The organism is Citrobacter sp. Cpo089 (assembly GCF_030332695.1).
GTDB classification, from domain to species: domain Bacteria; phylum Pseudomonadota; class Gammaproteobacteria; order Enterobacterales; family Enterobacteriaceae; genus Citrobacter; species Citrobacter portucalensis.
The window spans coordinates 1-57671 of record NZ_JAOWHJ010000021.1 but is presented as its reverse complement, the minus strand read 5'-3'; the positions used below and the strand labels follow the sequence as shown (position 1 = coordinate 57671).

Annotated in this window: 50 protein-coding genes (1 of these 50 running past the window's edge); 22 read left to right on the top strand and 28 right to left on the bottom strand. The window is 53.2% G+C overall.

Going from position 1 to position 57671, the window contains the following annotated elements; genetic code table 11:
- Window positions 1-215, top strand: partial view of a D-alanine--D-alanine ligase gene (gene ddlA / locus OGX92_RS02450; RefSeq protein ID WP_032934537.1) — the end only. The gene continues 880 nt to the left of window position 1, outside the view; only the last 215 of its 1095 coding nucleotides appear in the window; its start codon lies beyond the left edge, outside the window; it ends in the stop codon at window positions 213-215.
- 23 nt (window positions 216-238) lie between these two features.
- Here the strand turns inward: ddlA and OGX92_RS02445 are convergent, their stop codons facing one another.
- On the bottom strand, window positions 239-457 hold the full coding sequence (locus OGX92_RS02445) for a DUF2754 domain-containing protein (protein WP_003830949.1): 219 nt from the start codon (window positions 455-457) through the stop codon (window positions 239-241).
- Window positions 458-721: 264 nt separating this feature from the next.
- Here OGX92_RS02445 and OGX92_RS02440 point away from each other — a divergent pair, with 264 nt between their 5' ends.
- Window positions 722-1045 (top strand): DUF2755 family protein, encoded by a 324-nt coding sequence (locus OGX92_RS02440; RefSeq protein WP_286586208.1) that lies wholly within the window; start codon window positions 722-724, stop codon window positions 1043-1045.
- On the opposite strand, the gene OGX92_RS02435 is transcribed toward OGX92_RS02440, so the two are convergent.
- A complete protein-coding gene (locus tag OGX92_RS02435; RefSeq protein WP_126319069.1) occupies window positions 1030-2133 on the bottom strand; it encodes a DUF1615 domain-containing protein in 1104 nt (367 codons plus the stop codon). The genes OGX92_RS02440 and OGX92_RS02435 overlap by 16 nt on opposite strands.
- Before the next feature lie 15 nt (window positions 2134-2148).
- Window positions 2149-3369, bottom strand: coding sequence for a peptide antibiotic transporter SbmA (gene sbmA, locus OGX92_RS02430; RefSeq protein ID WP_193135099.1), 1221 nt, complete (start codon window positions 3367-3369; stop codon window positions 2149-2151).
- A 384-nt stretch (window positions 3370-3753) separates the two neighbouring features.
- Here sbmA and ampH point away from each other — a divergent pair, with 384 nt between their 5' ends.
- A complete protein-coding gene (ampH, locus tag OGX92_RS02425) occupies window positions 3754-4911 on the top strand; it encodes a D-alanyl-D-alanine-carboxypeptidase/endopeptidase AmpH (RefSeq protein WP_286586207.1) in 1158 nt (385 codons plus the stop codon).
- A 1-nt stretch (window position 4912) separates the two neighbouring features.
- Here the strand turns inward: ampH and iprA are convergent, their stop codons facing one another.
- Together iprA and OGX92_RS02415 are read right to left on the bottom strand one after the other, a co-directional pair.
- A complete protein-coding gene (gene iprA, locus OGX92_RS02420) occupies window positions 4913-5536 on the bottom strand; it encodes a hydrogen peroxide resistance inhibitor IprA (protein WP_003830944.1) in 624 nt (207 codons plus the stop codon).
- A gap of 89 nt (window positions 5537-5625) precedes the next feature.
- Complete coding sequence (locus tag OGX92_RS02415) at window positions 5626-8526, bottom strand: autotransporter outer membrane beta-barrel domain-containing protein (RefSeq protein WP_164563061.1); 2901 nt, start codon at window positions 8524-8526, stop codon at window positions 5626-5628.
- Between the two features lie 500 nt (window positions 8527-9026).
- Between OGX92_RS02415 and hemB the strand changes: the two genes are divergently transcribed.
- The gene (hemB, locus tag OGX92_RS02410) at window positions 9027-10001 is read left to right on the top strand and encodes a porphobilinogen synthase (protein ID WP_286586206.1); all 975 of its coding nucleotides are present in this window, start codon (window positions 9027-9029) and stop codon (window positions 9999-10001) included.
- Window positions 10002-10079: 78 nt separating this feature from the next.
- Here hemB and tauD read toward each other — a convergent pair whose 3' ends face one another.
- The 4 genes from tauD to tauA are packed head-to-tail and all read right to left on the bottom strand — an operon-like array spanning window position 10080 to window position 13499.
- Window positions 10080-10931, bottom strand: a complete 852-nt coding sequence (gene tauD / locus OGX92_RS02405; protein WP_149334973.1) for a taurine dioxygenase — start codon at window positions 10929-10931, stop codon at window positions 10080-10082.
- Entirely contained in the window at window positions 10928-11758 is an 831-nt protein-coding gene (gene tauC, locus OGX92_RS02400; RefSeq protein WP_126955938.1) for a taurine ABC transporter permease TauC, read from the bottom strand. Before tauC ends, tauD begins: the two co-directional genes overlap by 4 nt.
- Entirely contained in the window at window positions 11755-12522 is a 768-nt protein-coding gene (tauB, locus tag OGX92_RS02395) for a taurine ABC transporter ATP-binding subunit (protein WP_149335061.1), read from the bottom strand. The genes tauC and tauB overlap by 4 nt, the downstream gene beginning before the upstream one ends.
- 14 nt (window positions 12523-12536) lie before the next feature.
- Window positions 12537-13499: a taurine ABC transporter substrate-binding protein gene (gene tauA / locus OGX92_RS02390; RefSeq protein WP_284968848.1), complete on the bottom strand. Its 963-nt coding sequence runs from the start codon at window positions 13497-13499 to the stop codon at window positions 12537-12539.
- A 343-nt stretch (window positions 13500-13842) separates the two neighbouring features.
- Between tauA and OGX92_RS02385 the strand changes: the two genes are divergently transcribed.
- From OGX92_RS02385 to fbpC, 6 genes are all read left to right on the top strand, one after another.
- On the top strand, window positions 13843-14472 hold the full coding sequence (locus OGX92_RS02385; protein ID WP_003830935.1) for a response regulator transcription factor: 630 nt from the start codon (window positions 13843-13845) through the stop codon (window positions 14470-14472).
- Window positions 14472-16013 (top strand): MASE1 domain-containing sensor histidine kinase, encoded by a 1542-nt coding sequence (locus tag OGX92_RS02380; protein ID WP_286586205.1) that lies wholly within the window; start codon window positions 14472-14474, stop codon window positions 16011-16013. The genes OGX92_RS02385 and OGX92_RS02380 overlap by 1 nt, the downstream gene beginning before the upstream one ends.
- Before the next feature lie 85 nt (window positions 16014-16098).
- On the top strand, window positions 16099-17403 hold the full coding sequence (gene uhpC / locus OGX92_RS02375) for an MFS transporter family glucose-6-phosphate receptor UhpC (protein ID WP_003830933.1): 1305 nt from the start codon (window positions 16099-16101) through the stop codon (window positions 17401-17403).
- Window positions 17400-18431 carry an ABC transporter substrate-binding protein gene (locus tag OGX92_RS02370; RefSeq protein ID WP_003830932.1) on the top strand — a complete coding sequence of 344 codons (1032 nt, stop codon included), beginning with the start codon at window positions 17400-17402 and terminating at the stop codon, window positions 18429-18431. Before uhpC ends, OGX92_RS02370 begins: the two co-directional genes overlap by 4 nt.
- A gap of 68 nt (window positions 18432-18499) precedes the next feature.
- Window positions 18500-20578 (top strand): ABC transporter permease, encoded by a 2079-nt coding sequence (locus tag OGX92_RS02365; RefSeq protein WP_063941285.1) that lies wholly within the window; start codon window positions 18500-18502, stop codon window positions 20576-20578.
- Between the two features lie 11 nt (window positions 20579-20589).
- The gene (fbpC, locus tag OGX92_RS02360; protein ID WP_003830930.1) at window positions 20590-21636 is read left to right on the top strand and encodes a ferric ABC transporter ATP-binding protein; all 1047 of its coding nucleotides are present in this window, start codon (window positions 20590-20592) and stop codon (window positions 21634-21636) included.
- Between the two features lie 108 nt (window positions 21637-21744).
- Here the strand turns inward: fbpC and mmuM are convergent, their stop codons facing one another.
- The 9 genes from mmuM to OGX92_RS02315 form a co-directional block, all read right to left on the bottom strand.
- A complete protein-coding gene (mmuM, locus tag OGX92_RS02355) occupies window positions 21745-22677 on the bottom strand; it encodes a homocysteine S-methyltransferase (protein ID WP_286586204.1) in 933 nt (310 codons plus the stop codon).
- Window positions 22664-24067 (bottom strand): S-methylmethionine permease, encoded by a 1404-nt coding sequence (gene mmuP, locus OGX92_RS02350; RefSeq protein ID WP_001373486.1) that lies wholly within the window; start codon window positions 24065-24067, stop codon window positions 22664-22666. Before mmuP ends, mmuM begins: the two co-directional genes overlap by 14 nt.
- A 274-nt stretch (window positions 24068-24341) precedes the next feature.
- A complete protein-coding gene (mhpT, locus tag OGX92_RS02345) occupies window positions 24342-25553 on the bottom strand; it encodes a 3-(3-hydroxy-phenyl)propionate transporter MhpT (RefSeq protein WP_286586203.1) in 1212 nt (403 codons plus the stop codon).
- Between the two features lie 69 nt (window positions 25554-25622).
- Window positions 25623-26636: a 4-hydroxy-2-oxovalerate aldolase gene (mhpE, locus tag OGX92_RS02340; RefSeq protein WP_286586202.1), complete on the bottom strand. Its 1014-nt coding sequence runs from the start codon at window positions 26634-26636 to the stop codon at window positions 25623-25625.
- Window positions 26633-27583 carry an acetaldehyde dehydrogenase gene (gene mhpF / locus OGX92_RS02335; protein WP_003830924.1) on the bottom strand — a complete coding sequence of 317 codons (951 nt, stop codon included), beginning with the start codon at window positions 27581-27583 and terminating at the stop codon, window positions 26633-26635. The genes mhpE and mhpF overlap by 4 nt, the downstream gene beginning before the upstream one ends.
- Window positions 27580-28389, bottom strand: a complete 810-nt coding sequence (gene mhpD / locus OGX92_RS02330; RefSeq protein WP_003830923.1) for a 2-keto-4-pentenoate hydratase — start codon at window positions 28387-28389, stop codon at window positions 27580-27582. Before mhpD ends, mhpF begins: the two co-directional genes overlap by 4 nt.
- 9 nt (window positions 28390-28398) lie before the next feature.
- A complete protein-coding gene (gene mhpC / locus OGX92_RS02325) occupies window positions 28399-29265 on the bottom strand; it encodes a 2-hydroxy-6-oxonona-2,4-dienedioate hydrolase (RefSeq protein WP_126955948.1) in 867 nt (288 codons plus the stop codon).
- A 17-nt stretch (window positions 29266-29282) separates the two neighbouring features.
- Complete coding sequence (mhpB, locus tag OGX92_RS02320) at window positions 29283-30227, bottom strand: 2,3-dihydroxyphenylpropionate/2,3-dihydroxicinnamic acid 1,2-dioxygenase (protein ID WP_063941281.1); 945 nt, start codon at window positions 30225-30227, stop codon at window positions 29283-29285.
- Between the two features lies 1 nt (window position 30228).
- Entirely contained in the window at window positions 30229-31893 is a 1665-nt protein-coding gene (locus OGX92_RS02315) for a bifunctional 3-(3-hydroxy-phenyl)propionate/3-hydroxycinnamic acid hydroxylase (protein ID WP_286586201.1), read from the bottom strand.
- A 191-nt stretch (window positions 31894-32084) separates the two neighbouring features.
- On the opposite strand from OGX92_RS02315, the gene OGX92_RS02310 reads away from it, so the two are divergent.
- Entirely contained in the window at window positions 32085-32897 is an 813-nt protein-coding gene (locus tag OGX92_RS02310) for a DNA-binding transcriptional regulator (protein WP_286586234.1), read from the top strand.
- A gap of 195 nt (window positions 32898-33092) precedes the next feature.
- Here the strand turns inward: OGX92_RS02310 and OGX92_RS02305 are convergent, their stop codons facing one another.
- The 3 genes from OGX92_RS02305 to OGX92_RS02295 form a co-directional block, all read right to left on the bottom strand.
- Window positions 33093-34007 (bottom strand): hypothetical protein, encoded by a 915-nt coding sequence (locus OGX92_RS02305; RefSeq protein ID WP_286586200.1) that lies wholly within the window; start codon window positions 34005-34007, stop codon window positions 33093-33095.
- A 387-nt stretch (window positions 34008-34394) separates the two neighbouring features.
- Entirely contained in the window at window positions 34395-34871 is a 477-nt protein-coding gene (locus OGX92_RS02300) for a cold-shock protein (RefSeq protein ID WP_003830914.1), read from the bottom strand.
- Between the two features lie 86 nt (window positions 34872-34957).
- Window positions 34958-35203, bottom strand: a complete 246-nt coding sequence (locus OGX92_RS02295) for a YmjA family protein (RefSeq protein WP_003021350.1) — start codon at window positions 35201-35203, stop codon at window positions 34958-34960.
- Window positions 35204-35579: 376 nt separating this feature from the next.
- Between OGX92_RS02295 and OGX92_RS02290 the strand changes: the two genes are divergently transcribed.
- Window positions 35580-36356: an MBL fold metallo-hydrolase gene (locus OGX92_RS02290; protein ID WP_126955950.1), complete on the top strand. Its 777-nt coding sequence runs from the start codon at window positions 35580-35582 to the stop codon at window positions 36354-36356.
- Between the two features lie 18 nt (window positions 36357-36374).
- Window positions 36375-37325 carry a GlxA family transcriptional regulator gene (locus OGX92_RS02285; RefSeq protein WP_286586199.1) on the top strand — a complete coding sequence of 317 codons (951 nt, stop codon included), beginning with the start codon at window positions 36375-36377 and terminating at the stop codon, window positions 37323-37325.
- Here the strand turns inward: OGX92_RS02285 and OGX92_RS02280 are convergent.
- Entirely contained in the window at window positions 37322-37930 is a 609-nt protein-coding gene (locus OGX92_RS02280; RefSeq protein WP_394810116.1) for a class I SAM-dependent DNA methyltransferase, read from the bottom strand. The two genes, OGX92_RS02285 and OGX92_RS02280, sit on opposite strands and share 4 nt — an antisense overlap.
- A gap of 156 nt (window positions 37931-38086) precedes the next feature.
- Here OGX92_RS02280 and OGX92_RS02275 point away from each other — a divergent pair, with 156 nt between their 5' ends.
- The 4 genes from OGX92_RS02275 (at window position 38087) to lacA (ending at window position 44328) form a co-directional block, all read left to right on the top strand.
- Entirely contained in the window at window positions 38087-39178 is a 1092-nt protein-coding gene (locus OGX92_RS02275) for a LacI family DNA-binding transcriptional regulator (RefSeq protein ID WP_122973924.1), read from the top strand.
- Between the two features lie 121 nt (window positions 39179-39299).
- The gene (locus tag OGX92_RS02270) at window positions 39300-42383 is read left to right on the top strand and encodes a beta-galactosidase (protein ID WP_286586197.1); all 3084 of its coding nucleotides are present in this window, start codon (window positions 39300-39302) and stop codon (window positions 42381-42383) included.
- A 51-nt stretch (window positions 42384-42434) separates the two neighbouring features.
- A complete protein-coding gene (locus OGX92_RS02265; RefSeq protein ID WP_286586195.1) occupies window positions 42435-43688 on the top strand; it encodes an MFS transporter in 1254 nt (417 codons plus the stop codon).
- A gap of 28 nt (window positions 43689-43716) precedes the next feature.
- Complete coding sequence (lacA, locus tag OGX92_RS02260) at window positions 43717-44328, top strand: galactoside O-acetyltransferase (RefSeq protein WP_003830907.1); 612 nt, start codon at window positions 43717-43719, stop codon at window positions 44326-44328.
- A 92-nt stretch (window positions 44329-44420) separates the two neighbouring features.
- Here lacA and prpE read toward each other — a convergent pair whose 3' ends face one another.
- The 4 genes from prpE to prpB all read right to left on the bottom strand — a co-directional run bounded on the left by prpE (window position 44421) and on the right by prpB (window position 49969).
- A complete protein-coding gene (gene prpE / locus OGX92_RS02255) occupies window positions 44421-46307 on the bottom strand; it encodes a propionate--CoA ligase (protein ID WP_267441109.1) in 1887 nt (628 codons plus the stop codon).
- Between the two features lie 39 nt (window positions 46308-46346).
- Entirely contained in the window at window positions 46347-47798 is a 1452-nt protein-coding gene (locus tag OGX92_RS02250; protein ID WP_003830905.1) for a bifunctional 2-methylcitrate dehydratase/aconitate hydratase, read from the bottom strand.
- 39 nt (window positions 47799-47837) lie between these two features.
- The gene (gene prpC, locus OGX92_RS02245) at window positions 47838-49007 is read right to left on the bottom strand and encodes a bifunctional 2-methylcitrate synthase/citrate synthase (RefSeq protein WP_060682693.1); all 1170 of its coding nucleotides are present in this window, start codon (window positions 49005-49007) and stop codon (window positions 47838-47840) included.
- A gap of 80 nt (window positions 49008-49087) precedes the next feature.
- A complete protein-coding gene (gene prpB, locus OGX92_RS02240; protein ID WP_003830903.1) occupies window positions 49088-49969 on the bottom strand; it encodes a methylisocitrate lyase in 882 nt (293 codons plus the stop codon).
- A 253-nt stretch (window positions 49970-50222) separates the two neighbouring features.
- On the opposite strand from prpB, the gene prpR reads away from it, so the two are divergent.
- On the top strand, window positions 50223-51833 hold the full coding sequence (gene prpR / locus OGX92_RS02235; RefSeq protein ID WP_126319122.1) for a propionate catabolism operon regulatory protein PrpR: 1611 nt from the start codon (window positions 50223-50225) through the stop codon (window positions 51831-51833).
- Window positions 51834-51865: 32 nt separating this feature from the next.
- Here the strand turns inward: prpR and yahO are convergent, their stop codons facing one another.
- On the bottom strand, window positions 51866-52141 hold the full coding sequence (gene yahO / locus OGX92_RS02230) for a DUF1471 family periplasmic protein YahO (RefSeq protein WP_003830901.1): 276 nt from the start codon (window positions 52139-52141) through the stop codon (window positions 51866-51868).
- A 266-nt stretch (window positions 52142-52407) separates the two neighbouring features.
- Here yahO and OGX92_RS02225 point away from each other — a divergent pair, with 266 nt between their 5' ends.
- The 4 genes from OGX92_RS02225 (at window position 52408) to OGX92_RS02210 (ending at window position 56518) form a co-directional block, all read left to right on the top strand.
- Window positions 52408-53040: a LysE family transporter gene (locus OGX92_RS02225; protein ID WP_003830900.1), complete on the top strand. Its 633-nt coding sequence runs from the start codon at window positions 52408-52410 to the stop codon at window positions 53038-53040.
- Window positions 53041-53119: 79 nt separating this feature from the next.
- Window positions 53120-54508, top strand: a complete 1389-nt coding sequence (locus tag OGX92_RS02220) for a diguanylate cyclase (RefSeq protein ID WP_218667608.1) — start codon at window positions 53120-53122, stop codon at window positions 54506-54508.
- A 219-nt stretch (window positions 54509-54727) separates the two neighbouring features.
- Window positions 54728-55825, top strand: coding sequence for a 4Fe-4S binding protein (locus OGX92_RS02215; RefSeq protein ID WP_126319126.1), 1098 nt, complete (start codon window positions 54728-54730; stop codon window positions 55823-55825).
- Between the two features lie 183 nt (window positions 55826-56008).
- Window positions 56009-56518 (top strand): hypothetical protein, encoded by a 510-nt coding sequence (locus OGX92_RS02210; RefSeq protein ID WP_223240750.1) that lies wholly within the window; start codon window positions 56009-56011, stop codon window positions 56516-56518.
- A 330-nt stretch (window positions 56519-56848) separates the two neighbouring features.
- On the opposite strand, the gene OGX92_RS02205 is transcribed toward OGX92_RS02210, so the two are convergent.
- Window positions 56849-57671: TonB-dependent siderophore receptor (locus OGX92_RS02205; protein WP_502872866.1), on the bottom strand; the 823-nt coding region annotated here is incomplete at its 5' end.

Genomic DNA, 57671 nt, shown 5'->3' with positions numbered 1-57671 from the left:
GCTGTGCCGGCATGGCGCGCGTGGACGTCTTCTTAACTGCTGAAAACGACGTTGTGATCAATGAGATCAACACGCTGCCTGGCTTTACCAACATCAGTATGTATCCGAAACTGTGGCAGGCGAGCGGTTTAGGCTATACCGATTTGATCACTCGCCTGATCGAACTGGCACTGGAACGCCATGCTGCAGATAGCGCGCTGAAAACCAGTATGTAAACCCGTCAGGATGCCTGATAGAGCTATTGGGCATCCTTTGCTTCATCATCTTCAACGCGGCGACGGATGATTAATCCGGCCAGCCAAAAGCTAATCACCCAGGTCACCAGCCCCACCGCATAGGTTTGCCATCCCTGCGCTTCAAAACCTAATAACCCCACCACGCCATTCAGAATAAAGATAAGCCCAATAGCGAAAGCATAGTAGTGCCAGTCTCGGCGGATTTTTACAGGCAGGTTCATAACAGCTCCGGTGAAAATACAACACAGGGAGGCATCCTCGCACATTTCCCCGAGGGCGTCTGTGGTCTGTGCGGAATTTCTTAAATGTAACTCAGTTTCACTTAAGGTTACATAATTGTGACCATCAACAAAAAACCGAAATCCAGGAATAATCTCTACCTGAAATTACCATCATTCTGATATTGACATTGCCGATCACCTGTCAGACTCACTCTCAGTTCCAGGCATTACGTCAAAAAAAGCAGGTTATTTCCGGAGGTCTTTATGGCTGATTTTACGCTCTCAAAATCCCTGTTTAAGGGCAAGCATCGGGATCCCTCCTCCCTGCCCGGCAACATTGCGTATGCCGTATTTGTGCTGCTTTGCTTCTGGGCGGGTGCACAGATTTTAAATCTATTGGCCCACGCACCCGGCATCTATGAAGAACTGATGCAGCTGCAAATGCAAGAGACAGGACGCCCGCGGGTCGAAATCGGTTTAGGCGTCGGTACTCTCTTTGGACTGATCCCCTTCCTGGTAGGAAGCCTGATTCTTGGCGCCATCGCGGCGATCATGCGCTGGCGTCACCGCCATCATAAAGATGACTGACTCATACACTTCGCCCGACGATCGTCCACGCGTTTAGCAAACCATGCGGTAGTCAGATTACGCGTGATCTTCGGGCTTTCCAGTTGAATGCCCGGCAGCATTTCACGAGGAAGCGCTTTCCCGGTCTTCGCTTCCGCCAGCTTGTAGACCTTCTCGTACAGTGCGGTCTCTTCAAAGGCCTGGCTGTCACCTTTTTGCAGTTGACGGCGGATCTCACTCTCGCTCATCCCTAGCTTCCCGGCCAGTTTACGTACCGCCAGCTCCGTTTTGCCCGGCTCACTGCTGCCATAGAGAATCAGATCCCCATCCATCGCCAGCTTCACTCCGCTGGCTTTACTGACCGCATTCTGGAAAGCTGCATTGCGGCTCGCATACCATCCGGCATTAAAATCGGCGAAGCGGAAGATTGGCGCACTGTAATTCGCCGGGTAATTGAGCAGATGATATGTACCAAACCACAGCCCACCACGGCGGCTAAACACTTCCTGACGTACCGTCCCCGCCATTTTCCACGGATACCCGCTGGTGTGCTGCTCAGCAAACGCGATACTGACCTGCATTGGACCACCGGTATGTACCGGATTAAGCGATCCGAACAATGTCTGCCCCATCGGCACCATGTTGATGAAATCATCAAAGATAGCGCTAAGCTGTTTTTCCGTCTTCACCGTATCCAGACGCTCGCTGTAGCTTTTCCCCGTTGGCGAGTTAATCTTTAGCGCGGTATGCACGACAAACAGCGGGATATGCATGCGTTCTGCGCGACGATCAATCTCTTTCCAGGCTATTTTGCTTAAACCAGGAACAGCCGGATCGGCCTGGAAGTTTGACTCCTGCTGCGCTACCGCCAGCACCGAACAGATGTTTTCAACCGTCGGTGCCAGCTTCTGGCTTTCAAAGGTCTTTGCCAAATCCTGCGCCCACGCGTCCCGGTCTTTCACGCTGGCGGGCATTTTCTGGCGCACCACGCTCGCCACATCGACGGCTTTCTCCCCCTTTTTTAGCGGCTGCGCGGGTTGGCTACTACATCCCACCAGCACCAGTGCTGCCAGACCAGACAAGGGGTAAAGACGGGAAACCGTCGACATAACATCTCCTTATTATTAACTCAGCGTATGGGTAACTTCCTGAATATCCTGACCATCAAGCTCTCGTTCAAAGCTGCGCAGACGCTTATAAATAGACATCAGTTCCACTAACGTTGTCCAGGAGTTAATCAGATACTGGAACGAGCCGCGCACCTGGCCAAACACGTTGGTGATTTGCGTCATCAAACCGAGCGTAATCGTACCGGCAACAATTGACGGAAACAGCAGGAACAAACCGAAAACGTTATCAACCTGCAGGTAAAGAATACGGGCGATATTGAAGTACATATAGTGAAAATAGAGGCGGAAGTAGTTTTGCCGTACCGCATGGAACAGTTCACGCACCGTCGGTGGCGTCGCACGGTTGCCATCATCTTCGCCATACACCAATTCTTTACGATAGGCCGCTTCCACGCGCTGGTTTTTAAACTCCAGCCCGGGAAGTTTTATCCCGACCACGGCCAGTAAGCCGGTTCCCATCAGCGACCAGACAATCGCGGCAATCACCAGGCCATAAGGCACATGTCCAACAATCGGCAGGTCAGGAACATGGGCAGAGAGCGTAACCAGTACAGGCAGGAAGGCTATCAGCGTCATAATCGCGTTGATAAAGCTGACGCCCATATCTTCCAGCGTAGAAGCAAAACGCATGGTGTCTTCCTGCACACGCTGCGCTGCGCCTTCGATGTGACGCAAATGCTGCCAGTGCGCCATATAGTGTTCGTTCATCGCGGTACGCCAGCGGAACACATAGTGGCTGACGAAGAAGTTGTTCATCACGCCAATGACTACGGCTATCAGCGCAATACCGAGAAAAATGCCCACTTCATGATAGAACTGCTCAATCTTCACCTTGTGTGGTGCGCTGAGCGCAGTTTGAATCAGGTCATAAAATGGCGCATACCAGGCGTTGACGGCGACGCCAACTTCAACCAGAAACCAGGTCACAAAAATAATCAGCGATGTGCCCAGAATAGACCAGTACTGCCAGCGGTGTGGGCTGTAGAGAAACCAGAACAGCGCGAACCCCCCGACACAAAGAATGTAGTACGCATAAAAAATCAGGTAATCCAACGACCAGAAACGCGCTGCGCTAATTGGTACGTCTCCCGACGCGCCAGTAATATGTGCAACCCAGGCTCCCCCACCTGCTTGCCAGAATACAACGGCGACGAGTGCCCAAATAAATGCCGAAATAAAGAACGGCCCCGGCTTTGGGAAAAAAGACTTAAACATAGTGCTCTCCTGCTAACTTCTTATCGTTATGACGACTGCTGTGCATTTGCCACCGTAGAGTGCGGAGGCCAGACGGCTTACGCCCAAAAACACAAGCTGAAACCGACAATTGTGACCAAAACCGAGGCACTTAGTTCGCACCTCGGTTATGAAGAATTGTTTCTGTGGTTTTCACACTCGACAACGTTCCAGTATGTGCAGATTATCACAGCGTGAGATCACAAAAGCGAACATCCGCAATCCAGGAAACTCCTGTGTTTACTCATCGTTACGTTTTTCCCACTATCATTGGTTGATAAGCGCTTTGCAATACGCCGATGAGTAGTATAAATACGCATACGCACGACATCCTTTTTCACTTTCTCTAACTCATGGACACCACCGTTGAAACGTAGTCTGCTTTTTTCTGCCGCGCTGTGTGCGGCGTCATTGACATCTGTCCAGGCGGCACAGCCTATAACCGATCCGGTCTTCGCCTCTGATATCGTTGATCGTTATGCCGACCATATATTTTACGGCAGTGGTGCTACGGGGATGGCGCTCGTGGTGATTGATGGTAATCAGCGTGTATTTCGCAGTTTTGGTGAAACACGCCCCGGCAATAATGTTCACCCGCAACTGGATTCCGTAATCCGCATTGCCTCAATTACCAAATTAATGACCAGCGAAATGCTGGTGAAATTACTCGATCAAGGCACGATCAAACTCAACGATCCATTGAGTAAATATGCACCACCTGGCGCACGCGTACCCACTTATCAAGGAACACCAATTACGCTGGTGAATCTGGCGACACATACCAGCGCACTACCGCGCGAACAGCCAGGCGGGGCAGCCAAACGGCCGGTGTTTGTCTGGCCAACCCGCGAGCAGCGCTGGAGCTATCTCTCAACGGCTACGCTTAAAGCCGCGCCAGGATCGCAGGCTTCTTATTCCAACCTGGCGTTTGACCTGCTGGCCGATGCGCTGGGTACCGCGTCCGGTAAGCCTTATCCGCAGCTGTTTGAAGAAAAAATCACCCGCCCGCTGGGGATGAAAGACACCACCTTTACGCCGTCCCCCGATCAGTGTCGACGCCTGATGGTCGCGGAAAAAGGTGCCAGCCCTTGTAACAATACTCTGGCAGCGATGGGTAGCGGCGGCGTTTATTCAACGCCTGGCGATATGATGCGCTGGATGCAGCAGTATCTCTCTTCTGACTTTTATCATCGTAGCCAGCAGGCCGACCGGATGCAGACGCTGATTTACCAGCGTTCACAGTTAACTAAAGTGGTGGGAATGGACGTTCCAGGCAGAGCCGATGCGCTTGGTTTGGGCTGGGTCTACATGGCGCCGAAGAATGGCAGACCGGGAATTATTCAAAAAACCGGTGGCGGCGGTGGCTTCATTACCTATATGGCGATGATCCCACAGCAAAACGTTGGGGCATTTGTCGTAGTGACGCGCTCTCCGCTGACCCGTTTTACCAATATGAGCGACGGTATCAACGAACTGGTTGCAGAATTGAGCGGGTACAAGCCACAGGTCATTCCTGCATCCTGATTCAATACTCAAAAGGCAAACGGTTAATGCACACCAGTTTGCCTTTATTCATTTCAATGTAACCGCCTTTGCGCAATGCCGCGAGAACCTCAGCGACAACCGAGCGTGAAATTCGTGTGCGTTGGTGAATATAGTTCATAACTCCAATGCGTGAACGAAGGGCTTCATCCCATTTCGTCATAGAGATCAATGTCGCGCGGATCTGATCGTAGGAGTTGTTGCCGATCAACTGCAGATCGCGTAATTCAAGCATGGAGTTTTGCCATGCCAACCAACAAAAAGCTTCACGCCAAAGCTGGCACTCTTCAATTATATTAATTGTTTGCGAGGCAGGTAGATGGTATCCCGTACAATCGCTTTCTGTGATTAATCTGTATTGTATATCTGTTTTTATCACACCATCTGAAAGCCCCATAATAAACGGTGCCTGCGCAATACCGACCAGCACATTCTCCCCTCGCCTCAGGGAAATTACACCATTTAAAATGATAAAGGTATCGTCACTGTTTATATCACTGGAATAAATTATTTCTTTATCGTTATCACACTCAAAGTGTTTGCCATATTTTGACAAACATTTATCAAGCTTACCAAATTCCACAAGCGGTTTATTTGCAGACAACATTTGGGCATTCCTTGCAATAAATGCCCGTCAAATCCGTGACGGGCATTTTTCTGAGTTAGATTATCTTTTCTTTAACAACAAGAGATGTCTTACCAGGTATATTTAACACCAACATTTGCAGACCAGTCTTGATCAACATCGCCACCACCGAGGTAGTTAGCATCGGTGTATGCGCTGAAGTTTTTGGTAAAGCTGAACTGAGTACCCAGTCCAACACGTACCGCAGAACCTTCTACACCGTTGTCGATAGAGTCGCCGTTTACGTCAGAATCGTTGTTAGAGTCATCGTAAACGTAGGCCAATTTGAAGTACGGGGTCAGCGCCTGGTCGTCGCTGTAGGCGAAGGTATAACCTGCATCTACACCGAGTTCATAGCGCATGCTGTCATAAGACTGACCATCAACTTTCATGTCGTTGCTCAGCTTATAATCATCACCAGACTGGAACAGACCGGATACGCTGCCGTATGGCGTTACGTAACCTGCGTCACCCAGCTTCAGGTCATAACCCAGTTTCAGGCCAAAGCCCCAGGCGTCAGATGAGGTGCTACCATCAACATACTGACCGTTGCTCATGTTAGCAGTCAAATCGTTGTTGAAGTGAGAGTAGCTTAAGTTACCGTCAACAAAGATGTTGTTGGCAAAGTGAGCAGAAGAGTAGATGTAGGCAGTCTGGCTGTCCTGATCCACCTGACCGGTACGGTCGCTCATATCACCTTTCGCGAAGCCTGCTGCAGCACCGACAATCCACTTAGCGTTGTTACCATCAATTTTGGAATCAACACCGACCATGATGCCGTTAACATCCTGATCGTAGTTAATGGTGCCATTATCTGCATCGAAGCTACCACCGAAGTAGCTAACCCATGCACCACCGTTATCAACCAGACCATGACGCGCGTTAGTCAGACGAGTACCAACGGTATCTTGTTCCAGGTTCCAGATATTGGTGTTAGCAGACGGAATGCTCAGCGCCATGTTCGCGTAGTCTGTCAGTTCCATCTGCTGCAGAACAACGGTGTTACCCTGCTGCTGTGCCTGATAGGTGTAAGCACCCAGGTCAGCTTTGTTGGCTGCAGAGAAGGTCGCGGTGGTATTCGCGTCATTAACGTAGATCAGCTCTTTGCCTTTGTAATCAGCAACAGAACCAGCGCCAGTCGCGTTATCAACACGAACCTTGTAGTTACCGGTTGCTGCAACAACGTTGTCAACAGAGCTGTTATCCAGTTCGTCGCCGTTGTTGATATCGCCGTTACCATTGATAGTCAGGTGACCATCGGAGTTCATTGCGATAGTACCGTAACCGTAGTTAGCCTGAGTGGTATCCCAGGTACGGTCGTTCACCAGATCGGCATTCAGAACATAATCGCTGCTGTGAATGTTGAATACACCGGAAACCACGTGGTTGCTATTATCAGCATAATTGCCGCTGGTCAGTTCCAGTTTATCAGTGTTGAAAACTTCAGTATCAAACTGATCAACATTTACATCCAACACACCGCCGTTAGTGACAGTGATGGTGTTAGCATACAGAGACGAATCATAATTGCGAGTTACATCATCAGTCAGTGCTACAGTACTGTAACTGTCAATGGTCAGATGATCAGTTGCAACAGTCCCATCTTCACCGATATTCATTGAAGAACCATTGGTCAAACCAATTGTATCGGATACTAAAGAGGAATCAGTTACATTAACCTGAGAACCATTGTTAACGGTCAGGGTATCAATCAGAGAATCCCCTGTCGTATTCCATTCTGAACCGTTGTTTAACGCTACATTAAACACACCACTCTGGAATACTTTATTGTCAACGACACGTCCCCAACCATTGGCTTCTATTACGCCACCAGGAGTCAGGCTGTTGGTAGCAACATCAAACATGTTTGCTGGAGCGATGGCTTGAGCATCGATAGTAGCCTGGCCAACCCACTTACTACCATTATCCAGAGTCAGATTCAGTTCATCGACGTTCAGGCTGTCATCAGCCCAACCAAGGTTGGTATCCGGCACACCATCACCATTGGAATCATGGCCAATGGTATCAAAATTAGCATTCCAGGTGCTGGTAAATGCGACATCACCCATCAGGGTTGAATTACTGAAATACACATTGTTCTTCATTGCATAGTCGGAAGAACCGTCAGTGAAAGACAATGCTACATCACCTGGACCAGTATAGTCACTTGGCTCACCAGAATTACCAAAGAACGCGGAGTTCGATTCCAGAATGTAATTTGAACCAGAAGTTACAGTAGAATCATAAACATTGATGTTGTTATCCCAGGTATGGGATTCTGTCGTGTAGGTGTTGTTGTAAGTGTTCCCTTGAGACAGGGCGATACCGGCAACACGAGAGTTGTTGGAAATGTTGATATTGCTTTCTACATCAAGATTAACCGCAACACCTTCACTGACATCGAATGTTTCATTGGTGTATTTAGTAACATCACCAGATAAATAGGAGTCTGTGAAATACAGAGCCTCATAGTCATCATCAATGGTGGAGTTAGCAATGTTCAGGGTAAAAACATCACCATCATACCAGTTACCGTCTACAACGGTATCGTTATAGAAACTGTATCCCCCCAAGCCATTACCATCTGTATCAAAACGATCATAATAACCGCCTGGCAGCATGGAAGTGATTGAGCCATGAATGATGGAATTACTGATATTCAGCTGATTAGCAGCACCGTCAGCATAATCATGATTCAGATAGTAAGTAGAAATCGTACCGTTAACAGTGTCACCGTTAAAAGATTGATCGAAATCGCCATCGGTGTTGTTGTAATAGACAAAGCCACTATAATTTACATAGTTACCATCTACAGTACCAGCTGCATCCATACTATCCCAGTTAAGAGCAGTAGTCGGATTATCAATATAGGTCCAGGTATCGTAAGTTGAAGCATTCGCCTGAGAAGTGATTGCCAAAGTGCAGGCTAATGCTAATTGTGATACTACAAGCTTCTTTTTCCAAGTGTGCATTTGTCATCCCTCCTCAGGGACGTAATATAGTTGATCCATCAATTATCAATGCAAAGAAAACATTTTATGTTTCGCGGGAAGGATTATGCGGTTTCACAAAGGAAAGGTTCAATTATTCTTTGGCTTAAGTCCGATTACGGACAATAGACATGCAAATTATTCGAAACAGCAAACAAACGTAAAAATCATTTCTATTTTAGACAGTTACAGGCAAAGACACTGGCAAAACAATATATTAAATTTATGATTAACTTAAAAATCAAACGTCAGCAAATAAATACCGTTAAATCCCGCCACTTAATTAAAAATTAAACCAAACTAAATTCACCATAAAACTAATCACTATTTAAAATAGTCATAATTGCAAAAATAGAGATAATACATAATACCAAGCATTGATAACATCACCATAACCTCGGCATAACGCCAACTTTCGTAAACCCCTCGCCCTCAGGTTCGGGTATACTACGGCCTTCGATTCCACAAACATCAGGCATACCATGACAGACCTAATCCAACGCCCTCGTCGCCTGCGCAAATCCCCTGCGCTACGCGCTATGTTTGAAGAGACAACACTCAGCTTAAATGACCTGGTGTTGCCGATCTTTGTTGAAGAAGAACTCGACGATTACAAAGCTATCGACGCCATGCCCGGCGTGATGCGCATTCCAGAGAAACACCTGGCGCGCGAAATCGAACGTATTGCTAATGCCGGTATCCGCTCGGTCATGACCTTCGGGATTTCTCATCACACCGATGAGACCGGCAGCGATGCCTGGAAAGAAGACGGTCTGGTGGCGCGCATGTCGCGTATCTGTAAGCAGACCGTACCAGAAATGATCGTCATGTCCGACACCTGTTTCTGTGAATACACCTCGCACGGTCACTGCGGCGTATTATGCGAACACGGCGTTGATAACGACTTAACCCTTGCTAACCTTGGCAAACAGGCAGTCGTTGCCGCAGCAGCGGGCGCAGATTTCATCGCCCCTTCCGCCGCAATGGACGGCCAGGTACAGGCGATTCGCCAGGCGCTGGACGCCGCGGGCTTCACCGATACTGCGATCATGTCCTACTCCACCAAGTTTGCCTCTTCTTTCTACGGCCCGTTCCGTGAAGCCGCAGGCACGGCGCTGAAAGGCGATCGTAAAACGTATCAAATGAACCCGATGAATCGCCGTGAAGCGATTCGCGAATCGCTGCTGGATGAAGCCCAGGGAGCAGACTGCCTGATGGTGAAACCGGCAGGCGCGTATCTCGATATTCTGCGTGATATCCGCGAGCGCACCGAGCTTCCGATTGGCGCTTATCAGGTCAGCGGTGAATACGCGATGATCAAATTTTCGGCGATGGCAGGTGCAATAGATGAAGAGAAAGTGGTTCTGGAAAGCTTAGGCTCGATCAAACGCGCTGGCGCGGATCTGATCTTCAGCTACTTCGCACTGGATCTGGCTGAGAAAAAAATCCTGCGCTAATCACATTGTTGCCGGATGGCGGTTTCGCTTTATCCGGCCTACAGATCGTAGGCCCGGTAAGTCAATCGCCGCCGGCAATCATCCCGCCCGATAAAACGGCTTGTCTCCCAAAATTGTCGCCCGGTGCATAATGCGCCTCTGTGGCAGATAATCCGCATTCGCATAATGCTGCGTCACGCGATTATCCCAAATCGCCACATCGTTGGGCTGCCAACGCCAGCGCACCTGAAACTCCGGTTTAGTGATATGCGCGAATAAAAAACTCAGTAACGCCTCGCTCTCTTTTTCCGTGACATCGACAATTCGCGTGGTAAATCCTTCATTCACGAATAGCGCCTGCTTCCCGCTCACCGGATGCGTACGCACCACCGGATGCAACAGGGGCGGATGCTTCGCCACCGCTTCCAGCCAGCGCTGATGCTCCTCTGGCGTCTTGCGGTATTTATATTCCTGAAATGATTTACGAAAATCATGTTCTGCCCGCAGGCCGCTCAGCAACTGGCGAAACGGCTCAGACAACGCATCATAAGCGGCAATCCCACTGGTCCACAGGGTGTCTCCCCCGGTCGATGGCAGCTCTTTTGCAGCCAGAATCGCCCCGGCAGGCGGCGTGTCAATAAAGGTGACATCGGTGTGCCAGTTGTCGTTATCCGGCGGATTGTCGTTATGAGTATCCAGTACGATAATCTCTTCTACCCCTTCGGTATGCGGATAGACCGGGTGAATATGCAGATCGCCGAAACGCAACGCCAGTGCGCGCTGCTGTTGCGGCGTAATCACCTGCTCACGCAGGAACACCACCTGGTGGCGCAGTACCGCGTGATAAAGCTGTTCAAACTGATTATCGCTCAGCGGACGCGTTAAATCCGCACCAGTGATTTGTGCGCCAATATACGGCCCCAGCGGGGTAATGCTCAAACGTTCACTCATTGTACTTCTCCATGCCAGGGCGTCAGGCGACGCTGAATCGCGCGCAGACCCAGTTCTAAAATAAATGCGATAACGGCAATGACCGCGATCCCTGCCAGCACCACATCCGTTGCCAGAAACTCACCGGCAGACTGCACCATAAATCCTAAGCCTCGCGTGGCGGCAATCAGCTCTGCTGCCACCAGCGTCGACCAGCCCACGCCAAGTCCGATACGTAACCCGGTGAGGATCTCCGGTAATGCCCCCGGCAAAATAACAAACCACAGCACCTGCTTACGGCTGGCCCCCAGCGAGTGCGCGGCGCGCACTCTCACCTGCTGCGCACTTTTCACCCCCGCCAGCGCCGACATCGCCACAGGGGCGAAAATCGCCAGATAGATCAGCAGGATCTTGGAGGTTTCACCGATGCCAAACCAAATGACCATCAGCGGTAAATAGGCCAGGGGAGGAACCGGACGATACAGTTCAATGATCGGATCGAGAATGCCGCGCATCGTAGGACTCAGCCCCATCGCGATCCCAACCGGAACGCCCAGCAGCACCGCCGCCAGCAGCGCGATAACAATACGCGTCAGACTCGCCGCCAGATGCTGCCACAGCGTGGCATCCATAAACCCTTGCGGCCCGGCAATGACGAGCAGCTTTTGTAAAACCTGTCCCGGTGGCGGTAAAAACAACGGACTGATTAACTGCAGCGCCGCCACCGTCCACCACACCGCCAGAATGACGGCCAGCGTACCGAGGCTTAAGGTAATCTGTCGCGAAAACGGCCAACGCCAGTTCAGCACCCGCTGGCGACGGGGTTTATCATTAATCACCACGCTCATGAGAATGCCTCCCGTTGTTCAAAGACACGACCTAACACGTACTCGCGCATGGCGATAAACTGCGGATCGGACTTAATGCTGCGGCTCGACTCTCCGGCCACAAAGCGACGGGCGAAATTGAGCGGCAGACGTTCCAGTACCCGGCCAGGGCCTGGGGACAGCAATACCAGTTCTGTCGCCATAAATACTGCTTCTTCAATATCGTGGGTAATCAGCAGCACCTGTTTACCGGTCTCATGCCACAGCTTCAGCAGCAGGGTTTGCATCTGCTCGCGAGTAAAGGCGTCGAGCGCGCCAAAAGGTTCATCCAGCAGCAACAGCTGCGGGTTGGCCGCCAGCGCCCGCGCAATGCCGACACGCTGACGTTGTCCACCGGAAAGCTGCCAGATAAAGCGTTTTCCCGCGCCCTCCAGCCCGACTTTCTGCAACATATCCAGGGCAATACGCTGGCGCAGCTGCTTGTCCACGCCCGCCAGTTGCAGACCAAAAGCCACGTTGTCCTGCACGTTACGCCAGGGCAGCAGACCTTCATTCTGGAAAACGACCCCGCGATCTGCCCCCGGACCGTCAACACTGTTACCCGCCAGCGTGATGCTGCCATGCTGATACGGCACAAACCCGGCAATCAGATTTAACAGCGTGGTTTTCCCGCAACCGGAAGGCCCGAGTACCACCAGCAGTTCACCACTATCGAGCGTCAGGTTGATATCCTCCAGCGCCGGTTTTCCAGCGTAGCTGGCGGCAAGATGAGAGATTTGCAGCATCATCGCCTCCTTATTTATTGCACGAAGCGATCGGTAACGTACTGGCTGTAATCTGTCGCGACAGCGGGGACTTTGCCCTGCTCTTTAAGGAACTGCGCGGTGTCGATAATCGCTTTGTTCACTGGGCCGGTTAGCTCAGCGGTTTGCTGTTGCTGTGTCAGGTAAGTGTTACCTTTCACCAGCCCCGGTACATCCGCCTCCGGTACGCCGCTCAAACGCGACAGTTTGCTGATATTCTCCGGCTGCTTCAGCCATTCATCAGGATTAGCGATATAAGGCTGCTGGGCATCGATAGCGCTTTTGGCAAAGGCTTTCACCACCTCAGGATGCTTCTCGGCAAAATCTTTGCGCACCACCCACACGTCAAGCGTCGGTGCTCCCCACTCGCCAACCTGTGAGGAGTCCGTTAACACCTTACCGTCTTTTTCCAACGCATTGACCGCAGGTGCCCAGACATACGCACCATCAATATCTCCGCGCTGCCATGCGGCAATAATCGCCGGTGGTTGCAGGTTCACAATCTCCACCTGGCCGGGTTTAATCCCCCAATGTTTCAACGCCGCCAGCAGGCTGTAATGGGTGGTGGAAATAAACGGCACGGCAATGCGTTTGCCAATCAAATCTTCCGGTTTACTGATGTTTTTCTTCACCACCAGCGCTTCAGAATTGCCGAGCTTTGATGCCAGTAGGAAAACCTCAATAGGCACCTGCTGGCTGGCAGCGACCGCCAGCGGGCTGGAGCCAAGATTACCGATCTGCACATCACCGGATGCCAGCGCACGAACGATGCTCGCGCCGCTGTCGAATTTGCGCCAGTCAACGGTCGCCCCGCTCTCTTTGGCAAAGGTGTTGTCCGCCTGCGCCACTTTGGCAGGTTCGGCGGAGGTCTGATAAGCAACGGTGACGTTCACCGCCTGCGCCTGAAATGCGATGAATGCCAGTGCGGCAAGAAGTGTGTTACGCGATGAAATAGCCATGATTGTCTGCTCCCCTGTCTTGTTATGGAGGCAGTATTTCGTTGCGGCACAATTTGATAAAGGAATTAAAAATTCTGGCTAAGAACAAAGCGTTTTTAGAAAAAAAGCGGTAATGCTTATACACAAAATCATTCAAGATGCGTCGAGGCGGCAAGGGAAGAAATCCCCAGGAGCATAGATAACTATGTGACTGGGGTTTCTGAGTGCAGCCAACAAAGAGGCAGCTTGAAGGATGACGTGTATTGCGATTTTGTTACATTCGTTACATAACTGCACCACGGTGATTGCCAGCACGACACTGGCAGGCATCATAGAGACCATTGTCAGGCAAGAGAGCAATATCATGATTCATGTTGTGCTGGTGGATGACCATGTGGTGGTGCGTTCCGGCTTTGCGCAATTACTCAGTCTCGAAGACGATCTTAACGTTACCGGTCAGTACAGCAGCGCAGCGGAGGCCTGGTCTGCACTTCTGCATGATGACGTCAGCGTCGCGGTAATGGATATCGCCATGCCGGATGAAAATGGTCTGAGCCTGTTAAAACGACTGCGGGCGCAAAAGCCCGGTTTTCGCGCCATCATTCTCAGCATTTATGACTCGCCCACGTTTGTGCAAAGCGCGCTGGACGCTGGTGCCAGCGGTTACCTGACCAAACGCTGCGGCCCGGAAGAACTGGTGCAGGCGGTACGCTCGGTAGGTATGGGCGGTCATTACCTGTGCGCCGATGCTTTACGGGCACTACGCGGCGGCGAGCAGCCCGCGCAGGTCCTGGAAGTTCTGACCCCGCGCGAGCGTGAAGTTTTTGATCTGTTGGTCAAAGGCGACAGCGTAAAAGAGATCGCCTTCAAGCTCGACCTCAGCCACAAGACGGTGCACGTTCATCGGGCGAACGTGCTGGGCAAACTGCAATGCCACAGCACCATCGATCTGGTGCATTTTGCCCTCGACCACCAGCTATTAACGGGGCATTAATGTCGCGTAACCTTCGGCATTGGGTTATTTCTCTGTTTATTCTGCTGGCCTGGGGATCGGGCTGGCTGATGCTGTGGACGCTGGGGTTTTACCTGACCCACAACGGCCAGCAGGCGGCGCTATTTCTGCCGCACGGCGTCTATCTCGCGCTGTTAATTCTGCTTTCTCGCCGTTACTGGCCCGCACTGGTGCTGCCCCCCCTGCTAATGTTGTTCTGGCTGCACAGCGAGCAATTACTGAATGGCTATATCCTGCTGGCTGCGCCGTTAATTAGCCTGATTCCGGCGAGCATCGGCCAGTCATACTGGCACCGCTTTCCCCTTTACTGGCAACGCTTAACGCTGCTGCTGGCCGCCGTAACGCTCACCTCATTGCTCAATACTGCCCTGCTTTCACCGTTTATCCAGAGCCCGGCAACGCTGATTGGCCTGGCGTCGTTTACCGGTGGCGTGTTGCTGACGCCGTTTGTCTATCTGATCTATGAATTTCTGCGCCAACAGCACCGCTATCATCTGCTCGGGCTGGATACCACCAATCCCCCGCTGCGCACTTCGCTTATCATCTGGTGTAGCCTGTTTTTTATTATTGGCATCGGCACCCAAATGGTGCTGTCGCCGGAGATCGAGCGCCTGTTGCTGATCGTAGTGTTCTTACCAAACGTGGTGATGGCGTGGAAATTTGGCTGGCAGGGCGGCGTGTTATCCGGATTGCTCGGCAGTATGATGATCACCATCGCCCGGCAAATCGGCGTCGGGTTCAGTAACTTACTGGAGCTGGAAATTTTTCTCGCCACCCAGGCGCTACTGGGTATAGGGCTGGGGATCGCCATCAGCCGCCAGCAGCATCTGGCGCAAAATTTGCACCATTATCGCCAGCGTCTGGAAACCGAACTGGCGGCACGACGCGCCCTGACCGAACAGCTGATCCGCACCGAAGAAAATACGCGCAAAAGCCTGGCGCGGGAGCTGCATGACGAAATTGGGCAGAATATCACCGCCATTCAAATTCAGTCGCAACTGGTCAAACGCGCGCCAGGCCCTGAGCAAACGCTCGAAGCGGCAAATCAGATCAACAACCTGGCCCGGCGTATTCACCATTCGACCCGCCAGCTACTTCGTCAGCTGCGCCCACCCGCGCTCGATGAACTGTCTTTTAAAGATGCACTACATCATCTGGTGAATGAATTTGCTTTTGCTGAGCGGGGTATTCGCTGCCGCTTTGATTATCAGCTAGAGAATACGCCAGAAAACGAAACGGTGCGCTTCACGCTGTATCGCCTGTTGCAGGAGTTACTCAATAACGTATGCAAACATGCCGATGCCAGCGATGTGTCGATTACGCTGCGACAGCGGGAACATTGCTTGTTTCTGGACGTCGCTGACGACGGCGTTGGTATTCTGCCAGAAAAAATCCCCGGTTTCGGTATCCAGGGGATGCGTGAACGGGTGAGCGCCCTTGGCGGTGAACTGACGCTCGAATCAAACAACGGCACGCGGGTAATTGTTAACCTGCCCACAAATTTGCAACAAACCAGCCGCTAACCAGGAAAAAGTCTTAGTCACTGCGGACTTTCTCTCATCCCCTTTTGCTTTCACTTTCCTATAGTCAGCACAAACGGAGACTGCCATGCATACACGCTCAGCCAGCGAAACAGACCAACAATACCGGGCGCTACGCCCCCGGCTGCTGATGTGTATGGTAATTGGTTACGCCGCGTTTTATCTGACGCGCAAAAGCGTTAACTACGTCCTCCCGGCGCTGCAAACGGATCTGGGTCTGGATAAAGGCGATATCGGCCTGCTTGGGTCACTGTTTTATCTGACCTATGGTTTGTCGAAATTTACCGCTGGGCTGTGGCACGACAGCCACGGACAGCGCGCATTTATGGGAATTGGCCTGTTTGCTACCGGCGTTTTAAACGTGCTGTTCGCCTTTGGGGAATCGCTGACGCTGCTGCTGGTGGTCTGGACGCTGAACGGATTTTTTCAGGGCTGGGGCTGGCCGCCCTGTGCCCGACTACTGACCCACTGGTACTCGCGCAACGAACGTGGCTTCTGGTGGGGCTGCTGGAATATGTCGATCAATATCGGTGGCGCCATTATCCCGCTGATTAGCGCTTTTGCCGCCCATTGGTGGGGCTGGCAGGCAGCCATGCTGGCACCGGGGATAATCAGCATGGCATTGGGAATCTGGCTCACCCTGCAATTGAAAGGCACGCCCCAGGAAGAAGGATTACCCACGGTTGGGGAATGGCGGCATGACCCGCTGGAGCTACGCCAGGAGCAGCAAAGCCCGCCGATGGGGCTGTGGCAAATGTTGCGCACCACCATGCTGAAAAACCCGATGATCTGGTTGCTCGGCGTGTCGTATGTATTGGTCTACTTGATCCGCATTGCGCTCAACGACTGGGGCAATATCTGGCTGACGGAAAGCCACGGCGTGAATCTGCTCAGCGCCAATGCCACGGTGATGCTGTTTGAAGTTGGCGGCTTGCTGGGGGCGCTGTTTGCCGGATGGGGATCGGATCTGCTGTTCAGCGGTCAACGTGCGCCGATGATTTTGCTGTTCACGCTGGGGCTGATGGTTTCCGTCGCCGCACTGTGGCTGGCACCAGTGCACCACTACGCGTTACTGGCAGTGTGTTTCTTTACCGTGGGCTTTTTTGTGTTTGGCCCACAGATGCTAATTGGCCTCGCAGCCGTTGAATGCGGACACAAAGCGGCGGCAGGTTCAATTACCGGTTTTCTCGGGCTTTTCGCCTATCTGGGGGCCGCGCTGGCGGGTTGGCCGCTGTCGTTGGTCATAGAACATTACGGCTGGTCGGGAATGTTCAGTTTGCTCTCGGTTGCCGCTGTCTTTATGGGTTTATTGCTGATGCCGTTGCTCATTGCGGGCATTACCCCTTCTCTCAGTCAAAGGATAAAACAATGAAACTGACGCTTACCTCTACCCTGATTGCTTCCGCTCTGACGCTGGCGGCCTTCAGCAACGCAGCCCAGGCGCAGGGCCGCCTGGTGGTGTATTGCAGCGCCACCAACGAGATGTGCGAAACCGAAACCAAAGCCTTCGGTGAAAAATATGATGTGAAAACCTCATTCATTCGCAACGGCTCGGGCAGTACGCTGGCGAAAGTGGATGCAGAGAAGAAAAACCCGCAGGCGGATGTGTGGTACGGCGGTACGCTGGATCCACAATCTCAGGCCGGTGAAATGGGTCTGCTACAGCCGTATAAATCACCAAACCTCGAACAGATCATGGAGAAATTCCGCGATCCCGCAAAGGTCAAAGGTAACCTCTCTTCGGCGGTTTACGTCGGTATTCTGGGCTTTGGCGTTAATACCCAGCGCCTGAAAGAGAAAAACCTGCCAGTGCCAAAATGCTGGAAGGATCTGACCAAACCGGAATACAAGGGCGAAATCCAGATTGCTGATCCGCAAAGCTCCGGTACCGCCTACACCGCGCTGGCGACCTTTGCTCAACTGTGGGGCGAAGATCAGGCCTTTGATTACCTGAAACAGCTCAACGCCAACGTCTCTCAATACACCAAATCCGGCATTGCCCCGGCGCGTAACGCTGCCCGCGGTGAAACGGCTATCGGCATCGGCTTCCTGCACGACTACTCGCTGGAAAAAGAACAGGGCGCACCGCTGGAACTGATTTCTCCATGCGAAGGCACCGGTTATGAAATCGGCGGCGTCAGCATCCTGAAAGGTGCGCGCAACGTCGACAATGCCAAACTGTTCGTTGACTGGGTGCTGTCAAAAGACGCGCAGGAGCTGGCGTGGAAGAAAGGCAAATCCTATCAGATCCTGACCAACACCACCGCCGAGACCTCCCCTAACTCGCTGAAGCTCGACGACCTGAAGCTTATCAATTACGACATGGATAAGTACGGCTCGACTGACGTACGTAAGGCGTTGATCAATAAGTGGGTTAGCGAAGTTAAGATGGGTAAATAAGCCCACGTTGCGTTCATTTGCCGGGTGCGGCGTAAACGCCTTACCCGGCCTACATTACCGGAAACGCTATGTCACACACACTTGCACTCCATCCCGTGAAAAAACGGGATGCGATATTTCTTTGGGTTTTGCTCGGCTGGCTGGCGTTTGCCCTGCTGCCGAGCTGGAGCCTGGACTACGGTCTGCTGGAGTCAACGCGGGAAGAAATACTCGCCGCCTACGGCTGGTCGCAGTTCAATATCAGTTGGCTGTGGTATCTGCTGCCAAGTCTGCTGCTGGTGCGCCCATTCCATGAAGCCGGGCGCGAGCAGCGCAGCCGCCATTATCTTGACGCGGGTTGGGCATTTTTCTGTATGGCCTTTATTGTCGCCAGCGCCACCCTTGAGGGTCGCGGCTTAGGCTATGCCACCATCGTGCTGTTTGTGGCGCTTGGCGCAATCATGACCCTGGCGCTCACCCGCCTCGAATGGCTGGGCGGTGACCGTTTCGTCATCGGCTCGCTTACCGCGATTGTCGCGCTGATCGGTATTTTTATCGTCTGGCCAAGCATCGCCATTTTCATTCCGATGTTCACCAACGACGCCGGGGAATTTGCCCCGCTGGCATTTATGAATGTGCTGTCGCAGGCGCATATCATTCAGGTGATCCTCAACTCGATTATGCTGTCGATTGCCGTCGGCGTCGGCTGTACCTTCTTTGGTCTGGTACTGGCTATCTACACCACCCGTATCGCCAGACGCAGCGCCATAATCGGACGTATCTTCTCGATTTTGCCGATCGTCACTCCGCCGTTTGTCGTCGGTTTAGGCGTCACGCTGATGATGGGACGCTCCGGTTACATCACCGAGTTTATGGTCGAATGGTTTGGTTTAACCAACACCAACTGGCTGTATGGCTTTACCGGCATCTGGCTGGCACAGGTTCTGGCCTTTACGCCGATGGCGTTTATGATCCTCGACGGCGCAATCAAAACTATTCATCCGTCGCTGGAAGAAGCGTCATACACCCTGCGTGCCAGCCGCTGGCAGACCTTTAACGGCGTGTTTGTCCCGCTGCTGAAACCCGCACTGGCGAACGCTTTTTTAATCGTAGTGGTGCAGTCACTGGCCGACTTTAGTAACCCGCTGGTGCTCGGCGGTAACTTCGACGTGCTGGCAACGCAAATCTACTTCTACATCACCGGTTCGCAGCTCGACTACCAGGCCGCCAGTACGTTGGGAGCCTTCCTGCTGCTGTTCTCGCTGCTGGTATTCTGCGTGCAGTATATGTGGATTGGTAAACGCTCATACGTCACCGTTTCCGGCAAATCCTACCGGGGCGACGTACAGCCGTTGCCTGTGACGCTGGTATGGAGCGTGGTCGCACTGCTGGCAGTGTGGATTGCCTTTAACGCCCTGCTCTACGGCAGCATTTTCTACGGCAGTTTCACCGTCAACTGGGGCGTGGACTACACCCTGACGCTGGCGAACTTTACCAAACTGTTCGGTCAGGGGATGAGCGACGGCGCGTGGCCTTCACTGCTCGACACCCTGCTCTACGCCGGGATTGCCGCGCCGATCACCGCGATCTTTGGCCTGCTGATCGCTTGGATCGTGGTGCGCCAGCAGTTTAAAGGCAAGAAGACCATCGAGTTCACCACCATGCTGTGCTTTGCCGTTCCGGGCACCGTCGCGGGCGTGTCGTACATTCTGGCCTTTAACAGCGCTCCGGTGTACCTCACCGGCACCGCAGCCATCGTCATTATCTCAATGGTGATGCGTAACGTCCCGGTCGGTATCCGCGCAGGCATCGCGGGCTTAGGCCAAATCGATAAATCGCTCGATGAAGCCTCGCTCAGTCTGCGCGCCGGTTCGCTGCGGACCATTACGCATATCCTGCTGCCGCTGCTGCGCCCGGCGATCCTTTCGGCGCTGATTTACAGCTTTGTGCGCGCCATTACCACCGTCAGCGCCATTGTGTTCCTCGTCACGCCGGATACCCGCGTAGCGACGGCCTACATCCTGAACCGCGTGGAAGATGGCGAATACGGTGTAGCGATTGCCTACGGTTCCATTCTGATCGTGGTGATGCTGGCGATTATTTTCATCTTTGACTGGCTGATCGGCGAATCACGTACCTCCCGTTCAAAAGCCAAAAACCAGGCGTAATGGAGCGCACTATGACTCAGAAAAATTTCGTTGAACTGCGCAACGTCACTAAACGATTTGGCAGTAATACGGTAATCGACAATATCAACCTCACCATCCCGCAGGGGCAAATGGTAACCCTGCTCGGCCCGTCCGGCTGCGGCAAAACCACCATTTTGCGCCTGGTTGCCGGGCTGGAAAAACCGAGCGAAGGGCAAATTTTCATTGATGGCGAAGACGTCACCCATCGCTCTATTCAGCAGCGCGATATCTGCATGGTGTTTCAGTCCTATGCCCTGTTCCCGCATATGTCGCTGGGAGAGAACGTCGGTTATGGCCTGAAAATGCTCGGCGTACCGCGCGCAGAGCTGAAAGCCCGCGTCAAAGAGGCGCTGGCGATGGTGGATCTGGAAGGATTCGAAGACCGCTTTGTCGACCAGATCTCCGGCGGTCAGCAGCAGCGCGTGGCGCTGGCCCGCGCGCTAATCCTCAAGCCGAAAGTGCTGCTGTTTGATGAGCCGTTGAGTAACCTCGACGCCAACCTGCGTCGCAGCATGCGCGACAAGATCCGCGAGCTGCAAAAGCAATTTGATATCACCTCGCTGTACGTCACCCACGATCAGAGCGAAGCCTTTGCGGTTTCTGATACCGTGCTGGTGATGAACAAGGGACACATCATGCAGATCGGCTCACCGCAGGATCTTTACCGCCAGCCCGCCTCCCGCTTTATGGCGAGCTTTATGGGCGATGCCAACCTGTTCCCGGCTACCTTCAGCGACAGATACGTTGATATCTACGGCTATCATCTGCCGCGTCCGCTGCACTTTGGTACGCAGGGCGAAGGGATGGTCGGTGTGCGCCCGGAAGCGATCACGCTCAGCGATCGCGGCGAGGAGAGCCAGCGCTGCGTGATCCGCCACGTCGCCTATATGGGGCCGCAGTATGAAGTGACGGTGGAATGGCACGGGCAGGAGATTTTATTGCAGGTCAACGCTACGCGCCTGCAACCGGACGTCGGCGAACAGTATTATCTCGAAATCCATCCGTACGGCATGTTTGTTCTGGCGGATGCGGCATAACGTTTTGTGGCTTTGTAAGCCGGATAAGGCGCTTGTGCCGCCATCCGGCAATGCCTGATGCGCTGCGCTTATCAGGCCTACAATGAACGAAGTAGGCTCGATAAACTCTCAGCTTCGCGCTTTTAGCGCGGCGATATCCGCAGGCGTGGTGCGACAGCACCCGCCAATTAACCGTGCGCCAGCGGCCTGCCACTGCGGCAGATAATCCGCCAGTTGCGCGCAATGCTCACCGTGATGATGCCAGGTTTTGCTCACCGCATCGTACTGCTCGCCCGAGTTCGGATACACCACCAGCGGCAGCGCCGTTAAACCGTGTAAATGCTGCAACGCAGCGGTGGTGTTTTCCAGCGCAATGCAGTTAATGCCTAGCGCCACCACCTGCGGATAACCCGCCAGCAACGCAACCACGTCACGCAGCGGCGTACCGTCGCTCAGGTGCTCGCTGTCGCACAGGGTAAATGAGAACCACGCCCGCGCACGCGGATATGCGGTCAACAGCTCAGCCAACGCCTCAATCTCGGCAAAATTCGGCAGGGTTTCGCAGGCCAGCAGATCGGCCCCGGCATCCAGCAAGGCTTCCACGCGCGGGCGATGAAACGCCTGGAACGCCTCAACGCTACAATGATAATCGCCACGGTATTCAGAGCCATCCGCCAGATACGCGCCGTAAGGCCCAACGGATCCCGCCACCAGCAGCGTTCCTGCCTGCGGGTTCTCTGCCAGATACGCTTCACGGGCTTTACGCGCCTGCTCCACGCTTTTGCCAATCAGCGCTTTCGACTGAGCTTCATCCAGACCTCGCGCGGCGAAGCCCGCCGGCGTCGCCTGATAGCTGGCAGTGATCGCGCATTGCGCCCCCGCCCGATAGTAATCAAGATGCACTTCGCGGATAAGCTCCGGGTTTTCTACCAGCACTTTGGCTGACCACAGGCTGTCGGCTAAGTTACACCCTCGCGCTTCCAGCTCCGTCGCCATCGCGCCATCCAGCAGCAGGATATCCTGTTTATCAAGGAGAGCGCGTAACGGATTATTCTGCGACATGTTCTGGCTCCTGTTTTGCGTTTCGGGGTTGAGTAAGGAAATAAGCACCATAGCACAACGCAACAAACGGTAACCCGCACCACAACGCAATTCTCTGCGCTGGATCGAATGCCAGCCCTACACAGGCCACCAGGCACAGCACAAAACCTAATACCGGCACCAGCGGATACCACGGCGCGCGATAATGTAATTCACTCAATGCCTTACCTTGTTGCAGATGACGGCGACGAAAAACAAAATGCGAGGCACAGATGCTCAGCCACACCGCCACCACCGCAAACCCGGAGATTGCCGACAGCGCAACAAATACCGTGTCCGGGGCCACCACGCTGGAAAATAGCGCCAGCACACCACCGAGCATACTGACCGACAGCGCCGTCAGCGGTACACCGTTTTTCGTTACTCGCGCAAAACAGGCAGGTAGCGTACGTTCATTCGACAGCGACCACAGCATGCGCCCGGAAGCATACAAACCGGAGTTCGCTGCAGAAAGAATAGCTGTCAGGATCACGAAGTTAAAAATATCAGCGGCGTACGGGATCCCTACTTTCTCAAATACCAGCACAAACGGGCTTTTCTCCACGCCCGCCTGCTGCATCGGGATCAGCGCCGCCAGCACAAACACGGTGCCAATGAAGAAAATAATCAGCCGCGCAATGGTGGTACGAATCGCCACGGGGATAACCTTGCGCGGGTTTTCCGTTTCACCGGCGGCAATGCCGATAAGCTCGGTCCCCGAAAAAGCAAAGTTCACTGCCACCATAGTCATCAGGATCGGTAAGCCACCGTGCGGGAACCAGCCTTCCGCCGTGATATTACTCAGCCCCGGTGCGGGCGAGCCATCCTGCATCGGAATAAAGCCGAAAATCGCCGCCCCACCGAGGATGATAAAGGCGATGATAGTGACCACTTTGACCAGCGAGAACCAGAACTCCCCTTCGGCAAAAAAGCGCGTGGAGATAACATTCAGACCAAAAATAATCGCGCAGAACACCACGCACCAGACCCATACCGGCACCTGTGGAAACCAGTACTGCATACAGAATCCAGCGGCGGTAAAGCTCGAACCCAGCGCCACGGTCCAGGTCAGCCAGTAGAGCCAGGCCACGGTATACCCGGTAGCCGGACCAAGATAGCGCGCGGCATAAACGTGAAACGCCCCGGTCTCCGGCATCGCGACCGACAGCTCGCCCAGACACTGCATGACCAGCCAGACCACCAGCGCGCCAATCAGATAGGCCAGTAGCGTTCCCGCAGCTCCGGTGGTGGAAATGATGTACCCGGTATTGAAGAATAACCCTGTGCCAATCACGCCACCCAAGGAAAGCATAATCAGGTGACGCGTTTTCATTGTGCGCTTCAGTGGCGCATTTTGTTGTGTTGTTTGCATATAACCTTCTAAACGTATGGACATCTAAACATCCAAAGAAGGTTTGTTATACCGTGTTTGTTAACAGAATGCAAAGTCAACCCTGCACCAGACGCAGATGACCGCGCCGGGCGCTTAATAGCGGGTGGGGATTAATAATCAGATACAAAAAGGGCCGCCAGCTCATAACGCCTCCGTTGCCATGTTTTATCTAAACTTTGGCAACACAGTTGACTGACGGCGTTCACCCGGAAGTGGGAATCAAATCTCCCCACTCCCACAACCGGATGAGTGCTTAAGCACCGCTGACCGGGAACGGCATCTGCGATTTGCGGCTCATCAGAATAAATACCGCCAGGCCTGCCAGCAAAATGCCCGGCGCAGAAGCCGCCATCACCCCTACCGTTCCGGTACCGAGCGCTAACATTTTCCCTGCCAGCAGCGGACCGCTCATCGCCCCCAGACGCCCGACTGCGACGGCGGTTCCCACGCCTGTGGCGCGGATCTGCGTGCTGTAAAACAGCGGCGCCAGCGCATACAACACGCTTTGCCCGCCGGTGGCGAACATCCCCGCCACAAATCCCGCCATTAGCATGCCGCTCAATGACGACACCGTACCCAGCGCCAGCAGTGAAGCCAACATCCCAGTGTAGATCAGCAGCGACATCACCACCGGGCGCAGTTTATCCATTAACGCCCCGAGAATTAACGTGCCGCTGGCCGCGCCAATTTGCAGAACAAACATTACGCCTGCCGCCTGCGATGGCCGAAAGCCCTGCTCCACCAGCAGCATTGGCAGCCAGTTGATCAGCATATACACCACCAGCAGGGTGAAGAAATAGCACAACCACAGCAGCAGCGTGGCACTCGCCGTCGCTGGCGAAAACAGGGCCCGCAGCGGTGCGACGGCCACTTGCGTTTGTTGGGTATAAACCTGTGATTCCGGCAGCCAGCGCATCAACAGCGGCACCAGCAGCAGCGGGATCACCCCGCCTACCCAAAACACCGTTTGCCAGGCGGAGGCCAGACCGCTAAACCCGAGCGCTGCCGCCAGCGCCGCACCAATCGGCACACCACAGTACATCAGACTCACCGCCGTACCGCGAAAACGCGGGCCCGCCGCCTCGGAGGTCAGCGCGATCAGGTTCGGCAACGCCGCGCCCAGCCCGACACCGGTCATCAGACGGGCAAACACCAGCGATGAGAAATCCCAGGAAATCGCCGTCACCAGCGAGAACAGGCCGAACAGCGCCACAGAGGCAATGAGAATGCGCTTGCGGCCATAGCGGTCAGCCAGCATGCCACCCACCAACGCGCCGGGCAGTAGCCCGAGAATGCCTGCGCTGAAGATCCAGCCCATCTGCATTTTATCCAGCGCAAACGCGTGGGCGATACCGACGGCAGCGATACCGGCGGCCTGTAAATCCAGCCCTTCCATCAGGGCAACTAAAAAGCAAAGCCCAACGGTCAACGTCAGGCGGTAAGATGCGGAGGTACGGGTCGTCATAAGATGTCCCTCTGAGGTCACGATGCAGGTGAATCGCGGCTGATACGTTGCCAGCCGCGTAATCATTTTTTATTTGCGGTTGCGCAGGTCCAGCGCCACGTCGACGATCATATCTTCCTGGCCGCCCACCATCCGACGTTTGCCCAGTTCCACCAGAATATCTACTGCGCTCAGGCCATAGCGTGCTGCCGCCACTTCGCAATGACGCAGGAAGCTGGAGTACACCCCGGCATAGCCCAGCGCCAGCGTTTCACGATCCACCCGCACCGGGCGGTCTTGTAGTGGACGCACTAAATCGTCGGCGGCGTCCATCAGTGCGTAGAGATCGGTTCCATGCTGCCAGCCGAGTTTTTCCGCAGCGGCGATAAACACTTCCAATGGCGCGTTGCCCGCGCCTGCGCCCATCCCGGCCAGGCTAGCGTCGATACGGTCACACCCCTCTTCTACCGCGGCAATGGAGTTCGCCACGCCAAGACTCAGGTTGTGATGCGCATGCATTCCGGTTTCCGTCTCCGGCTTCAGCACCGCTCTCAGTGCGCGGAAGCGGGCGCGAATATCGCTCATGTTCATTGCGCCGCCGGAATCGACCACATAAATACAGGTCGCGCCGTAGTTCTCCATCAGCTTCGCCTGCTGTGCCAGGTTCTCCGGTGTGGTCATATGGCTCATCATCAGAAAGCCGACGGTATCCATGCCAAGCTCACGCGCATACTGAATATACTGGGCCGACACGTCTGCTTCAGTGCAGTGGGTCGCCACGCGCACTACCCGTGCGCCGGCCTGATATGCATTTTTCAGGTCATGAATAGTGCCGATACCCGGCAGCAACAGCGTGGCAATTTTGGCATGCTTCACCACGTCCGCCGCCGCTTCAATCCACTCCAGGTCGCTGTGCGCACCAAAGCCGTAGTTAAAGCTGGAACCTTGTAAACCGTCGCCGTGGGCCACTTCAATAGAATCAACCCGTGCGTCGTCCAGCGCTTTGGCTATCTGGCGCACATTCTCCAGCGAATATTGATGACGAATAGCGTGCATACCGTCGCGCAGGGTCACGTCAGAGATATAGAGTTTTTTACTGTTCATGCTGCTTCTCCTGCCTGACGAGCGAGGGACTGCGCCATCTTCTCAGCGGTCGCCAGCGCGCTGGAGGTCATAATGTCGAGGTTGCCCGCGTAGGCTGGTAAATAGTGCGCCGCGCCTTCCACTTCCAGATACACCGCAGTTTTCAGCCCAGAGAACTGGCCGATACCCGGCAGATTCACCGGTTTATCTTCCGGGATGACTTCAAACTGGACACGCTGTTTCAGGCGATAGCCCGGCACGTAGGCCTGCACCGCCGCCGCCATCTCATTAATAGACGCTTCAACTTCAACCTCAGAGGCCGCTTCGCTCAGCACATACACCGTGTCACGCATCATCAGCGGCGGCTCGGCCGGGTTAAGGACAATAATGGCTTTGCCTTTTGCCGCGCCGCCGACCACTTCAATCGCCTTCGAGGTAGTTTCGGTAAACTCGTCGATATTGGCGCGGGTACCCGGCCCCGCCGATTTACTGGCGATCGAGGCGATAATCTCGGCGTAATGGACTTTTGCCACGCGAGAAACTGCCGCCACCATTGGGATGGTTGCCTGTCCGCCGCAGGTCACCATATTGACGTTCTGCTGATCAACGTTGGCTGCCAGATTCACCACCGGCACGCAGTAAGGACCGATTGCCGCGGGCGTCAGATCGATCAGGCGGATGCCTGGTTTAACGGCACGTAGCGCGGCATCGTTCTTCACATGCGCGCCTGCGCTGGTGGCGTCAAACACGATGTCGATATCGGCGAATTCCGGCATGGCGATAAGCCCTGTCACCCCTTCATGGGTGGTGGCAACGCCCATGCGTCGGGCACGCGCCAGGCCATCAGATTCTGGATCGATACCGACCATCACCGCCATTTCCAGATGCACGCCGTGACGCAGAATTTTTATCATCAAATCGGTACCGATGTTGCCGGAGCCGATAATGGCGACTTTACGCTTACTCATGACTGACTTCCTTTTGTAACCGCCGCTGAAAAGGTGGCGGCGACTGAACCAATACCGTCGATATGGGCTTCAAAACAATCGCCCGCATTCACCGCCACCATCGGGCCTAACGCTCCGGTGAGAATAATGTCTCCGGCACGCAGCGGCTCGCCGAGGCTGGCCATTTTGCGCGCCAGCCAGACGGCGGCGTTGATCGGATGTCCCAGGCATTCGCTGCCGCGCCCGCTGGAGACCTCTTCGTTGTTGCGCGTCATTTTCATCGCGCAGTTTTTCAGATCTAATCCTGCCGGACGCTGGGCCGGACCGCCGACCACATACACGCCACAGGAGGCGTTATCCGCCACGGTATCAACAAATTTGATCGACCAGTCGCGGATACGGCTGCCGACCACTTCCAGCGCGGGAAGTACCCACTCTATGGCGTTGTAAAGCTCGTCAAAAGTGGTGTCGGTATTGGGCAGATCGCGGTTCAGCACCAGCGCAATTTCGGCTTCAATACGCGGTTGCAGCACACGGGAAAACGGGATGGTTTCGTTATCGCCATAACACATATCAGCAAACAGCGTACCGAAGTCCGGTTGATCGACACCCAGCTGTTGCTGCACTTTCGGGTGCGTCAGCCCCACTTTGCGCCCGACCACGCGACGCCCGCGCGCCACGTCGTACTGCACGTTGATGCGCTGAATGGCGTAGGCCGCTTCGGCGTTATCCACACCAATCAATTCACGCAGTGGGGCGATGGCTTCCCCTTTTTCTTCAGCCTGACGTAAATCGGCGGCTAGCTGCTCAAGATTACGATTCGTCATATCTGTTCCTTAAGGGCGTGTGAGGAAATTCAGCACCAGCTGGTTAAAGGCATCCGCATGCTCCCACTGCGCCCAGTGCCCGCAGTCGCGGTAGATATGCAGCTCAGAACCGGCAATTCCGGAGAGCAGGCGCAGACCGGCATCCATCGGCACAAAGCGGTCATTGCGTCCCCAGACAATCAGGGTCTGGGCTTTGATTTCCCCCAGACGCGGGCTGAAATCCGGGAACTGTTTCGGGTTGGCCTCCAGACTCTGGACAAAGTTTTCCAGGTGATCGCGGCGCGACAGCATGTTGTTCAAACGCGCTTCGAACAGCGCCTCGGTCAGGTCGCTGGTGTCGAAGACAAAGATCTCCATCATCAGCTTCAGGTTCTCGATGGTCGGCTCACGATACAGCTGATTCAGGCGCTTGATACCTTCGGTCGGCATCGGAGTAAACAGGCTCATGCCGCCCGTTCCGCCGCCCATTAATACCAGTTTGCCCACGCGCTCCGGCCAGCTCAGGGTAAACGCCACAGCACTGTGACCGCCCATCGAGTTACCCAGCAGGTGGACTGTTTGAATATCCAACTGATCGACCACGCTTTTCAGGATTCGAGCGTTGAGATCGGATCGCGAACCGCGGTTAACGATCCCATCGCTTTTGCCCCAGCCAGGACAATCCAACAGGATCACCCGGTATCCGGCCTGTACCAGCGGATCGATATTTCGGCTGAAGTTTGCCCAGCCCGTCGCGCCAGGACCGGATCCGTGCAGCAGCACGACGGTCTCTTCGCCCTGCCCACAGTCATTGAAATGCACGCGTAGGGTTTCGCCTGCTTCCTGCACCTCCAGAAAACGACTGGTAGCGGCTTCGGTTTGCGATTGGTAAGTCATGATGTTCTCCTGCATATTTAGTTCTGCGTAGTGGCGCTCAGGGAGCCGAATCCGGCGATCCACTCCGGGATCGGGCGGTAATAACGGCCTTCGCTGCGCCAGTTGCCAAAGGCAGAAATGGCGGCAAAGGCGGCAACCCAGGTTTTAACTTCGTGCGTTGATTTGCCCGCCATCGCGGACAACTCTTCGTTACTGACCGCGTCCAGCTCCTGCAAACGCCCCTGCTCAAGCAGCGTCATAAAACGGTTATCCCAGACGGGGTTAAGCGGGTGCAGCGTGTTTTGATCGACCACAAACTTCTCGGCGGCGCTGATCACCCGCTGCTGGCGCAGCTCACGCTCGTTTTCAGGCAACTGTTTGCCGCTACCGAGCAGGCGGTCGCGCATATGGGCATCGGCCTTCGCCAGTTCCGGTACCGGCGGCTGATGCGACAGACCACCGGAGCCTAAAAACAGCACGCGCTTATTCAGCGAGCTGGCGAAACGGCCAATCGCTTCACCGAGCATGCGGGTGCGCTGAAAGCCCGGCAGCGGCGCGGCGACGCCGTTAATAAACACTGGCAGCACCGGCACCTTATCCAGGCCGCCGAGCAAAAACTCCAGCGGCTGCGCGAAGCCATGATCGACCTGCATGTTGTAGGACACGGCGAGATCGATACCGCTTTTCATTACCGCGTGGGCGCAGGCTTCAGCCAGATCTGTCGGAACCGGCAATTCCCCCGCCGCGCTACCAAAATCGCCGATCGCCGTAGCGCCAACGCCTAAACAGAACGGCGGCATCACGTCGTAGAAAAATCCGTTGTAGTGATCGGGGGCAAACAGCACGACCAGTTCAGGTTCGAACGCCGCAATACGTGCCCGAGCGCTAGCGATCACGCCGTTAACCTCGTCGAGCACAGCCTGTGCCGGGTCGACATAGCCCACCAGCGGCGAATGGGAAAGACAGTGAAGATAAGCGTGCATATCAGGCAACCTTTTCAACAGGAATGTCGGCAGTAGCGCGAGTGAGCGTCATCACCGACGCCAGTTTATTCAGGGTGCTGCCCAGGGTTTGCGGAATGGCGATGGCGGCCACGAAGCGGTCCGGGCGCATGACTACCAGCGCGGCGTTGTGCTGGGCAAACCACGCGCGCAGGCGGTTTTGTGTATCGCCAATGCGGGTAACGCCATCGTGGTTATCCTGATCGGTATGTATCTGCGTCTCCGGCACGACCTGGATAAAACACGTCCCCAGCGCCTGCCACTGTTGGATCTGCGCCTCGCTCATGCCCCATAGCGGGTTACAGCCCCAGCCAATCACCGCGAAATTCGGTCCGATGACGTTGTCGAGCAACGTCACTTCGCCCGATTCCAACGTAACCTTCGGCTGGATAAACATCTTGCCGACCGGTGAAGTTTTCGCGTTGCCTTCACGCACCAGCGCCCCGGCGTGGTACTGCGGCATCGGCTTAAAGCGCATTTCAAGGAAGTAGCGTTTGACCGGCGGAATATAGTTCAGCAGCCAGGAAACCCCATCGCGCACCGCACCATGCCAGCGTTTGGGCGGTGCAAGTACGTTGCCTGCGGTCACAGAGAGGTCGATCATCGCTTGGGCGTGGTCGCGACGTTCCTGCTGATAGGTATTCAATAGCGCATCGCCGGCTTTACCGTTAATCACCAGCGCCAGTTTCCATGCCAGGTTGAAAGCATCGCGCATGCCGCTGTTGTATCCCTGACCCTGCCAGACCGGCATAATGTGCGCCGCATCGCCCGCCAGCAGCACGCGGTCAATACGAAAACGTTCGGCCAGACGAGCATTATGGGTATACACGCGCTGGCGGATCAGCTCGACGTTGTCCGGGTTCGGCAGCACTTTGCTCAAGAGCTGACGCATATTCTGCGGCTCGCTAAGCTGCGCTTCAGTTTCCCCCGGCATCACCATAAATTCGAAACGGCGCACCGCGTGCGGCAGTGCGGCGGAGACGTACGGGCGCACCGGATCGCAGCACAGATACACATGCGGCGTGCTGAGCGGATCGTTGGCGATATCCACTACAATCCACTGATTCGGCGCGGTTTTACCTTCAAACGGCACGTTCAGCGAGCGTCTGACGTTGCTGCCACCGCCGTCACAGGCCACCAGCCACTGGGCCTTCACCGTTTCACGTTGATCGTCCGGCGCTTTCAGATTTAGCGTCACTTCGCCGTTTTGCTGGCTGAAGGCCTCCAGTTCGCGGGAGAACAGGCAGCGCACGTTGGGAAAACGCGACAACCCTTCCAACATCACCGCGTCCACCTGCGGCTGAATAAACGCATTGCGGCGCGACCAGCCAAATTCGTCGGTCATCGGCTGGATATCAGCAAAACAGCGGCCTTTCGGGGTGAGAAAGCGCATCGCGTGCCACGGCGTGGTGTGCGGCAAAACGTTCTCGACCAGCCCCACAGACTGCATAGTGCGCAGCGCTTCATCGTCAATGCCGATGGCGCGAGGATAGTCGATCAGCGTGTCGAGCTTCTCCACTACCAACACCTCAATGCCCATCTGGCCAAGATAGTTGGCCATCATCAGCCCTACCGGACCAGCGCCGGCAATCGCCACCTGCGCGGTATGCTGCACAGCGGGTTGGATATCCGGGTTTTTTGTTGTCATTTCAGAACCTCACGACTCGGACAAAACGCAATTGCAGACCCTGGTGAGGCGCAATCTGTTTTGTTAAAAATATGTGAATAATTTTTTGTTGTGCGGTCAGTATAGAAGCGAGTTTTTGCGCTACAATCAAAACATGCCAGGATGTGCACTAAGTGCACAACGTTGTTTTACCTGTAGATTTGTCAATGAATATGAAAAATGACGAGAGCACTGAGTACAAAACCGTACGCGGATTAACGCGCGGATTAATGTTATTAAATATGTTAAACCGGCTCGATGGTGGGGCCAGTGTTGGCTTACTTGCTGAGTTAAGCGGCCTGCATCGCACCACGGTCAGACGGCTGCTGGAAACCCTGCTGGATGAGGGTTACGTCCGGCGCAGCCTGTCCGATGACAGCTTTCGCTTAACCATTAAAGTCCGCCAGCTCAGCGAGGGGTTTCGTGACGAGCAGTGGATTTCTGCACTCGCCGCCCCGCTGCTGGGGGATTTGCTGCGCGAGGTCATCTGGCCGACCGACGTTTCCACGCTGGATGTGGACGCGATGGTGGTACGTGAAACCACCCACCGTTTCAGCCGCCTGTCGTTTCACCGGGCGATGGTAGGGCGTCGTTTGCCACTGCTGAAAACCGCATCCGGCCTGACCTGGCTGGCATTTTGTCCGGAGAATGAACGGCAGGAACTGATTGAAATGCTGGCCTCCCGACCGGGAGAAGAGTTTCAGCTTGCGCGCGAACCGCTGAAGCTCAATGCCATTTTGTCCCGCGCGCGAAAAGACGGTTTTGGTCAGAACTTTCGCGGTTGGGATCAGGAAGAGAAAATCGCTTCTATCGCCGTCCCCATCCGCAGCAAACAGCGGGTGATCGGCTGCCTGAATCTGGTGTATATGGCCAGCGCCATGACCATCGAACAGGCTGCGGAAAAGCATCTTCCGGCCTTACAAAAGGTGGCAAAACAAATAGAGGACGGCGTCGAGTCGCAGGAGATTTTGGTTGCCGGGAGGTGAGATGGATCACAGTTATTGGCGATGGTTAGAAGTTGACTGAATTCAGCATCCTTCTGAGAAGGATAGATATAAAAAATAAGAAGATTATCATAATCCATTATCATGTGATTATTATCTTCGTCAAAAAATTTATTTAACTAAGATAAACTTACTGGGATTCGTGAAGACATCCCATTTATTGACTTAGCAATTTTTTTAGATGAATCCCATGGAGCTAAGGGAATAATATAATCCAAATACACCAACCGCAAAAACAATTAATGCTACAACCAAGTTATTTGTACTATCGTGAACTGCATCACTAATCATCTTTAATATGCTATCCTTATCAACTTTAGCATTACTCTCCTCAAAGAACCTCAATGAATTAATTATTGTTTTTCTCTCACTACTAGTTATAAATGATGTTGTATTAACTACCCAATCATGAGCCTCTTTATAAGAAACAAAATCAGGAACGATTAGATTGCCATTCTTAATAGCTCTTTTTGTCCTAAATTCTTTAGGGTAAGAGGCAAAACCTATAAATGAGACGATGATCAAAAGCAGTGATAAGAAACCAACCAAAAACCAAACTAAATCCCAGATAGTCCAAGTCTTGGGAGGTGAATCATTAACATTTAACTCATTAACCCCTGCGATTCTTGCGGTTGCTACAAAATCACTTTTTAGAGAGTCTAAAAGCAAGCTAATATAAATTTTATCACCAGGATTCAACAAAGAAAAGTCGACATCAAGATCTCTCTCTTTAAATATTAATAACGTATCAAGGTTATCTGGGTATTTAGAATCAACAATAGCATCGAGAATATTACTATCTTTAGGAACTGTAATTCTTACAGGAGTAACAACATCAGATTTAAGTATTGGTTTATTACCTGTATTCTCAAGTAAAAATATCATTTTTGACAATGACGTTAACTTTTTTCCATTATATGTTATATTGATTCCATCTACACCTGCACTAGTTGAAATCAGTTGACTATGTGACATTAACGTCAGAGATACGCCCTTCTGTCCAGTATAATAATCCCATGCGATGGGAAGTATTACTCCTAACACAGTAACTATCAAAGAGATAAAAGCTAGGACTCCCATTTTATCTTTCATTAAAATCACTCATGGTTGTTTTTAAGAACGATTTATATTATTGAACAATCTATTATACCCCAATACATTAACAATTGTACAATGAATAGTTAAAGATAACTATTTCATTGGCAATATATATAATTCACTAACAGAACATATAAAAACTTTCTTGATATTATAATACCATCACATATTCAACACAAAAATACAATCATAAGATAATTATTATTATGCAAGTGTCGTTTGGGACCTGATGACACCTAAACAACTTCGCAGCTTTTAATTTCTACCAGAAGTAAATTAAAAAAAAATCATGTACTTATAAAATCGATACCACATCCAAAAAAAACCGAAACCCGCCCCTGAAAAGAGCAGCGTTCCGGTTTTTATTCAGTCCGAAGGGTTTCAGACTTTAAGCAGTTTCACCGTCGCATCGATGTCGATTTCATCTTCCGAGAAGATCAGTGTCGTGCCCTGGAAGGTGGTAATAGCCAGCTTTTTCAGTGTGCGCATTTCACCAGGCTTGACATCTGATTTCGGTCGGATGCTGTTCATCAGCACGCCGACAGACAGCACAGCATTTTCTTTGTCGATACGGGTCTCTACAGGGACTTCTTCGCTGTAGACCAGGAATGACTTGATCGAGGTGAGCTTCAGACGCTCGCCTGCAATATAGATGTACTTGCTGTCTGGTATGACTTTTACCGCGTAGGCAGACAAGCCTTTGTTGTTGGTGGTGGGCTCAAAAGTCACCGCCGCGTCTTTCTTGATCAGCTCAGGATTAGCAACCTTAATCACATGAAAATAGCGGTTGTCGCCGTTTTCATCTTTGATAAATCCAAAGCCTTTATCTTTAAACCACGTTGTGATTGTTCCGTTCATTGCTGTTTCCGCCTGATTAAACCTATTACTCGTAGAGTATACCTACTCAATTTGCGCGCAGTGTAAAACACAGGCCATGTCTTTGGCTACTCGTTACCCCAACGATTGAGGAACTCCGCGATATCATCGATACGCTGAGCGTCGACACCTGCCACGGTTGCCATCTCCTGCTGTGCTTCTTCGCTGATCTCTTCGTTGTTCATCAAACGGGTGATCAACTGCTGGAAGTAGTGCGCCAGCGCGTCACGTTCTGTGTCGCTCACCGGCTTTGCGGCCTCGGTCGCGTACTCGTCGGCGATATCATAATATTTTAGCGGAATGTCGTTGTTCATCAGTTGCTCCGGGGTAAATGCGTGTGCCAGCAGTTGCCTGCCGCGTCTGATGTGAATGATAGCATTCTTATTTCATGGTTCGCGATCTGTTTTATTGGCCACTATGATTTACATATATCAATAATGTTTTCTGGCGCCACTTCGTATTTAATAAATCTTTCCGTATTTAAATAACAGCATTCTTATTCAGTTCGATATAATGGCTGCGAATTAAATAACGAGCCACAAAGGGAATATTAAATTACTTTAATTACATAATTGATATCTGTCATCTGCAGTTGGCCCAATCTCATCGCTAGTCGCCCATTTGCCCACATTCATCTTCTGGACAACACTCTACGATGACACCACTGACCCAACACGTGGAGCAAACACCATGAACATCACGCAAATCCGTAACGCCACACAGCACATCACCTTTGGTGGCAAAACCTTTCTGATCGACCCTATGCTGGCGGCAAAAGGTACTTATCCGGGCTTTGCCGGTACGGCACGCGCCGAGATCCGCAACCCGACCGTTGATCTGCCTGTCGATATCGACACCCTGCTCAACGTTGATGCGCTGATCGTGACCCATCTGCATGAAGACCACTGGGATGAAGCCGCGGCTCGTGTCGTACCGAAAGACAAACCGATTTATGTGCAAAACGATCGCGATGCGCAGGTACTGCGGGAACAAGGTTTCACGCAACTGACCGTACTGACGCAAAACACTGCGCTTGGTGATATCACCCTGCGTAAAACCGGCGGCCAGCACGGTTCGGATCGCACTTACGCCATCCCGCAAATGGCTGAGCGTCTGGGTGATGCCTGCGGAGTTATCTTCCAGCATCCGGCGGAAAAAACGCTGTATCTGGTCGGGGACACCATCTGGCGCGACGAGGTGGAAACCAACATGCGGACTTTCCAGCCAGGCGTGGTCATTGTGAATGCAGGCTTTGCCCACGTTATCGGGTTTGGCCCAATTATCATGGGCGCGGAAGATGTGCTAAAAACCCACTTCACGCTGCCCGAAGCACAAATTGTGGCGACCCACATGGAGGCGATTAACCACTGTCTGCTGACCCGCGCGGCCTTGAAAGAGTACGCCTGCGACAACCAGATTGCGCAATTTGTTAACGTGCCGGAAGATGGCGAAACCCTGACGTTTTAAAATCCACAGAGGACTCGTATGCAACCGCTTAACGTCGCCATTGTTGCCGTGGAAGATTTCAGCCCGTTCCACTTCTCGGTGCCGTGCATTATTTTCAGTGACAAAGTGGCGGCGAAAAAGCGTTTTGAGGTGCAACTGTGCGCCGAACAGCCGGGCATCGTTTCCTCGCAGGATGGCTTCTCCATCAACGCAGCCTACGGCTATGAAGCGGTGGAGGCCGCCGATATTGTGGTGATCCCCTGGTGGGGCACCACAGCACATCGGCCACCACAAAGCCTGCTTGATGCGCTCAATCGTGCGCGACAAAACGGCGCGCAGATTGTTGGATTATGCCTGGGTGCGTTTGTCCTCGGCTACGCCGGTCTGCTGGATGGCAAACGGGCGGCTACGCACTGGGAGTTCGAGCAGGATTTTCAGGCCTGCTTTCCGGCCGCTCATCTGGATATCAACGCGCTGTATGTGGATGACGACGGTATTATTACCTCGGCAGGCACCGCCGCCGCGCTGGATTGCTGCCTGTACGTCATCCGCCAGCGTTTTGGCAGCACGGTGGCGAATCAGATTGCCCGACGGATGATTGTGCCGCCACATCGCGAGGGCGGCCAGGCACAGTTTATCGAGCAACCGGTGGCGAAAAATACCAAAGATCAGCGCATCAACGTCCTGCTCGACTATTTGCGCCAGCATCTCCATGAACCGCATAATCTCGACGAGCTGGCGCAACGGGTGATGATGAGTCGTCGCACCCTCACCCGTCATTTTATGAAGGCCACAGGGTCAAGCGTGGCCGAATGGTTGATTGCCGAGCGCCTGCGCCGTAGCCAGACGTTGCTGGAGTCCAGCCAGTTACCCGTTGAACGCATCGCCGAACAGGTTGGTTTTCAGTCGCCCGTCACCTGGCGCCAGCATTTTAAATCCCACTTTGGCGTTAGCCCGGCTGAATGGCGTAAAACCTTTCGCGGTGATTAGCTTCTTTTTTGCGCCAGCCAGATGGTGTGCCCGGCGCAGTGCGGATCTTCCATCACCATCTCGACCACCGCAAAACCGTGTGCTGACAGCAGTGCCCGGTATTCATCCGGGGCGAGGCTGGCGTGAAACAGCGGCTCACCTTCAAATTGCCCCATCGCGATACCGTTGTCCGTACCGCTGGTGAACATCAGCGCGCTGCCGGGATGGCTGAGGCGGTCAAAAATCGGGAACATCTTTTGCTGGTCCTGCTGAGTTAAATGGAAAAAGCTGTCCCAGGCGATCAGACCATCGAAAGTCTCATTGAGTGCCAGCTCGCGCATATCCTGTTCCAGCCAGCGCTGTGCGGGAAAAGTGTTTCGGGCCCGCGCCAGCATCGCCGGGGAACCATCAACGCCGGTAAGCTGAAAACCCTGCTGGATAAAATAACCGGCGATCGGCTGGCCGTTGCCGCAGCCAATATCCACAATGCTGCCCTGCCCGCCCATCACGGAAATAAATTTATCGAGCCAGCGTTTCTCGAACAAGGTGCGCGAGCGCTGGCTGGCAAAAGCATCCGCATGGCGTCGGTAGATGGACAGAATATTTTTTGCCGCAGAATCGCTCACAATGTCCTCACTTTTTTCTTCTGTTAGGTATAACGGCGATAAATCCTTCAGCACGCTATCCTCAAACCCTGGAATGCGCCTCGCAGAACCCATGCGCAAATACCCCAAAACCGTCCCGCTGTGGCATCATAGCGCACAGATAACGTCATTACAGGGGTGATAAACGTGAAACCGGTAACGCTATACGATGTGGCAGACCATGCAGGCGTCTCTTACCAGACCGTCTCTCGCGTCGTGAACCAGGCCAGCCACGTTTCCGCAAAAACCCGACAGAAAGTTGAGGCCGCGATGGCGGAACTCAATTACATTCCTAACCGCGTTGCACAGCAGTTGGCTGGCAAACAGACGCCACTGATTGGCGTTGTGACAGCAAACCTTGCCCTGCATGCCCCCTCACAAATCGTTGCTGCCATAAAATCCCGCGCCGACCAGTCCGGTGCCAGCGTGGTGATCGCCATGGTCGAGCGCAGCGGCGTTGAGTCCTGTAAAGCCGCGGTCCACAATCTGCTTTCTCAACGCGTAACCGGGCTTATCATCAACTATCCGCTGGATGAAGAAGATGCCATTGCCGTGGCCGCTGCCTGCGGTACGGTGCCGGTGCTGTTTCTCGATGTCTCTGACCTGACGCCAATTAACAGCGTGATTTTCTCTCATGACGACGGCGCGCGTCTTGGCGTTGAACATCTGGTGCAGCACGGACATCAACGGATCGCCCTGCTGAGCGGGCCGCACACCTCCGTTTCGGCAAGGCTTCGGCATGCGGGCTGGCACAAGTATCTGGCACATTACCAGCTACAACCCGTAGCGGAGCTGGAAGGCGACTGGAGCGCGATGTCTGGTTTTCAGCAAACGATGCACATGCTGAATAACGGTAACCTCCCTACCGCCATGCTGGTCGCTAACGATCAAATGGCGCTGGGCGCGATGCGGGCAATCAGCGAGTTCGGTCTGCGGGTCGCCGTGGATATATCGGTAATTGGCTACGATGACACCGAAGACAGCGCCTGTTACATCCCACCGCTGACCACCATCAGGCAGGATTTTCCGTTACTGGGTGAAACCAGCGTCGACAGGCTGCTGCAACTCCCACGTGGCGAATCAACCGTGGGTAACCAACTGCTGCCCGTCACCCTGGTCAAGCGCAAAACGGTTCTGCCTCCCGATACGCAAACCACCACTCCCCAGGCGCTGGCTGATTCCCTGATCCAGTTGGCACGGCAAGTTTCTCAGCTCACACCCAAATTGTGAACGCATAACAATTGTGTGAGTCAGTTCACTTATTGAACGCTCCATCCTTTACAGAAAGGAGCGCTTGTTCGTATTTTGATTGAAATTGTGAGCGAGTAACAAATTCAAACAGGATACCGTTATGAACCTGAACACAGATTCACTCTCCGCTGTTCTGGCCCGCCGTGACTGGGAAAATCCCGGCGTCACGCAGCTCAACCGCCTGGAGGCGCACCCGCCTTTTTGTAGCTGGCGCTCAGCGGATGATGCACGTACCAATCAGCATTCGAGTCAGTTACGCTCGCTGAATGGCAAGTGGCAATTTGCCTGGTTTGCCGCACCGGAGGCTGTACCGGAAAGCTGGCTGACAAGCGATCTGCCACAGGCAGACATCATCAACGTCCCTTCTAACTGGCAGATGGACGGTTACGATGCGCCAATTTATACCAACGTCACCTACCCAATCCCGGTGAATCCTCCGTACGTTCCGGCACAGAACCCCACAGGATGTTACTCGCTCACATTTAATATCGAAGACGCGTGGTTAGAGGAAGGTCAGACGCGCATTATTTTTGACGGGGTCAATTCCGCGTTTCATCTGTGGTGCAACGGTCGCTGGGTCGGTTACGGTCAGGACAGCCGTCTGCCGTCTGAGTTTGATCTTAGCGATTATCTGCTGCGCGGCGAAAACCGTCTGGCTGTGATGGTGCTGCGCTGGAGCGACGGCAGCTATCTGGAAGACCAGGACATGTGGCGCATGAGCGGTATTTTTCGCGATGTCTCCCTGCTGCATAAGCCCACTACGCAAATCCGTGACCTGCGCATTAATACCCGTTTTAATGACGACTTCAGCCGCGCCACGCTGGAAGCGGAAGTCAGAGTGGGTGGCAACGAGAGCGAAGATTTACGCGTCACCCTGCAATTGTGGGAAGGTGAAACGCTCAGCCACGAAACGACCTCACCGCTCGGCAGCGAGATCATTGATGAACGCGGCGCTTATCATGACCGGGTGACTCTGCGTCTGAACGTCGAAAAACCGGCGCTGTGGAGTGCCGAAACACCCAATCTGTACCGCGCCGTTGTGCAGTTACACACCGCGGGCGGAGTGCTGATTGAAGCGGAAGCCTGTGACGTTGGTTTTCGTCAGGTTTGTATCGAAAACGGCCTGTTGCTGTTAAACGGCAAGCCGCTGTTGATTCGCGGTACCAACCGCCATGAGCACCATCCGGTCAACGGCCAGGTGATGGACGAGGCGACGATGGTGCAGGATATTCTGCTGATGAAGCAGAATAACTTTAACGCCGTGCGCTGCTCACATTACCCGAACCATCCGTTGTGGTACACCCTGTGCGATCGCTACGGTCTGTATGTGGTCGACGAAGCCAACATTGAAACCCACGGCATGGTGCCGATGAATCGCCTCACCGACGACCCTGCATGGTTGCCTGCCATGAGCCAGCGCGTCACGCGCATGGTGCAGCGCGATCGCAACCATCCGAGCATTATTATCTGGTCACTGGGCAATGAATCCGGCCATGGTGTCAATCACGACGCGCTCTACCGCTGGATAAAATCAGAAGACCCGTCACGCCCGGTACAATATGAAGGCGGCGGCGCAAATACCGCGGCGACCGACATTATTTGCCCGATGTACGCCCGCGTAGATCAGGATCAGCCCTTCCCCGCAGTCCCCAAATGGTCGATTAAAAAGTGGCTGTCGATGCCCGGCGAGCAGCGTCCGCTGATCCTTTGTGAATACGCCCACGCCATGGGCAACAGTTTTGGCGGCTTCGCCAAATACTGGCAAGCGTTCCGTCAGTATCCGCGCCTGCAGGGCGGATTTGTCTGGGACTGGGTGGATCAGTCGCTGACCAAATATGATGAGAACGGCAAAGCATGGTCAGCCTACGGTGGCGATTTTGGCGACACGCCTAACGATCGTCAGTTTTGCATGAACGGGCTGGTGTTCGCCGATCGCACTCCGCATCCGGCGTTATATGAGGCCAAACATGAACAGCAGTTTTTCCAGTTCACGTTACTGCCGGGCGCTGAACGCCAGATTGAAGTGACCAGCGAATATCTGTTCCGCCGCAGCGATAACGAAGTTCTGCACTGGTCGATTGCCCTTGACGGCAACCCGCTGGCCGCCGGAGAAATCGTTCTGGATATCGCTCCACAGGGCCGCCAGGTGATTACCCTGCCGAACGTTCCGATGCCGGACACCGCAGGCCAGCTGTGGTTGACGGTACGCGTAGAGCAGCCTCAGGCGACCGCATGGTCAGAAGCCGGGCATATCAGCGCCTGGCAACAGTGGAAGTTGGAAGAGAAGCTCAGCCTGGTACGTCTATCACCCGTCAGCAGCGCACCACAGCTGGATGTTAGTGAGAGCAATTTTACCGTGGCGGCCAACAACACACGCTGGCAATTCGATCGTCAGTCCGGTCTGCTAACACAATACTGGATTAGCGATGAAGCCCAGTTGGTAAGCCCGCTTACTGACCAGTTCACCCGCGCGCCGCTGGACAACGACATCGGCGTGAGCGAGTCAACCCGCATCGACCCTAACGCCTGGGTTGAACGCTGGAAGGCCGCCGGTCACTATCAGGCTGAAGCAACGTTACTGTACTGTGCTGCCGATACGCTGAGCAGTGCGGTACTGATCACCACCGAACATGCGTGGCAGTATCAGGGCGAAACGCTGTTCGTCAGCCGAAAAAGCTATCATATTGACGGCAATGGTGAAATGCAGATAACGGTGGATGTTGACGTTGCCAGCGGTACGCCGCATCCGGCCCGCATCGGCCTGAGCTGCCAGCTGGCGCAGGTTGCGGAGCGAGTGAACTGGTTAGGTCTCGGCCCGCATGAGAACTACCCGGACCGTCTGGGCGCCGCCTGTTTCGATCGCTGGGATCTGTCGCTTGATGAGATGTACACCCCGTATGTTTTCCCGAGCGAAAACGGTCTGCGCTGCGGCACGCGCGAACTGTACTACGGCGCGCACCAGTGGCGCGGAGACTTCCTGTTCAACATCAGCCGCTTTAGCCAGCAGCAACTGATGGAAACCAGCCACCGCCATCTGCTGCAACCTGAGGCGGGCACCTGGCTCAATATTGATGGCTTCCATATGGGCGTCGGCGGCGATGATTCGTGGAGTCCTTCAGTGTCGCCGGAATTCCAGCTAAGCGCAGGACGCTACCACTTCCAGTTCGTCTGGGGCCAAAAATAATAATATAAGCAGGGCAGGTTGATACCTGCCCGCATTTATAGGAAGTCTGTTATGTATTATTTAAAAAACACTAACTTTTGGATGTTCGGCTTTTTCTTCTTCTTTTACTTTTTCATTATGGGTGCCTATTTCCCCTTCTTCCCTATCTGGTTACACGATGTAAACCATATCAGTAAAGGCGACATCGGCATCATCTTCGCCTGTATCTCACTGTTTTCTTTGTTATTCCAGCCAATTTTCGGACTACTGTCCGATAAGCTTGGTCTGCGTAAACATCTGCTGTGGGTAATTACCGGCATGCTGGTAATGTTTGCCCCGTTTTTTATTTACGTATTTGGCCCATTATTGCAGGTTAATATTTTACTGGGTTCAATTGTCGGCGGGATTTACCTTGGCTTTATTTACAATGCCGGCGCTCCGGCGATTGAAGCCTATATTGAAAAGGCCAGCCGCCGAAGCAACTTTGAATTTGGTCGCGCGCGCATGTTTGGCTGCGTGGGCTGGGCGCTGTGCGCCTCGATTGCCGGAATTATGTTCACCATCAATAACCAGTTTGTCTTCTGGTTAGGTTCTGGCTGTGCGGTCATTCTGGCATTGCTGCTGCTCTTTTCAAAAACAGATGCCCCCTCTTCAGCAAAAGTCGCGGATGCGGTAGGCGCCAACAACTCGGCATTCAGCCTGAAGCTGGCGCTGGAGTTATTCAAACAACCGAAACTCTGGTTCCTCTCCCTGTACGTGGTCGGCGTTTCCTGCACTTATGACGTATTTGACCAGCAGTTCGCCAACTTCTTTACCTCGTTCTTTGCCACCGGCGAACAGGGTACCCGCGTGTTTGGCTACGTCACAACGATGGGGGAATTGCTCAACGCCTCGATCATGTTCTTTGCGCCGCTGATTGTGAACCGCATCGGCGGAAAGAACGCCCTGCTGCTGGCTGGTACGATCATGTCGGTGCGGATCATTGGTTCATCATTCGCCACCACTGCGCTGGAGGTCGTGATCCTCAAAACGCTGCATATGTTCGAGATACCGTTCCTGATTGTCGGTTGCTTCAAATACATCACCAGTCAGTTTGAAGTGCGTTTCTCGGCCACAATTTACCTGGTGTGTTTCTGCTTCTTCAAACAGTTAGCCATGATTTTCATGTCAGTTCTGGCCGGAAAAATGTATGAGAGCATTGGTTTCCAGGGAGCTTATCTGGTGCTGGGGATTATTGCGCTGAGCTTCACGCTGATTTCCGTATTTACCCTTAGCGGGCCGGGGCCGTTTTCCCGCGTTTTCACCCCGGCAGGTAAACAAGTCTGAAGACAAATAACAAGAAGGAATATCTTCGATGAGCATGTCTATGAGAGACAGAATGAAAGCAGGCAAGCTGTTTACTGATATGTGCGAGGGGCTGCCGGAAGAGAGACTGCGCGGAAAGGAGTTAATGTATGAGTTTAACCACACGCGTCCATCTGAGATTAAAAAGAGGGAAAAACTGATTCGCGAAATATTTGCCTCCGTAGGAGAAAATGCGTGGATTGAGCCCCCCATTTATTTCTCTTACGGCAGCAATATTCACATTGGCAAAAACTTTTACGCCAATTTTAACTTTACCATTGTGGATGATTACACGGTCACCATCGGCGATAACGTTTTAATTGCACCAAACGTCACGATCACGGTAACGGGTCACCCTGTGCACCATGAATTAAGGAAATCCGGAGAGATGTTTTCCTTTCCGGTCACCATCGGCAATAACGTATGGATTGGCAGTAACGTAGTGATCAATCCCGGCATAACGATTGGCGATAATTCCGTTATCGGCGCGGGGAGTATAGTCACAAAAGACATTCCGGCAGATGTCGTGGCCGTGGGGGTTCCCTGTCGAGTTCTCAGAACCATTAATGAACGAGATAAAGAGTACTATTACCAAAATTATAAAGTGGATCCGTTACTTTAAGTCGTCATGCCGGATGCACCACTCACGTGGTTTATCCGGCCTACAATACTAAAAGGCCCGGTAAGCATTGCGCCGCCGGGCATCACACGATGTTACTCTTCAATCGCCTGACGGATTTGCTGCAACGACGCGGGATCGTCAATGGTCGTTAGATCGCCAGGATCGCGGCCTTCACAGATCGCCTGGATCGTCCGTCTGAGCATTTTGCCAGAGCGCGTTTTCGGCAACTGCGACACAAACCAGACGTGCGCCGGACGGCCAAAATTACCAATCTGACTGTCCACCAGCGCCATAATCGCCTTCTCTTCCGAATGTGCGATGTCGCGATCTTCAAGGCTGTCGCTCTGTTTCGGAATGACAAACGCGACCGCGACCTGCCCCTTCAGCGCGTCCTTCACGCCGACCACAGCCACTTCGGCAACGTTCGGATAGCTGGAAATACTCTCCTCTATCTCACGCGTCCCCAACCGATGCCCGGCCACGTTGATGACATCATCCGTACGGCCAAGGATGAAGTAATAGCCGTCCGCATCGCGAATACCCCAGTCAAAGGTGGCGTACACCTGGCGAGAAAACAGCGACCAGTAGGTATTCACAAACCGCGCGTCATCCCCCCAGATGGTCTGAATACAGCCCGGCGGCAGCGGCCCTTCAATCACCAGCATGCCCTTTTCATTCGCTTCGCATGGCTCACCGGTCACCTCATTGAGCAACTGCACGTTATATCCGTACATCGGCACACCTGGGCTACCCAGCCGCGACGGGCGGTCGTCCAGCCCGCGAGCGATCGCCATAATCGGCCAACCGGATTCAGTCTGCCAGTAGTTGTCGATAACCGGGACGCCCAGCGTTTCCGTTACCCAACTGGCGGTCGGTTCATCCAGCGGCTCCCCCGCCAGATACAGCACCTCCAGCGAGGAGAGATCGTGATTGCGGATTTGCGCGGTCGGGAATTTCTTCAGCACGCGGATGGCGGTTGGGGCAGAGAACATCCGGCTGACCTGATACTTCTCAACAATTTTCCACCATACGCCACAGTCTGGGTACGTTGGCAACCCTTCGTAAACCACCGTCGCCATCCCCGCCAGCAGTGGGGCATACACGATATACGAATGCCCAACCACCCAGCCGATATCCGATGCGCAGAAGAACACGCCGCCCGCTTTACCGCCGAAAATTGTGTCCATCGAGGTCGCCAGCGCGACCGCGTAGCCGCCAACGTCGCGCTGCACGCCTTTCGGTTTACCGGTTGTCCCGGAGGTGTAGAGAATGCAGGACGTTTCGTTCGACTCCAGCCAGGCAACCGGCACCCGCGCGCCGAGATGCTGTTGGCGCAGCGCGGCAAAGTCGAGGTCTCGCCCCTCTATCCGCACCATTTTCGCCAGACCGCGATCGACCAATACCACATGACGCGGCTGGTGCTGGGCCTGATCGATCGCATCATCGAGCAGCTTTTTATACGGCAGGATTTTGCCGCCGCGCGCCCCGGCATCCGCCGACACGATAACCACCGGTCGGGCGTCGTCGATACGCGCCGCTACGCTGTGCGAGGCGAAACCACCGAACACCACCGAATGGATCGCCCCTATACGTGCGCAGGCCAGCAGCGTAATGTGCGCCTCGGCGATCATCGGCATATAAACCAGTACCCGATCGCCACGCTGTACGCCCAGCGACAACAACATCGCCGCCGCGACGTTCACTTCGTCATACAGCTGACGAAAGGTAAACGTGCGTTCTTCTTCGGTTTCTGATGACACAGCAATCAGCGCCAGCGCGTCAGGCTGTTTCTCCAGCCAGCGGTCGATGGCGTTGTGGCACAGATTGGTCGTGCCGCCGCAAAACCAGCGGGCAAACGGCGGATTACTGTGGTCCAGCACCTGCGTATACGGCTGCTGCCAGTCAATACGCTGGGCCTGTTCGGCCCAGAACGACTCCGGCTGTGTAATAGAATGTTGATAAAACTCGCTATAAGACATAATGCTCTCCTGTTGAACTTACGCCTGATGAGTCGGGTTTTAGATAATGAACAAATCCAGATACTCATTGACCGGCATCTGCTCCAGACGAGTTCTGTCCAGGGAGACATCCAGGATGCGCTGCTGCTGACGGGTCGGGAACTGACGCGCCAGGTTAATTTTGAACTTCTCGACCAGCTTCGGCATACCGTCGTTACGACGGCGCGCGTGGCCGATTGGGTATTCCACTACCACTTCTTCAAAGCGTGAGCCGTCGGTGAATTCAAGCGTGATGGCATTCGCGATGGCGCGTTTTTCAGGGTCGTGGTAATCGGCAGTAAAGGCCGGATCTTCGAAGCAGTTAATCTTTTCACGCAGTGCATCAATGCGTTTGTCCTGCGCCACGCCGTCTTCGTAATCTGCCGCCGTTAAGCGCCCGAACAGCAGCGGGATAGCCACCATGTACTGGATGCAGTGGTCACGATCCGCCGGGTTATTCAACGGGCCTTTTTTATCGATGATACGGATACAGGCTTCGTGCGTACGAATGGTCACTTTTTCGATATCGGCAGCGGTCTTACCTGCGGCCTGTAACTGCTCGTACAGCGTCATCGCCGCTTCTACCGCGGTCTGCGAGTGGAACTCTGCCGGGAAGGAAATTTTAAACAACACGTTTTCCATCACGTACGAACCGTACGGGCGCTGGAAGCGGAAAGATTCGCCTTTGAAAGAGACATCATAGAAGCCCCAGGTTTTTGCTGTCAGTGCGGACGGGTATCCCATTTCACCGGTTTTCGCCATCAGCGCCAGACGTACAGCACGTGAGGTGGCATCGCCAGCCGCCCAGGATTTACGCGTGCCGGTATTCGGCGCATGACGATAGGTACGCAGCGACTGACCGTCGACCCACGCCAACGAGACGGCGTTGAGAATTTCATCGCGGTTCAGGCCGAGCATCTCGGCAACCACCGCCGTGGAGGCGACTTTTACCAGCAGAACGTGATCCAGACCGACGCGGTTGAAGGAGTTTTCCAGCGCGATACAGCCCTGAATTTCATGGGCTTTAATCATTCCGGTTAACACTTTTTTCATGGTTAACGGCGCTTTACCCACCGCCACCGCATTGCGCGACAGCCAGTCAGCTGTCGCCAGAATACCGCCGAGGTTATCGGAAGGATGACCCCATTCTGCGGCCAGCCAGGTGTCGTTAAAGTCCAGCCAGCGGATCATCGCACCGATGTTAAACGCCGCCTGCACCGGATCGAGCTGGAACTGGGTACCTGGTACGCGCACACCGTTCGGGACGACGGTACCCGGTACAACCGGCCCCAGCAGTTTTTTACAGGCCGGATATTCCAGCGCTTCCAGGCCACAGCCAAGGGTATCAAGCAGGCAATAATGCGCGGTGTCATACGCCACCTTCGAGGTGATCTCGTAGTTCATGACATAATCAACGATATCAACGATTTCACGGTCAAATTCAGGGCGGACGTTCGAAATATGTGCAGACATAGGGTACATTTCCTGTTTTTTATCTTTAGAGGTTTTGCATTAGCAACGCTGATCAATCGAGACAAATACGCGATCTTCCGGGCCGGTATAGTTGGCGGAAGGACGGATAATTTTGTTGTCCTGGCGCTGTTCGATGATGTGCGCCGCCCAGCCAGTGACGCGGGCGATAACGAACAGCGGTGTGAACATTTCAGTGGGGACGCCCATCATGTTGTAAGAGACTGCCGAGAACCAGTCGAGGTTGGGGAACATCTTTTTCGTTTCCCACATCACCTCTTCCAGACGGTCGGCGATGTTGTACATTTTCAGCGAACCGCCTTCCTGAGAAAGCTGTTTCGCCACGCTCTTGATCACCTGGTGGCGCGGGTCGGCGATGGTGTAAACCGGGTGACCAAAGCCAATCACCACTTCTTTATTTTCAACGCGTTTACGGATATCCGCTTCGGCTTCATCCGGCGTTTCATAGCGTTGCTGGATCTCCAGCGATACTTCATTCGCTCCGCCGTGTTTCGGCCCACGCAGTGCGCCAATCGCACCGATAATCGCGGAGTACATATCAGAGCCAGTTCCCGCAATCACACGCCCCGTGAAGGTAGAAGCGTTAAACTCGTGTTCGGCGTACAGCACCAGCGAAATGTGCATCGCCTTTTCCCAGCTTTGTGATGGCTTTTCACCATGCAGCAAATGCAAGAAGTGACCGCCAATAGAATCATCATCGGTCTCCGGCTGAATGCGCTCGCCGTTATGGCTGTAGTGATACCAGTACAGGAGGATAGAACTGAGCGATGCCAGCAGTTTGTCGGCAATATCGCGTGCGCCGGAGACGGTATGTCCTTCTTTTTCTGGCAGAGTACAACCCAGCGCGGAAACACCAGTGCGCATCACGTCCATCGGATGCGAGGCGGCAGGCAGCGCTTCCAGTACGGTGCGCACGTTAGCGGGCAATCCGCGCAGCGCTTTCAGTTTGCTTTTATAGGCGGTGAGCTCATCGCGGGTGGGTAATTTCCCGTGAATCAGCAGATGCGCAACTTCTTCAAATTCGCACTGTTGTGCCAGGTCAAGAATATCGTAGCCACGATAGTGTAGATCGTTACCGCTTTTACCCACGGTACATAAGGCAGTATTTCCGGCAGCGACGCCTGACAGCGCAACCGATTTTTTGGGTTTAATGACATGGGTACTATTTTGCAGGATCGTTGTGTCGCTCATGTTGTCCTCGTCATTATTGTAATATGTAGGGTACTAATTTATTGCCGGATGGCGGCTACGCCTTATCCGGCCTACGACGGTTACTTTTTTGTGTACAACGCGTCGAGTTTCTCTTCGAACTGGTAGTAATTGATGCTTTCGTACAGCTCGTTGCGCGTCTGCATAATGTCGATAACGTTCTTTTGCGTACCTTCCTGACGCAGCACGTTGTAAACCTTCTCCGCCGCGCGGTTCATGGCGCGGAAAGCTGACAGCGGGTATAGCGCCATCGCAACGTTCGCGCTGCGCAGTTCATCGGTGGTAAACAGCGGTGTGGCGCCAAATTCAGTAATGTTGGCGAGAATTGGTACCTGTACCGCATCGGCAAACTGGCGGTACATCGCAAGTTCGGTAATGGCTTCCGGGAACAGCATGTCAGCGCCCGCTTCGACATACGCCTGGGCACGATCGATGGCAGCCTCTAACCCTTCCACCGCCAGTGCATCGGTTCGCGCCATAATCACAAAGTTGGGATCGGTGCGCGCATCAACGGCTGCGCGGATCCTGTCGACCATCTCTTCTTTCGAGACGATCGCCTTGTTCGGGCGATGACCGCAGCGCTTGGCGCCGATCTGATCTTCAATATGCAGCGCAGCAGCACCCGCTTTGGAAATCGACTTGACGGTACGCGCCACGTTGAATGCAGACGATCCAAAACCAATATCCGCATCCACCAGCAATGGCAGCGGGCAAACATCCGTAATGCGACGAATATCAGTCAGCACATCATCAAGGGTAGAAATACCGAGATCCGGCAGCCCCAGCGAGCCCGCAGCGACGCCACCGCCGGAGAGATAAATCGCCTGATACCCGGCGCGTTGAGCCAGCAGAGCGTGGTTGGCATTGATGGTGCCAACGATTTGTAATGGGTTTTCTTTGGTAAGCGCAGCGCGAAACGCCAGCCCTGGGGAGTGTAGAGACATATCCCGTCCTCTTGTTATCAACTTGTTATCGTTCGTTGATATTTCTAAAGCAAGGGGTATGCCAGGGAGCTTATTTTCTCTTCAATTTAATTTTTTATCTTTTAAAACAATATATTAAATCCAATACTTCTATTTTTGTTGCACAAAAGCGTGTCAGCTATCGTTTCATGAAACGTTCCTTCACGTTTCATTGCAACATTTATGAAACACAACTAAACCCTACCACTCGGTTCCTTAATTTTTGGGGTTAGTTATGGCAGATACGCATCTACCGCCGCGAGTGAACGACGATAAACCGGTTATCTGGACAGTCTCGGTCACCCGCCTGTTTGAACTGTTTCGCGACATCAGTCTGGAGTTCGACCACCTGGCGACCATCACCCCCATTCAGCTTGGTTTCGAAAAAGCGGTGGCCTATATCCGTAAGAAGCTGGCTACCGAGCGTTGCGATGCCATCATTGCGGCGGGCTCCAACGGGGCATATCTGAAAAGCCGTTTATCGATTCCGGTGATCCTGATTAAACCCAGCGGATTCGACGTGCTACAGGCGCTGGCAAAAGCGGGAAAACTCACCTCGTCGATTGGCGTCATTACCTATCAGGAAACCATTCCTGCGCTTCTCGCGTTTCAAAAAACCTTCAATTTGCAGCTTGAACAGCGCAGCTATATCACCGAGGAAGATGCCCGTGGGCAAATCAACGAACTGAAGGCCGGCGGTACGCAGGCAGTGGTTGGTGCGGGATTGATTACCGATCTGGCAGAAGAAGCAGGTATGACCGGCATCTTTATCTATTCGGCGGCCACCGTGCGCCAGGCCTTTGTCGATGCGCTGGATATGACTCGCCTGACGCTGCGCAGAAACGGTCAGTACGCCTCTGGCGATACGTTGCGCACCCGCTACGCGCTGGGTGATATGCGCGGTCACTCTGCGCAGATGGAACAGGTGCGGCACACGATTATGCTCTACGCCCGCTCGCGTGCGCCGGTCCTCATTCAGGGCGAAACAGGAACGGGTAAAGAGCTGGCCGCACAGGCCATTCACCGTGAGTTTTTCACCCGTCAGGAGAATCGACGCGGTAAACCCTCGCCGCCGTTTGTTGCCGTCAACTGCGGGGCAATCACCGAGTCATTGCTGGAAGCGGAGCTGTTCGGCTATGAGGACGGCGCCTTTACCGGCTCTCGCCGAGGGGGGCGCGCGGGCCTGTTTGAAATCGCCCACGGCGGAACCCTGTTTCTTGATGAGATAGGCGAGATGCCGCTGCCGTTACAAACCCGACTGCTGCGCGTGCTGGAAGAAAAAGAGGTTACCCGGGTCGGTGGACATCAGCCGATTCCTGTCGATGTCCGGGTGATTAGCGCCACACATTGTAATCTGGAGCAGGAGATGAAACAGGGGGAATTTCGTACCGATCTGTTTTATCGCCTGAGCATTTTACGCCTCAAGCTACCGCCACTACGCGAGCGGTTGCCCGATATCCTGCCGCTGGCGGAAAGCTTTTTAAAACAATCGCTGGCGGAACTGGACGTGCCGTTTTCTGAGCCAGTACGCAAGGGGCTGGGATTAAGTCAGCCGACGCTGCTGAATTATGGCTGGCCGGGGAATATCCGCGAACTGCGTAATATGATGGAGCGCCTGGCGCTATTTTTAAGCGTCGAGCCGCAGCCGGAGCTGAATATGGATTTTTTACAACAGCTATTACCGGAACTGGCCATTGCTGCTGACTCACCGCAAGCATCTTCATTGCTGACGCCGCAGCAGGTGTTGGCACAATTCAATGGTGATAAAACCGCGGCTGCACGCTATCTCGGAATTAGCAGAACCACGTTCTGGCGCAGATTAAAAGAAAACCCGCCGGTGCAATGACCGACGGGTGGCGTATTTTTTACAGCAGCGTGTTATTTTTTCTTGTAAATATTAGCTGTGCCATGGATTTTGTTATCCGTTTGGCCGGAGGTTAATACCACCACATCAGCGCCTTTCTCTTCAGCTTTCTTCAGCAGCTCTTCTTTAGCATCTGCAACAGAAACTTCATTACTCGTTGAAATATCACCGATTTTTGTGTACTGCGACTCAACCTTTTCAAACTCAAGTTTTGTCATAAATTCCGCAGCATAGGCGTTGGAAAAAACTAAAGCTAACGCACCAATAAGTACTTTATATCCAGTTTTCATATAAAAGCTCCAGGTTTTGTTATATATGCCATCATCGCCCCCTGAACATTCGACACGCGAGTCAAGGATGATTAATAAGTAGTTCAGGCTGATAAAAAGATCCAGAGCAGGCGGAAATATAAAGATATTTTGCTAATCGTTAAATACGCAAAACGCAGCGGCGCTGCGTTTTCAACGCGCAGTGTGAGTGAATACGCAGAATGACGTGCGCACTAAAATTATAGTGTTAGCTGTCTTTCCCATGTTTACTAATGGAAACGTTGTCTATGGAACCTTTGCACGCCGTTGTACTCACCGTCAGCCTGTTTGTTTTAACCTTTTTTAACCCCGGCGCAAATCTGTTCGTGGTGGTACAAACTAGCCTGGCATCCGGACGACGCGCAGGTGTGATGACCGGTCTGGGTGTTGCCTTAGGTGATGCGTTTTACTCCGGCCTTGGGCTCTTTGGTATGGCAACGCTAATCACCCAGTGTGAAGAGATATTTTCATTGATTAAGATTGTCGGCGGCGCCTATCTGCTGTGGTTTGCCTGGAACAGCATCCGCCATCAGGCCACGCCGCAAATGCCCACGCTACAGCAGCCGCTTTCCGCCCCCTGGTATGTATTTTTCCGCCGTGGATTACTAACAGATTTATCGAACCCACAAACTGTACTGTTTTTTATTAGTATCTTCTCGGTCACCTTAAGCGCAGACACACCTACGTGGGCCAGACTGATGGCCTGGGCAGGCATTGTGTTGTCTTCCGTTATCTGGCGTATTTTTCTCAGCCAGGCATTTTCTTTGCCTGCCGTGCGACGGGCGTATGGTCGCATCCAACGGGTTGCCAGCCGGGTAATTGGCGCAATAATAGGTGTCTTCGCGCTAAGACTTATTTATGAAGGTATTAGCCATCGATAAGAGAGTTTAACTTGACCATCGTGAGGTAATTGTCCGTAATACCGCCTGAATTTTTAATCGCAGGTTGAGTGGCAGTGAGATGGAACAGGTTGAACCGGTAAACGACACATTACTCCTTACGGAATGGCAGGCGCTGATACGACAAACATCGCCTGACGTTCACACGCTCCTCACATCGTTAAGCGATGAAGAGATCCGCCATTTAGTGACCGTTTTTTATGACTATATGCTCTCCCACGCCCAGAGCGCATTATTCCTCAATACAGAACAGGTCAGTACCCGCCTCAGCGGCAGCATGTTTGACTGGCTGCGCAGCGTCCTTGGCAGCGCGCATGAAGATCTCTCGCAACTGCTGGCCAAACAACGCAAAATTGGCGTGGTGCATGCCCGCATCGGTCTGCCCATCGATCTGGTGAACCGCGGCGCGCGTAAGCTCAAAGATGAGCTGTATCGGGTGTTGAAAACCAAAGCGGACTATTCGTCCTCTCTGCTGAGCGATGCTATCTGTTTCAGCAGTCTGGCAATGGATACCGCACTGGAGGCCATGACAGTCTCCTATTCCCCAAGCCATCAAAACTCGCTGCATACTCAGGAGCAGTATCGCCTGCAGACCATTTACGATGACGTTAACGTCGAGCGCGAACGGCAAATTCGCTCATTTACCGACTGGGAAAACCAGTTTATCTATAACATTGCCACCGGAATGCCTTTCGGTGAAATGGTGTTTCTGGCGAACTCTGATTTTGGTATGTGGTTCTCACATAAGGGAAAACATATTCTTGGCAACAGCAATTTGCTCAAAGAAATGGAATCGCTAATTGCAGAGATCGACACCCGTCTGACGACCACCCTGTCACCTCAGCATCAGCCGACAGAACCCGAGCGGATGAGCTTATTACAGGATGTTCGCCAGCTGTCGGCAAAAATCCATTTCCTGCTCGCTTCGATGTTTGAGGCGCTGGTTAAGCAGGAAAATGGTAAAGATTCGCTGACCCAGTTGCTTAATCGCCGCTTTATTCCGACCATCATGCGACGCGAAATCTCGCTGGCGTTACATGCGCGTAAGCCTTTTAGCCTGGCGATGCTGGATATCGACTACTTCAAGCAAATTAACGATAACTTCGGGCATAATACCGGTGATCTGACGCTCAAAAATGTCGCAGCGGCCATTTATGATCATATCCGTAGCAGCGATTACGTGTTCCGCTACGGTGGTGAAGAATTTATGATCTTGCTCGTCGAGTCAGATGAATCGCAGGCCAGTATTATTCTGGAAACGCTGCGTATGAAAATTGCCGGGATGCGCATGGCAGCCTCTGCGACAGAAACATTTTCTATTACCGTCAGTATCGGTATTGCCGAATATGATTATCATCCCGACTACAAACAGCTGGTTGATAAAGCCGATCGCGCACTTTATCAGGCAAAAAGTAATGGTCGCGACCGCGTTGAGGTTTATCAGGAATAACCATTGCCCTGCAGAGAAATAAATACCCCGTTCAGGGTATTTATCTGACTTGCGATAAATATCGAGCTGTTATTTTTATTCAGGCATATTGGCATGATGAAAATAACAGCCACGTAATAAGATGCAAATCAAATACACCAAATCTGAATAGCGCTAGCATATCCCGGTGATGACGCCTTCTGAATGCAGAAGGGGAAATATGAGGGATAGTATAAAATCATGAACGGGAAGAAAAGAACGCGCTGGCAGCGCCGTCCTGGCACGATCGGAGGCAAACTGCCGTGGAATGACTGGCGCAACGCCAGCAGCTGGCGAAAAGCCACCCAGTTTCTCCTGCTGGCTATTAATATTTATATTGGCGTAACGTTCTATTACTGGGTCCGCTATTTCGAAACCGCCGGCACCAGCGTCTATATTCCAAGGCCAGGTGGTATTGAGGGATGGCTACCAATCGCGGGTTTGATGAATATCCGCTATACGCTGGAGACTGGTTTTCTTCCGCCTATCCATGCCGCCTCCATGCTGCTGTTAGTTGCGTTTATCCTGATTAGTCTGTTGTTAAAAAAAGCCTTCTGTTCGTGGTTATGCCCGGTGGGCACGCTGTCCGAACTGCTCGGCAATCTGGGAAAAAAAGTATTTGGTCGCAACTTCACGCTGCCGCGCTGGCTGGATATTCCGCTGCTCAGTCTGAAGTATTTGTTGCTGAGTTTCTTTTTGTATATCGCCCTGTCGATGCCTGCGCAGGGGATTCAGTATTTTCTAATGTCGGCCTATGGCATGATTATCGACGTGAAGATGCTCGATTTCTTTCGCCATATTGGCTCCGCTACGCTCATCTTTGTTATCGTTATCAGCGTCCTGAGCCTGTTTATTCGCAATGCCTGGTGCCGCTATCTGTGCCCTTATGGTGCGCTGCTCGGCCTGTTCTCATTACTCTCACCGTTTAAAATCCGCCGTAACGCTGACAGCTGTATCGACTGCGGAAAATGCGCGAAAAACTGCCCGTCGAATATCCCGGTCGACAGACTGATTCAGGTGCGTACCGTGGAATGCACTGGCTGCATGACCTGCGTTGAATCCTGCCCGGTAGCCTCAACGCTGAGCTTTTCACTGCAGACTCCGCCTGGAGCACAAGGCAACGGTGGTAAATCATTATGGCGCCAGAGGACGCTGTCAGGTGTTGCCATGACGCTACTGGTGCTGGGCATTCTGTTTGCCACTATTGGTTATGCCGTTTATGCCAATGTCTGGGATACGCCAGTGCCCGATCATATGTATTTCCAGCTGATCCCGAAGGCAAAGATGATCGGCCATTAATTTTTTTATCAGTATGTTCAAAACCCTGCCAATTCTGGCAGGGTTTCCCGCGTATTTTGCCATTTTAAGACAATTGAACTTGTGCCATCACGCTCTCGTTTATACAACCTTAAATATCATCTGTAATAATTTTTCTATTTTGTTATGGGCGACTGGGATCAAAATAATGAACGGGATAACATCATGACTAAAATAAAACTGGCACTGCTATTACCTCTGTTTCTGGCGGGTTGTACGATGAGCGACGGGGAATTAAGAAACGCTTACGCTCAGCATTATCAGCAACCTACCGCTTATGTAGATGCTTATAAACAGAAAATAGCCAGTATGGATATTCATGCGCTGGCCCAATATGCCGCCGCAGAAGATAAGAAAAAAATGCGTGGGCAGCCAAGACTGAAAATCGACGAATTCATTACCATTGAGAACGTGCAGGCGAAAGGAAATCGGGTAGTCTATGATTACTCACTGTCCGAAAGCTGGCTGGCGCTGTCCGCAGATAAACAGCGCGAAAAGCAGACCAATATGAATAAAGACCTGATCTACCGTACCTGCTCGCTGGAAACGGTACGTCTGGCGCAGGCAAAAGGGCTGGAAGAAGAGCATAACTATTACAGCCAGTACCCAGGCAAAGTTGCCTTTACTCTGAGAACCAGCGCGCAAATTTGTATGCAAAACGGTTTTACACAATAGCAGCAATCACAACGCCTGATGCGCTGCGCTTATCAGGCCTACGATTTACACGCTGCCGTAGGCCGGATAAGGTGCCAGCACGCAGATTTGTCTGCAAAACGGTTTTACACAATAACCGCAATCCACTATGCCTGATGCGCTGCGCTTATCAGGCCTACGATTTACACGCTGCCGTAGGCCGGATAAGGCGCCAGCGCGCAGATTTGTCTGCAGAACGGTTTTACACAATAACCGCAATCCACTATGCCTGATGCGCTGCGCTTATCAGGCCTACGATTTACATGCTGCCGTAGGCCGGATAAGGCGCCAGCGCCGCATCCGGCTAAAACATCAGAATTTCCACGAAACGCTGCCGACAATACTGCGCTCGGCGCCGAAGTAGCAGTATGAGAGCGAGTTACAGGCCGCAACGTAGCGCTTGTCGGTCAGGTTGTTAACGTTCAACTGCGCGCTCAACCCTTTAATGCCGATATTCGTTAAGTCGTAACCAATCACCATATCCACCAGCGTGTAGGACGGCAGGGTGTGAGTATTCAGGCGATCGCTGGTAATACCGTTAACGTAGCGCACGCCTGAACCCAACGTCAGACCGTCCAGCGGACCGCTTTTCACATCGTAGCTCAGCCAGGTACTGGCCTGGTTACGCGGGGCGTACACTGCGCGCTTGCCCTGCTCTTCAGGGCTGCTTTTCTTATAGCGAATGTCGGTATAGGTATACGCCGCCTGCAAACGGAAGCTATCCGTCAGTTGGCTAATTGCCTCCAGCTCCACCCCTTCAGATTCAATTTCCCCAATCGAGCGGTACGGATCGGTCGGCTCTTCTTTGGTGGCGATATTCGTCTGATTGATACGGAATACCGATGCGCTGAACTGGCTGTTGAGTCCTTCCGGCTCATATTTCAGCCCGGCTTCCCACTGCTTGCCTTTCATCGGATCCAGCAGATTGCCGTTCTCATCGGCAAAGCTGGTTGGCGTAAAGGCAGTGGAATAACTCACGTACGGCGCAAAGCCGTTATCGAATAAATAGAGCAACGCGGCGCGGGTGCTGAAGTTGTTTTTATCCAGATCGCTCCGAGGGTGATGCTGCCAACTTACTGATTTAGTGTATGATGGTGTTTTTGAGGTGCTCCAGTGGCTTCTGTTTCTATCAGCT

Excerpts from the sequence above, each read along its gene's own strand:
- OGX92_RS02445 (WP_003830949.1), bottom strand. The coding sequence starts at position 457 with ATGAACCTGCCTGTAAAAATCCGCCGAGACTGGCACTACTATGCTTTC.
- OGX92_RS02440 (WP_286586208.1), top strand. The coding sequence starts at position 722 with ATGGCTGATTTTACGCTCTCAAAATCCCTGTTTAAGGGCAAGCATCGG.
- OGX92_RS02435 (WP_126319069.1), bottom strand. The coding sequence starts at position 2,133 with ATGTCGACGGTTTCCCGTCTTTACCCCTTGTCTGGTCTGGCAGCACTG.
- sbmA (WP_193135099.1), bottom strand. The coding sequence starts at position 3,369 with ATGTTTAAGTCTTTTTTCCCAAAGCCGGGGCCGTTCTTTATTTCGGCA.
- iprA (WP_003830944.1), bottom strand. The coding sequence starts at position 5,536 with ATGTTGTCTGCAAATAAACCGCTTGTGGAATTTGGTAAGCTTGATAAA.
- OGX92_RS02415 (WP_164563061.1), bottom strand. The coding sequence starts at position 8,526 with ATGCACACTTGGAAAAAGAAGCTTGTAGTATCACAATTAGCATTAGCC.
- hemB (WP_286586206.1), top strand. The coding sequence starts at position 9,027 with ATGACAGACCTAATCCAACGCCCTCGTCGCCTGCGCAAATCCCCTGCG.
- tauD (WP_149334973.1), bottom strand. The coding sequence starts at position 10,931 with ATGAGTGAACGTTTGAGCATTACCCCGCTGGGGCCGTATATTGGCGCA.
- tauC (WP_126955938.1), bottom strand. The coding sequence starts at position 11,758 with ATGAGCGTGGTGATTAATGATAAACCCCGTCGCCAGCGGGTGCTGAAC.
- tauB (WP_149335061.1), bottom strand. The coding sequence starts at position 12,522 with ATGCTGCAAATCTCTCATCTTGCCGCCAGCTACGCTGGAAAACCGGCG.
- tauA (WP_284968848.1), bottom strand. The coding sequence starts at position 13,499 with ATGGCTATTTCATCGCGTAACACACTTCTTGCCGCACTGGCATTCATC.
- OGX92_RS02385 (WP_003830935.1), top strand. The coding sequence starts at position 13,843 with ATGATTCATGTTGTGCTGGTGGATGACCATGTGGTGGTGCGTTCCGGC.
- OGX92_RS02380 (WP_286586205.1), top strand. The coding sequence starts at position 14,472 with ATGTCGCGTAACCTTCGGCATTGGGTTATTTCTCTGTTTATTCTGCTG.
- uhpC (WP_003830933.1), top strand. The coding sequence starts at position 16,099 with ATGCATACACGCTCAGCCAGCGAAACAGACCAACAATACCGGGCGCTA.
- OGX92_RS02370 (WP_003830932.1), top strand. The coding sequence starts at position 17,400 with ATGAAACTGACGCTTACCTCTACCCTGATTGCTTCCGCTCTGACGCTG.
- OGX92_RS02365 (WP_063941285.1), top strand. The coding sequence starts at position 18,500 with ATGTCACACACACTTGCACTCCATCCCGTGAAAAAACGGGATGCGATA.
- fbpC (WP_003830930.1), top strand. The coding sequence starts at position 20,590 with ATGACTCAGAAAAATTTCGTTGAACTGCGCAACGTCACTAAACGATTT.
- mmuM (WP_286586204.1), bottom strand. The coding sequence starts at position 22,677 with ATGTCGCAGAATAATCCGTTACGCGCTCTCCTTGATAAACAGGATATC.
- mmuP (WP_001373486.1), bottom strand. The coding sequence starts at position 24,067 with ATGCAAACAACACAACAAAATGCGCCACTGAAGCGCACAATGAAAACG.
- mhpT (WP_286586203.1), bottom strand. The coding sequence starts at position 25,553 with ATGACGACCCGTACCTCCGCATCTTACCGCCTGACGTTGACCGTTGGG.
- mhpE (WP_286586202.1), bottom strand. The coding sequence starts at position 26,636 with ATGAACAGTAAAAAACTCTATATCTCTGACGTGACCCTGCGCGACGGT.
- mhpF (WP_003830924.1), bottom strand. The coding sequence starts at position 27,583 with ATGAGTAAGCGTAAAGTCGCCATTATCGGCTCCGGCAACATCGGTACC.
- mhpD (WP_003830923.1), bottom strand. The coding sequence starts at position 28,389 with ATGACGAATCGTAATCTTGAGCAGCTAGCCGCCGATTTACGTCAGGCT.
- mhpC (WP_126955948.1), bottom strand. The coding sequence starts at position 29,265 with ATGACTTACCAATCGCAAACCGAAGCCGCTACCAGTCGTTTTCTGGAG.
- mhpB (WP_063941281.1), bottom strand. The coding sequence starts at position 30,227 with ATGCACGCTTATCTTCACTGTCTTTCCCATTCGCCGCTGGTGGGCTAT.
- OGX92_RS02315 (WP_286586201.1), bottom strand. The coding sequence starts at position 31,893 with ATGACAACAAAAAACCCGGATATCCAACCCGCTGTGCAGCATACCGCG.
- OGX92_RS02310 (WP_286586234.1), top strand. The coding sequence starts at position 32,085 with ATGAAAAATGACGAGAGCACTGAGTACAAAACCGTACGCGGATTAACG.
- OGX92_RS02305 (WP_286586200.1), bottom strand. The coding sequence starts at position 34,007 with ATGAAAGATAAAATGGGAGTCCTAGCTTTTATCTCTTTGATAGTTACT.
- OGX92_RS02300 (WP_003830914.1), bottom strand. The coding sequence starts at position 34,871 with ATGAACGGAACAATCACAACGTGGTTTAAAGATAAAGGCTTTGGATTT.
- OGX92_RS02295 (WP_003021350.1), bottom strand. The coding sequence starts at position 35,203 with ATGAACAACGACATTCCGCTAAAATATTATGATATCGCCGACGAGTAC.
- OGX92_RS02290 (WP_126955950.1), top strand. The coding sequence starts at position 35,580 with ATGAACATCACGCAAATCCGTAACGCCACACAGCACATCACCTTTGGT.
- OGX92_RS02285 (WP_286586199.1), top strand. The coding sequence starts at position 36,375 with ATGCAACCGCTTAACGTCGCCATTGTTGCCGTGGAAGATTTCAGCCCG.
- OGX92_RS02270 (WP_286586197.1), top strand. The coding sequence starts at position 39,300 with ATGAACCTGAACACAGATTCACTCTCCGCTGTTCTGGCCCGCCGTGAC.
- OGX92_RS02265 (WP_286586195.1), top strand. The coding sequence starts at position 42,435 with ATGTATTATTTAAAAAACACTAACTTTTGGATGTTCGGCTTTTTCTTC.
- lacA (WP_003830907.1), top strand. The coding sequence starts at position 43,717 with ATGAGCATGTCTATGAGAGACAGAATGAAAGCAGGCAAGCTGTTTACT.
- prpE (WP_267441109.1), bottom strand. The coding sequence starts at position 46,307 with ATGTCTTATAGCGAGTTTTATCAACATTCTATTACACAGCCGGAGTCG.
- OGX92_RS02250 (WP_003830905.1), bottom strand. The coding sequence starts at position 47,798 with ATGTCTGCACATATTTCGAACGTCCGCCCTGAATTTGACCGTGAAATC.
- prpC (WP_060682693.1), bottom strand. The coding sequence starts at position 49,007 with ATGAGCGACACAACGATCCTGCAAAATAGTACCCATGTCATTAAACCC.
- prpB (WP_003830903.1), bottom strand. The coding sequence starts at position 49,969 with ATGTCTCTACACTCCCCAGGGCTGGCGTTTCGCGCTGCGCTTACCAAA.
- prpR (WP_126319122.1), top strand. The coding sequence starts at position 50,223 with ATGGCAGATACGCATCTACCGCCGCGAGTGAACGACGATAAACCGGTT.
- yahO (WP_003830901.1), bottom strand. The coding sequence starts at position 52,141 with ATGAAAACTGGATATAAAGTACTTATTGGTGCGTTAGCTTTAGTTTTT.
- OGX92_RS02225 (WP_003830900.1), top strand. The coding sequence starts at position 52,408 with ATGGAACCTTTGCACGCCGTTGTACTCACCGTCAGCCTGTTTGTTTTA.
- OGX92_RS02220 (WP_218667608.1), top strand. The coding sequence starts at position 53,120 with ATGGAACAGGTTGAACCGGTAAACGACACATTACTCCTTACGGAATGG.
- OGX92_RS02215 (WP_126319126.1), top strand. The coding sequence starts at position 54,728 with ATGAACGGGAAGAAAAGAACGCGCTGGCAGCGCCGTCCTGGCACGATC.
- OGX92_RS02210 (WP_223240750.1), top strand. The coding sequence starts at position 56,009 with ATGACTAAAATAAAACTGGCACTGCTATTACCTCTGTTTCTGGCGGGT.